This is a genomic window from Thauera sp. 27, from assembly GCF_000310125.2.
Classification (GTDB): Bacteria; Pseudomonadota; Gammaproteobacteria; order Burkholderiales; family Rhodocyclaceae; genus Thauera; species Thauera mechernichensis.
In genome coordinates this window covers 57466-105098 of record NZ_AMXB01000014.1, presented here as the reverse complement: position 1 = coordinate 105098, position 47633 = coordinate 57466, and the positions used below count along the sequence as shown (strand labels likewise).

Annotated in this window: 47 protein-coding genes (1 of these 47 running past the window's edge); 30 read left to right on the top strand and 17 right to left on the bottom strand. The window is 67.7% G+C overall.

The genetic code is table 11. The features are described from left to right. From cofG to npdG, 5 genes are all read right to left on the bottom strand, one after another. The coding region (cofG, locus tag B447_RS09835; RefSeq protein WP_002939186.1) for a 7,8-didemethyl-8-hydroxy-5-deazariboflavin synthase CofG at nt 1–1235 on the bottom strand (1235 nt) is incomplete at its 3' end. Beyond that, nucleotides 1202–1849, bottom strand: coding sequence for a 2-phospho-L-lactate guanylyltransferase (cofC, locus tag B447_RS09830; protein ID WP_002939185.1), 648 nt, complete (start codon nt 1847–1849; stop codon nt 1202–1204). The genes cofG and cofC, both read right to left, overlap by 34 nt. 303 nt (nt 1850–2152) lie before the next feature. Further along, entirely contained in the window at nt 2153–3103 is a 951-nt protein-coding gene (cofD, locus tag B447_RS09825) for a 2-phospho-L-lactate transferase (protein WP_002939184.1), read from the bottom strand. Beyond that, nucleotides 3100–3867 (bottom strand): coenzyme F420-0:L-glutamate ligase, encoded by a 768-nt coding sequence (gene cofE, locus B447_RS09820; protein ID WP_002939183.1) that lies wholly within the window; start codon nt 3865–3867, stop codon nt 3100–3102. The genes cofD and cofE overlap by 4 nt, the downstream gene beginning before the upstream one ends. Before the next feature lie 10 nt (nt 3868–3877). After that, nucleotides 3878–4558 carry an NADPH-dependent F420 reductase gene (npdG, locus tag B447_RS09815; RefSeq protein WP_002939182.1) on the bottom strand — a complete coding sequence of 227 codons (681 nt, stop codon included), beginning with the start codon at nt 4556–4558 and terminating at the stop codon, nt 3878–3880. A gap of 244 nt (nt 4559–4802) precedes the next feature. Between npdG and B447_RS09810 the strand changes: the two genes are divergently transcribed. The 3 genes from B447_RS09810 (at nt 4803) to B447_RS09805 (ending at nt 7192) form a co-directional block, all read left to right on the top strand. Next, entirely contained in the window at nt 4803–5660 is an 858-nt protein-coding gene (locus B447_RS09810; protein WP_002939180.1) for a DUF2971 domain-containing protein, read from the top strand. Nucleotides 5661–5957: 297 nt separating this feature from the next. Further along, nucleotides 5958–6245, top strand: a complete 288-nt coding sequence (locus B447_RS22145) for a DUF1330 domain-containing protein (protein ID WP_002925232.1) — start codon at nt 5958–5960, stop codon at nt 6243–6245. 104 nt (nt 6246–6349) lie between these two features. Continuing rightward, nucleotides 6350–7192 carry a toll/interleukin-1 receptor domain-containing protein gene (locus B447_RS09805; protein WP_002939177.1) on the top strand — a complete coding sequence of 281 codons (843 nt, stop codon included), beginning with the start codon at nt 6350–6352 and terminating at the stop codon, nt 7190–7192. A gap of 258 nt (nt 7193–7450) precedes the next feature. On the opposite strand, the gene B447_RS09800 is transcribed toward B447_RS09805, so the two are convergent. The 6 genes from B447_RS09800 to B447_RS09770 all read right to left on the bottom strand — a co-directional run bounded on the left by B447_RS09800 (nt 7451) and on the right by B447_RS09770 (nt 14073). Beyond that, nucleotides 7451–8527 (bottom strand): alkene reductase, encoded by a 1077-nt coding sequence (locus B447_RS09800; RefSeq protein WP_002939176.1) that lies wholly within the window; start codon nt 8525–8527, stop codon nt 7451–7453. A 247-nt stretch (nt 8528–8774) separates the two neighbouring features. After that, nucleotides 8775–9086: a hypothetical protein gene (locus tag B447_RS09790; protein WP_002925223.1), complete on the bottom strand. Its 312-nt coding sequence runs from the start codon at nt 9084–9086 to the stop codon at nt 8775–8777. A gap of 63 nt (nt 9087–9149) precedes the next feature. Further along, nucleotides 9150–9605, bottom strand: a complete 456-nt coding sequence (locus B447_RS09785) for a nuclear transport factor 2 family protein (RefSeq protein WP_002925220.1) — start codon at nt 9603–9605, stop codon at nt 9150–9152. A 106-nt stretch (nt 9606–9711) separates the two neighbouring features. Then, a complete protein-coding gene (locus B447_RS09780; protein WP_002939174.1) occupies nt 9712–11844 on the bottom strand; it encodes an oxidoreductase in 2133 nt (710 codons plus the stop codon). An 8-nt stretch (nt 11845–11852) separates the two neighbouring features. Beyond that, nucleotides 11853–12686: an alpha/beta fold hydrolase gene (locus B447_RS09775; RefSeq protein WP_002939172.1), complete on the bottom strand. Its 834-nt coding sequence runs from the start codon at nt 12684–12686 to the stop codon at nt 11853–11855. Between the two features lie 37 nt (nt 12687–12723). After that, a complete protein-coding gene (locus B447_RS09770) occupies nt 12724–14073 on the bottom strand; it encodes a spinster family MFS transporter (RefSeq protein ID WP_002939171.1) in 1350 nt (449 codons plus the stop codon). A gap of 250 nt (nt 14074–14323) precedes the next feature. On the opposite strand from B447_RS09770, the gene B447_RS09765 reads away from it, so the two are divergent. The 4 genes from B447_RS09765 (at nt 14324) to B447_RS09750 (ending at nt 18041) form a co-directional block, all read left to right on the top strand. Further along, on the top strand, nt 14324–15058 hold the full coding sequence (locus tag B447_RS09765; RefSeq protein WP_002939169.1) for an SDR family NAD(P)-dependent oxidoreductase: 735 nt from the start codon (nt 14324–14326) through the stop codon (nt 15056–15058). A gap of 11 nt (nt 15059–15069) precedes the next feature. Then, the gene (locus B447_RS09760; protein WP_002939167.1) at nt 15070–15711 is read left to right on the top strand and encodes a nuclear transport factor 2 family protein; all 642 of its coding nucleotides are present in this window, start codon (nt 15070–15072) and stop codon (nt 15709–15711) included. Nucleotides 15712–15771: 60 nt separating this feature from the next. Beyond that, on the top strand, nt 15772–17619 hold the full coding sequence (locus B447_RS09755) for a long-chain-acyl-CoA synthetase (protein ID WP_002939165.1): 1848 nt from the start codon (nt 15772–15774) through the stop codon (nt 17617–17619). A gap of 218 nt (nt 17620–17837) precedes the next feature. After that, nucleotides 17838–18041: a hypothetical protein gene (locus tag B447_RS09750; protein WP_232431604.1), complete on the top strand. Its 204-nt coding sequence runs from the start codon at nt 17838–17840 to the stop codon at nt 18039–18041. 90 nt (nt 18042–18131) lie between these two features. Here the strand turns inward: B447_RS09750 and B447_RS09745 are convergent, their stop codons facing one another. Then, on the bottom strand, nt 18132–20216 hold the full coding sequence (locus B447_RS09745) for a PQQ-dependent dehydrogenase, methanol/ethanol family (protein ID WP_002939164.1): 2085 nt from the start codon (nt 20214–20216) through the stop codon (nt 18132–18134). A 205-nt stretch (nt 20217–20421) separates the two neighbouring features. On the opposite strand from B447_RS09745, the gene B447_RS09740 reads away from it, so the two are divergent. Both B447_RS09740 and B447_RS09735 read left to right on the top strand, forming a co-directional pair. Beyond that, nucleotides 20422–21633, top strand: a complete 1212-nt coding sequence (locus tag B447_RS09740) for a thiolase family protein (RefSeq protein ID WP_002939163.1) — start codon at nt 20422–20424, stop codon at nt 21631–21633. A gap of 5 nt (nt 21634–21638) precedes the next feature. Next, nucleotides 21639–22598 (top strand): bifunctional OB-fold nucleic acid binding domain-containing protein/MaoC family dehydratase, encoded by a 960-nt coding sequence (locus B447_RS09735; protein WP_002939161.1) that lies wholly within the window; start codon nt 21639–21641, stop codon nt 22596–22598. A 155-nt stretch (nt 22599–22753) separates the two neighbouring features. On the opposite strand, the gene B447_RS09730 is transcribed toward B447_RS09735, so the two are convergent. Both B447_RS09730 and B447_RS09725 read right to left on the bottom strand, forming a co-directional pair. Next, entirely contained in the window at nt 22754–24250 is a 1497-nt protein-coding gene (locus B447_RS09730) for a flavin-containing monooxygenase (RefSeq protein ID WP_002939159.1), read from the bottom strand. Between the two features lie 39 nt (nt 24251–24289). Then, nucleotides 24290–25219: an alpha/beta hydrolase gene (locus tag B447_RS09725; protein ID WP_002939156.1), complete on the bottom strand. Its 930-nt coding sequence runs from the start codon at nt 25217–25219 to the stop codon at nt 24290–24292. Between the two features lie 220 nt (nt 25220–25439). Between B447_RS09725 and B447_RS09720 the strand changes: the two genes are divergently transcribed. The 16 genes from B447_RS09720 to B447_RS09645 all read left to right on the top strand — a co-directional run bounded on the left by B447_RS09720 (nt 25440) and on the right by B447_RS09645 (nt 41205). After that, nucleotides 25440–26666: a helix-turn-helix transcriptional regulator gene (locus B447_RS09720; RefSeq protein ID WP_002925195.1), complete on the top strand. Its 1227-nt coding sequence runs from the start codon at nt 25440–25442 to the stop codon at nt 26664–26666. Nucleotides 26667–26757: 91 nt separating this feature from the next. Beyond that, nucleotides 26758–27507, top strand: coding sequence for a glucose 1-dehydrogenase (locus B447_RS09715; protein ID WP_002939153.1), 750 nt, complete (start codon nt 26758–26760; stop codon nt 27505–27507). 115 nt (nt 27508–27622) lie between these two features. Further along, nucleotides 27623–28525 (top strand): VOC family protein, encoded by a 903-nt coding sequence (locus tag B447_RS09710; RefSeq protein ID WP_002939152.1) that lies wholly within the window; start codon nt 27623–27625, stop codon nt 28523–28525. 25 nt (nt 28526–28550) lie between these two features. Beyond that, nucleotides 28551–29426: a CoA transferase subunit A gene (locus tag B447_RS09705; protein WP_002925190.1), complete on the top strand. Its 876-nt coding sequence runs from the start codon at nt 28551–28553 to the stop codon at nt 29424–29426. Between the two features lie 14 nt (nt 29427–29440). Further along, nucleotides 29441–30241, top strand: coding sequence for a CoA-transferase subunit beta (locus B447_RS09700; RefSeq protein ID WP_002939151.1), 801 nt, complete (start codon nt 29441–29443; stop codon nt 30239–30241). Nucleotides 30242–30261: 20 nt separating this feature from the next. Next, nucleotides 30262–31173, top strand: a complete 912-nt coding sequence (locus B447_RS09695; RefSeq protein ID WP_002939147.1) for an enoyl-CoA hydratase — start codon at nt 30262–30264, stop codon at nt 31171–31173. Continuing rightward, nucleotides 31170–32312, top strand: coding sequence for a nitronate monooxygenase (locus tag B447_RS09690; protein ID WP_002939145.1), 1143 nt, complete (start codon nt 31170–31172; stop codon nt 32310–32312). Before B447_RS09695 ends, B447_RS09690 begins: the two co-directional genes overlap by 4 nt. 51 nt (nt 32313–32363) lie before the next feature. Continuing rightward, entirely contained in the window at nt 32364–33116 is a 753-nt protein-coding gene (locus B447_RS09685; protein ID WP_002925183.1) for an enoyl-CoA hydratase family protein, read from the top strand. Nucleotides 33117–33123: 7 nt separating this feature from the next. Then, nucleotides 33124–34293, top strand: a complete 1170-nt coding sequence (locus B447_RS09680; RefSeq protein WP_002925181.1) for an acyl-CoA dehydrogenase family protein — start codon at nt 33124–33126, stop codon at nt 34291–34293. A 13-nt stretch (nt 34294–34306) separates the two neighbouring features. Next, nucleotides 34307–35365, top strand: a complete 1059-nt coding sequence (locus B447_RS09675) for an acyl-CoA dehydrogenase family protein (RefSeq protein ID WP_002939144.1) — start codon at nt 34307–34309, stop codon at nt 35363–35365. Between the two features lie 2 nt (nt 35366–35367). Continuing rightward, a complete protein-coding gene (locus B447_RS09670) occupies nt 35368–36519 on the top strand; it encodes an acetyl-CoA C-acetyltransferase (RefSeq protein ID WP_002939143.1) in 1152 nt (383 codons plus the stop codon). Between the two features lie 14 nt (nt 36520–36533). Further along, entirely contained in the window at nt 36534–37409 is an 876-nt protein-coding gene (locus tag B447_RS09665) for an SDR family oxidoreductase (RefSeq protein ID WP_002939136.1), read from the top strand. A 1-nt stretch (nt 37410) separates the two neighbouring features. Then, nucleotides 37411–38985, top strand: a complete 1575-nt coding sequence (locus B447_RS09660) for an amidase (RefSeq protein ID WP_002939134.1) — start codon at nt 37411–37413, stop codon at nt 38983–38985. 18 nt (nt 38986–39003) lie between these two features. Beyond that, entirely contained in the window at nt 39004–39828 is an 825-nt protein-coding gene (locus tag B447_RS09655) for an SDR family NAD(P)-dependent oxidoreductase (protein ID WP_002939129.1), read from the top strand. Between the two features lie 52 nt (nt 39829–39880). Next, on the top strand, nt 39881–40762 hold the full coding sequence (locus B447_RS09650) for an SDR family NAD(P)-dependent oxidoreductase (protein ID WP_002939126.1): 882 nt from the start codon (nt 39881–39883) through the stop codon (nt 40760–40762). A gap of 11 nt (nt 40763–40773) precedes the next feature. Next, nucleotides 40774–41205 (top strand): nuclear transport factor 2 family protein, encoded by a 432-nt coding sequence (locus tag B447_RS09645; protein ID WP_002925169.1) that lies wholly within the window; start codon nt 40774–40776, stop codon nt 41203–41205. A gap of 7 nt (nt 41206–41212) precedes the next feature. On the opposite strand, the gene B447_RS22140 is transcribed toward B447_RS09645, so the two are convergent. Then, nucleotides 41213–41362: a rubredoxin gene (locus B447_RS22140; protein ID WP_157384659.1), complete on the bottom strand. Its 150-nt coding sequence runs from the start codon at nt 41360–41362 to the stop codon at nt 41213–41215. 16 nt (nt 41363–41378) lie between these two features. Continuing rightward, nucleotides 41379–42632 (bottom strand): cytochrome P450, encoded by a 1254-nt coding sequence (locus B447_RS09640; RefSeq protein ID WP_002939122.1) that lies wholly within the window; start codon nt 42630–42632, stop codon nt 41379–41381. Between the two features lie 132 nt (nt 42633–42764). Between B447_RS09640 and B447_RS09635 the strand changes: the two genes are divergently transcribed. Beyond that, nucleotides 42765–44144, top strand: a complete 1380-nt coding sequence (locus B447_RS09635; RefSeq protein WP_002939118.1) for a DUF1254 domain-containing protein — start codon at nt 42765–42767, stop codon at nt 44142–44144. Here the strand turns inward: B447_RS09635 and B447_RS09630 are convergent. Beyond that, nucleotides 44105–44824, bottom strand: a complete 720-nt coding sequence (locus B447_RS09630) for a TetR/AcrR family transcriptional regulator (RefSeq protein WP_232431603.1) — start codon at nt 44822–44824, stop codon at nt 44105–44107. The two genes, B447_RS09635 and B447_RS09630, sit on opposite strands and share 40 nt — an antisense overlap. Before the next feature lie 180 nt (nt 44825–45004). Between B447_RS09630 and B447_RS09625 the strand changes: the two genes are divergently transcribed. The 4 genes in view from B447_RS09625 to B447_RS22720 are tightly spaced (at most 22 nt apart) and all read left to right on the top strand, a layout consistent with a single transcriptional unit that may run on beyond the window. After that, on the top strand, nt 45005–45790 hold the full coding sequence (locus tag B447_RS09625) for an SDR family oxidoreductase (RefSeq protein WP_002925159.1): 786 nt from the start codon (nt 45005–45007) through the stop codon (nt 45788–45790). An 11-nt stretch (nt 45791–45801) separates the two neighbouring features. After that, nucleotides 45802–46263, top strand: a complete 462-nt coding sequence (locus B447_RS09620; protein ID WP_002939113.1) for a MaoC family dehydratase — start codon at nt 45802–45804, stop codon at nt 46261–46263. A gap of 22 nt (nt 46264–46285) precedes the next feature. Beyond that, complete coding sequence (locus B447_RS09615) at nt 46286–47488, top strand: acetyl-CoA C-acyltransferase (protein ID WP_002939112.1); 1203 nt, start codon at nt 46286–46288, stop codon at nt 47486–47488. Next, nucleotides 47488–47633, top strand: the 5' portion of a protein-coding gene (locus B447_RS22720) for an acyl-CoA dehydrogenase family protein (protein ID WP_002939111.1). The gene runs 985 nt beyond the window's last position; the window shows 146 of its 1131 coding nt (coding positions 1–146); the start codon lies at nt 47488–47490; its stop codon lies beyond the right edge, outside the window. The genes B447_RS09615 and B447_RS22720 overlap by 1 nt, the downstream gene beginning before the upstream one ends.

Genomic DNA, 47633 nt, shown 5'->3' with positions numbered 1-47633 from the left:
ACGAAGGCGCGCAGCGCGGCGGGCGAGGGGGCCTGGCCGGTGCCGGCGATCCAGTCGTCGGCGCGGGCGAAGCCGCTGGCGTCGGCGCGGCGCAGCAGGGCGGTGCACATCGCGGTGTCGGTCCACAGCGCAGCCTCGCCCACGAAGGAGGGGATGAGCGGCAGGCGGGGGCGCAGGTGGCGGCCGTGGGCTGCGGTCTCGGCGGCGAGCGCGTCGATCTGCGGCCAGGCTGCTTCCGGGTTCACGTGATCGAGCGTGACCGGCGAGATGCCGCCCCAGTCATTGACGCCGGCGCGCAGCAGCGGGCCGAGCTCGCCAGGCCGCAGGTTGGGCGGCGCCTGGATCGACATGCGGGCGCCGAAGATCAGGCGTGCCATCGCGATCGTCCAGGTGTGATCGTCCAGACCGGGCTCGTCCGCCCCTGCCATCACGGTCCCCGGCTTGGCGCGGAAGTTCTGCACGATGATCTCCTGCAGGTGCCCATGCGCCGCGTGCACCTCGCGCAGGTCGAGCAGGGCGTCGACGCGTTCGCGCCGCGTCTCGCCGATGCCGATCAGGATGCCGGTGGTCATCGGCACCGCCTGTTCGCCGGCCAGGCGCAAGGTTTCAAGGCGAACGTCGGGGTGCTTGTCCACGCACTTCCAGTGCGGGCCGCCGCGTTCGCACAGGCGGGTGGAGGACGACTCCAGCATGATGCCCATCGACGCCGACAGCGGGCGCAGCAGGGCGATCTCTTCGGCGCTCATGGTGCCGGGGTTTACATGCGGCAGCAGCCCGGTCTCGCGATGCACCAGCGCGGCCATCTCCGCCAGGTATTCGATGGTCGAGCCGTGGCCGAGCGCGGCGAGGGCGTCGCGTGCTGCCTGGTAGCGCGACTCGGGGCGTTCGCCGAGGGTGAACAAGGCCTCGTGGCAGCCTGCCGCCGCGCCGGCGCGGGCGATGGCCAGCACCTCGTCTGCGCTCAGGTAGGCGCTCGGCACCGACTTGGGCGTGGTGGCGAAGGTGCAGTAGCCGCAGGTGTTGCGACACAGCCGGGTGAGCGGGATGAAGACCTTGCGCGAGTAGCCTACGCGGGTGCCGTGGCCGGCCACGGTCAGGGCTTCGGCGGTCTGCAGCAGCTCGGCGTGCGATGCGTGCTCGGCCAGCAGGTGGATGTCTTCGGGCGACAGCGTGTGTCCTGCCCGCGCGCGGGCGAGTCGGCTCAGAGCGAGGTCGTGCATGGCGAGGTTGTGCATGGCGTCAGGCTCCAGCGGGAGGGCTTGAGGGAAACGCCCGCTGCCGGCAGCAGGCAGGCGAGATCGGCGGGCGTGTCGATGTCGATGGCGAGGCCGTTCAATGCGGGCAGGGCCGGGGTGATGCGACGGATGCGTGCTTCCGCCAGGTGGTGCGACAGGCTGTTCGTGCCAAAGCGGAAGGGGAAGTCCAGCCTGTCCGCGATGAACAGCGCGTTGGTGCCGGTGCCGTGGCGGTCGGACGCCAGCGCCAGTCCCTGTCGCCGTCCGGCGCGGACGAAGCGGTCGATCTCGCTCGCTCGCACCAGAGGCAGGTCGGCGTGGATGACGAGCAGCGAGCTCGCACCGTGGTCCCGCAGCCTGTCGGCGGCCGTGCTCAGGGCCGGGTTCAACCCCTGGCCGAGGTCGGGCAGGGCCAGCACGCCGGCGGGGATCCGCTCGGGTTCGCTGCTGACGATGGCGACATGGTCGATCTCCTGCGCATCCGCAAGGGCCGACAGCACGGTGTCGAGCATCGTCTGCACCAGTCCGGCGCGGGCGGCTTCGTCGAGCATGCCGGCCAGCCGCATCTTGCCGAGGCGGCGTGCCTTGAGCGGCACCACGGCCCAGCAGCTCATGGCCGCGCTCCCGTCGAGGCGGCAGCACACCCGGCGCGCTGCGTGGCAGGCGTTGTGGCCAGGGTTGCGAGGGGAGTGGAGTGTCGTGTCTGCATGGTCTTGGTGCTGTCCTTGGCAAAATTGAAACACCTCAGATACGACGACGGCTACTCGCTTTGGCGTGCTGGCGGCCTGTCAGGGAGAAGCAAAAAGCGCAATCAAAACAAGCTTGTGCTGGCTTCCTTTGGATGCAATTCGGCTAAAGCTGAAAAAGCTCGGTTTTTCGGGCGAACGATTGCGTCAATGGGATGGAACGCGATTCGCTCAGGGCTTGTGGTGCAGCGCGGCCGCGAAGGCCAGCGTCTCTCGTGCAACGCGGACGCGGTCGGCCGGGCTCAGCATCAGTGTGTCGGTGACATGGACGGGCAGCGCCATGCGCTCGCGCAGGTGGGCATCGCGCGCATCCAGCACGAAGCCGTCGAGCAGGTCGCCGTAGTGGCGGACGATTTCGTCTGCGCTTACCGGAACGCCCAGCTCGGTCATGATCTTCGCCGTCGGCCCCTTCACCGCAGCGCCGCCGACCAAGGGCGAAACCGCAACGATCGGCACGCCGCGTGCACGCAGCAGCGCACGCAGGCCGGGCACGGCCAGAATGGGAGCGATGCTCAGGTAGGGGTTGGAAGGGCAGATCACGATGGCGCCCAGTGCCTCGTCGGCGAGCGCGCGTTCCAGCGTGGCGCAGGGCCGCGTGTCGGGTGCGAACACGAATTCGACCGCACGCGTCACCGGGCGGCATTGCTGGCGCACGAAATAGTCCTGGAAGTCGAACGTGCCTTCATCCGTCTGCACGCGGGTGCGCAGCGCCTGGTCGGACATCGGCACGATGTCGGCGTCGATGCCGAGGCGGCGCGCGAAGTCGGCAACGATGGCCGACAGCGGCTCGCCGGCCGCCAGCCGGCGGGTGCGCTCGACGTGGGTGGCGAGATCGCCGTCGCCGAGGCGGAACCAGGTCTCGCCGCCCAGGCGGGCCAGCGCGTCCATGAAGGTCCAGGTCTCGTCGCGCCGGCCCCAGCCGGTCTCGGGGTTGGCGAGGTCGGCGAGCGTGTATAGCGCGGTGTCGATGTCGGGCGAAACGTGCAGGCCCAGGTGGGTGAAGTCGTCGCCGGTATTGACTGCGACGGTGAGCCGGCCGCGGCCGGCCGCGTGCAGCAGGCCGTCGGCGAGCTTGGCGCCACCGACGCCGCCGCTCAGGGCGAGGATGCTGGGTGCGCTCATTGGAACAGGTCCGTGTCGATCGGGCGCACCAGCGCCCGGCAATCCGTCTCGGGCGCGGCCGGCATGAAGCCGCTGGCGACCACCACCGGCATGCCTTCGTCGCCTTCGCCCATCACCACCGCGGCGCCGGCGGCCACCGCGTCGGCAAACGCGGTCTGGGTGATCTGCAGGGTGCGGCCGTGGCGGTCGGTGTCGCCGCGGCGGTCGATCAGCGCCGGAATGCCGGCCGAACCCAGCGCCACATTCACTACGCCGTTGCGCCACGGGCGGCCGAAGCTGTCGCTGACGATCACGCCCACCGCCTGCCCGGTGGCCAGGCGCAAGGCCTCGCGCAGCGCGGCGGCCGAGGCGTCGGGGTCGAGCGGCAGCAGCAGGGCGCGTTCGCGGCCCACCTCGTCCGGCACGTTGGACATGTCGATGCCGGCGTTGGCCATCACGTAACCCAGGCGGTGACGCACGATCAGTACCCCCGGTACCGCGCGCAGCACGCGGGTGGACTCGGACAGCGTGAGCTCGACCAGGCGTGCATCCTTGCCCGTGATGTCGGCGAGCTCCTGTGCCTTGGCGGAAGGGACGATCTCATCGAGCCAGGCGAAGCGGCCTTCCGACTTCGACACGATCTTCTGCGCCACCACAACGATGCTGTCGTGGCCCAGCGCACTGCCATTCGCCGCCAGCGCCGTCACGATCATCGGTGCCAGCGCGTCGCCGGGCCGGACCTCGGGGATGCCGGCAAGCGCTTCGAAACACAGCCGGCGTCCCATGGCCGGCTCCTCAGGCGTCGGTGTTCATGTCGAGCTCGCCGGTGATGCACAGGCCGGCGCCGTCGACACGATAGGTCTTGTTGAGAAAGATCAGCACCGAGGTCATCGCCTCGGCCGCTGCGGAGTTGGCCAGGGCGCCGCCGTGCAGCCCGCGCAGGCCGGCGGCATCGGCCAGCGCGACCACCTGGGCGCGGTCGGCCTTGTCGTCGCCGAACACGAGCACGTCGCAGGCGATGTCCTCATCGGTCGCCAGCTTGTGCGCGGCCACGTTGTGGAAGGCGGAGACCACGCGGGCGGCTTCGCCCAGCGTGTGCTGGGCGCGCAGTGCGGCGCAGCCCTCGGGCGGCAGCTGTACGCGCATCACCTTGGGCGGCATCAGCGGCACCGTGGTATCCACCACCAGCTTGCCGGCCGCCGCGGCGCGGATCTCCTCCAGCGTGGCCACCTGCGATGCAAAGGGCACGCTGACCACGATCAGGTCGGCGCGGGCGGCGACGTCTGCATTGAGCCCCGAGCCGACCGCGGCGCCGGTCTCCGCAGCCAGCGCAGCCGCCGCTTCGCGCGCCTTGCCGGCGTCACGCGAGCCGATCTCGACGCGCAGCCCCGCCTTTGCCCAGCGGCGCGCAAGCGCGGCGCCCAGCTTGCCGGTGCCGCCGATGACGCCAATTGTTGTTGTGTTGTCGATGACCATCTAACTGTCTCCATGGGGTAGGCGCAACGCCCGGCGCTGCGGGCGCATGCGGTGCCAACCACGCTACGAGAGTTGATGGTCGGGGAGCATCGTCCGATCGGACGACATGCTGGCGGGGCCGATGCTCTGCGGGCTGAGGTCGTGGTGCCACCCCAGCCCGCAATCCACTTGCGAGTCCATGGTGCTCGTCTATGTTGAATCCATGACATGACGACGGACTCATATGGGAGGTGCAGGGCGCGTTATGGAGAAGCCTGACTATGTCTACAAGTACCAATCTGCACCTCGAGTCGCGCAGATCGTGCGTGATCTCGCGTTCTACTTTGCCCCTGTTTCGCAGTTGAATGACCTGTACGAGTTTCGTGTCCGTTCGCTCTACACCGAGGTGCCCGAGAGCAAGTACCGCGTGCTTGCAAAGCAACTGGTTCACGAGCGCTGGTTCGATTCCGTGCAGGAGGCGGTCGAGGCAATAAAGAGCGGCGATCTGGAGAGTCAGGCGACAGAGACTTACGCGTATTTCATTCAGCAGCTTAACGCAATGCTTTCTAGTGTCATGCGGCACTCGGGCGTAACCTGCTTCTCGCAGTATCGAAACAATCAAAGGATGTGGGGAACGTACGGAGCCAATCACACAGGCGCGGTTATAGAGTTCTCGACATCAACGGACAGGTCCGGGTTTTCCTCCTATCTCATGCCAGTGTTGTATGTCGAGAAGCGCCTGGAGTTGTGTCCATCGGAATTCCTCACTGATTCGCTCACTCTCGACCAGTGGCTTTGTGGTGCCCTGTGCTGCATCAAGCACTGGCACTGGCGCGACGAGGGAGAGTGGAGGCTACTCCTCTTGGCGGATAGTGAGCAGGCTACAGAAGCGCGGATTGTTCCATTCGAACGAAGCGCGATAACCAGGGTGTTCCTGGGGCCGAGAATCTCCGAGGAAGATGAATACTGCATTCGTGACCTTGCGGCCCGCTGCACACCGGAGATTCCCGTCTTCAAGCGCAAGGTGGATGCTGAAGAAGCCAAGGAGGAACCTGTCGGCTTCGAGCGGATTCACTCGTTCGAGCAGCTCAAGTATTGGGCTGACCGATGCTCGCGCTCCTGAATATGATGGCTATTGATCAGTTGAAAAAACCGGCACGCTCGCACCGCCACTGAGCGTAAGGCCGGCCGCTGTGAGGTCGAACGTTGGCACATGATCGAGATCATCACGGATTGCCGGAGTTGGCCGGGCGCTGCCGGCCCGAGCGTAGAATCGGCAGCATTACCGCCAGATCGGCTCAGTTCGACAAGGCTTATCCCTCGCGGCAGGCGCCCGCACACTGAACGGCGCTTGCGGCGCGAGGGATAAACCCTATTCGTTGGGTGTCTCTACTCTTAATCACCTTTGGAACTCTTGAGAATGAATGGCGCATACGTCGTTGGTCACATCACGGTGAAGAACCACGAAATGTGGGCGGAATATCGAAGCAAAGTCCCTGGGACATTAACTCCTTGGGGAGGCGAACTTGTCTTTCGTGGCAAACAATTGGCTGCCCTTGCTGGCGATAACCCACATCCAGATATCGTCGTCATCCGTTTTCCAACCGTCACCGCTTTGAATAGTTGGTTTTCGTCGGCTGCGTATCAGTCACTCATCCCGCTTCGGCAGGAGGCAGCGGAAATGGTCTTGCTGTCGTATGAGGCTTAGTTTGCTCCCTCCACCGGAAGCCCGGATACGCGCTCCTTACCTCCAACGTTGAATGCGTGGAATTTCGAGCGCAACTAAGGCGAAGTCAGCCCAGGAGGTCGCCGATGACCCTGTTCAAGTATCGCAAGCCTCAAGGCTACATACCGCCTGTTGGACACCAGGAACTTCTGGCCCGCTACGCGAGAGGAGAGCGCTACTTCGAGCACGCTTCACTCCGCCATGCGTTCCTGAGCGGCAGAACACTGAGCAATGTGAACCTTGCCCACGCCGACCTTAGCGATGCGTATTTGGACAATGCAGCGCTGGATGGAGTCGACCTGACGAGTGCGGTTTGCATCAACGCCAACTTTTCTAAGGCGGCTCTGTATCAGTGCTGTTTTTCCCATGCGGACCTGCGGGGTGCCATCTGGTACATGACGCGTCTCAGGCACGTGAGCTTCTTCGCTGCGCAGCTTGACGCGGCACAGTTTCTGGAATGCCTGCAATGGTCCGACGACGACGAGCGCCTCGGGCTCATGCCCCACCTTGCGACCAAGCGAACGTGTTTTGTCAGCTATGCCTCGTCAGACGATGCACTCGCAGGACGTGTCGCCAGGGTCCTTCAGCGTGCCAACATCCCGCACTGGCTCATGCCCTTCGCCAGTTGGTTCGGTCGCGATTCCCTCATTGGCGATCGGGCCGTTGCTGATCAGTTGCGGCGCAGCATCGGTATGTGCGATGTCTTCATCGTCGCCCTCTCGCCGGGCGCCTTGGAGAGCCGGTGGGTGCAGTTCGAGATCGATGCGGCGACGAAGCTTCATCGGTCGGTAGGCAGACCGCAGCTTATCGCGCTGATAGGCCACTCCGTGACTGGCACGGCCGCAGCACTCCGGGACTTCGAACTCATCGACTGTGTCGGCGAGCACGAAGCGGCCGGTTTGGGGCGCGTCGTTGCGCTAATGTGCTAACCGCAGGTTCGGGCCCTTCACTGAGTTAAAAAAGCTAGACGTTAAGCAGATTCACTCGGCTCACTGAACGATATCGCGCAGATTACGGGCACACGAAGTACGGTCACCCGTGTGGCCGCCCGCTCCCGGAACGGGTTGATACACGGGGACACCGATGGAGCTTCGGGGTGTTCCGCCGCCTGGTGACGGGCCAATGCGGGGGACGAGTGCGGAGGCCGGCACGCTGAGGACCGCGTGCCGGCGCCGTGTGGTGGGGCCTTACGCGCCCGCAGCCAGGGTTGGATAGTCGGTGTAGCCCCGCGGTCCCGGGGTGTAGAAGGTCGCGGGGTCGGGTGCGTTGAGCGCGGCCTTGCGACGGATGCGCTCGGGCAGGTCGGGGTTGGCGAGGAAGGCGGTGCCGAAGGCGACTGCGTCGAGATTGCCGGCGGCGATCGCGGCCTCGGCTTCGTCGGCGCTGTAGCCCATGTTGCCGATCAGCACGCCGCGGAACATCGCCCGCGCCGGCGTCATCACGTCGCCGTGCTGCTTGCCGAAGAAGTCGCCGCGCATCAGGTGCAGGTAGGCGAGGCGGTAGTCGTTGAGGCAGCCGGCGAGCCACTCGATGAGGCCGAGCGGGTCGCTGTCGGCCATGTCGTTATAGCTGTTGAGCGGAGACAGGCGCACACCAACGCGACCGCTGCCCCACACCGTGCACACCGCCTCGATGACCTCGAACAGCAGGCGGGCGCGGTGTTCGCGCGGGCCGCCGTAGGGGCCGCTGCGCTTGTTGCTGCCGTCGCGCAGGAATTCGTCGAGCAGGTAGCCGTTGGCGCCGTGCACCTCGACGCCGTCGAAACCGGCGGCGCGCGCGTTCTCGGCGGCACGTGCGAAGCCGGCGACGATGGCCGGCAGCTCGTCGTCGCGCAGCTCACGCGGCACCACGTAGGGCTGCTTGCCCTCGGGCGTATGGACCTCGTCGCCGGTGATTGCGAGCGCGCTAGGCGCCACTGGCTGGCGGCCGTCGTTGAGCAGCGGGTGGCAGGCGCGGCCGCCGTGCCAGATCTGCAGCACGATGCGTCCGCCGGCGGCATGCACCGCGTCGGTGACCTTCTTCCAGCCCGCGACCTGGGCTTCGGAGTGGATGCCGGGCTCGCGCCAGAAAGCGGAGTTGCCTTCCATCGCCATCGTCGCCTCGGCGATCAGCAGGCCGGCGCTGGCGCGCTGGGCGTAATGGGTGGCCATCAGTTCGCCGGGTACGTGGCCGTCCTCGGCGCGGCAGCGTGTCAGCGGTGCCATCAGGATGCGGTTCGGCAGGAGGAGGTCGCCGGCCTGGAGCGGGGTGAACAGATCGGTCATGAGAGAACGGTCCTCGGTTGATAAGGGTGAATGAGGATGATGGATTGCATGGACCCGGGGCCGCGCAGTGTGCGAGGCTGTAGGCCCATCATTGAAGGCCCCGTCAGGCGTACTGGGGCGATCGGGCCCATACTTTCCGTGTATCTGCGCGACCCGGATGGAAATCTCATAGAGGTCTCCGAGCAGATTAGCGCCTAGCGCGACAGATCGCCGCTGCCTTGCGCGTCACCCATGCAGCGCAAGCGCCTCATCCGATCTCGGCCAGAAAGCGTACGCGCGCGCTTTCCAGTTCCAGCCGTCCGGCGTCGTCCACAAGCCGCAGCGCTGCGCGGTGATAGGTCTCGAACGCAGCCCTGACCTTTACGGAATCCAGCGCGGGGGTGGGTTCCTCTTCTGCCTCGGTGGCCCATGCTTCGCCTGGGATGGGCTGGAGCGTTGCGTGCTTGGGGATGAAGTCCACCCCGCCGCCGTCCGCTGCGGCGGTCATCGGGCCGACCTTGGTGTAGTTGCGGCCTTTCCAGTGGAAGCGGGCGCCGGGCGGGAGCTTGTCGATCTTCATCGGTCTGCGCAGCGGAGGTGTCGGGGCGCACAGTCTATTGGAAGTGCGCCGCCGCTTGGGCGTTCAGGGCTGCGGCCGAGGCTTGATCGCGATGCGCAGGTGCTGGCTGAGGTCGCCGGTGAAGTCCAGCTGGCGGTAGTCGCGCTCGACGAAACACCACTCGCCGTCGATACGGGCGAAGCGGTCGTGGTAGCGGCCGCTGGCGATGATCTGCAGCGGCAAGGCGTCGGTGGCCTGCATCACGGTGAAGCAGGAGCGGGCCTGTGCGGTGCCGGCCGCTTCGTCGATGTCGAGGATGGGGTTGGTGACGAGGTGGCGGGTGCGGGGGGTGCCGCAGGGGTGGATGACGAGGATCTTGCGCCACAGGGCGAGCAGGCCGTCGGCGTCGAGCGGGCCGGCAGCGCCGGTCTCGATGCGGGCGTGGCGGAAGAGGGCGGCGGCGTCCTCGAGGCGGCCTTCGTCGATGGCTTCGGCGTAGCGGTAGAGGAGGTTGCAGATTGCGGTGGCGGCGGTGCTCATCGTGTGCTCCCGTGGGGGCGTCGCCCCTGCGTGGGGTGGGCGGAAACGAAAAAAACCGGGCGGCGGCATGTGCACCGCGCGCCCGGCCCAGGGACGATGGTGAGGCTCAGGCCGACAGCCCGGCGAGCATGCCGGACTTGACGGCACCCTCGATGTAGCCGATCTGCGCGCCGTCGCCGACCGCGCTGACCGGCACGCCGGCCGCTTCGAGCGCACGTGCCAGACTGTCGTCCGGGCGGGCGCCGACGGCGAGCACGACCGAATCGGCCGCCAGGGTGTGTTGCTGCCCCTCGGCGTCGGTGTAGCGCAGCGCCTTCTTGTCGATCGCGTCGACCTTCACCTTGGTGTGCAGCGCCACGCCATGCTGGCGCAGGGTGTCCAGCACCCGCCAGCGGCGCACGATCGACAGCTCGCGGCCCAGGCTGGGGCCTTCTTCCAGCACCACGACCTCGCGGCCGCGATCGACCAGGAACTCGGCCAGTTCGACGCCGACCAGGCCGCCGCCGATGATGGCGACCTTCTTGCCAAGCGGCATCCACACCCGCGACAGGTTCTGGATGGCGTCGGTGCTGTCGGTGACGCCGACGAGGCTGCCGGCCTTCATCAGCGTGCGCTGGGTGAAGGACAGCTTGCGTTTGGCGATCTCGTCCGCGCGGTCATCGGTCATCAGCCGGCGCAACTCGTCGCCCGACCACACGTGGTCCATGTCGGCACCCGGAATCGGCGGCGCATTGCGCTCGGCGCCGGTGGCGACGATGACTGCGGTGGCGCCGAGCTGGCGGACGAGCTCGGGGGTGGCGACGGTGTCGAGGCGGACGTCGATGTGCAGCTTCTTCATCTGCGTCGTCAGGTAGTCGAGCAGGGCGCCGTTCTCGGCGTAGGCCAGTGCGGCGAAGAACAGCGTGCCGCCCAGCCGGCCACTGCGCTCTACCAGGGTGACCTTGTGACCGCGCAGCGCAGCGGCACGCGCCGCCTCCATGCCGGCCGGGCCACCGCCGACGACGAGCACGTGGCCCGGTTTGACGGCCGGCACCAGGCGGATCTCGGCCTCGTGGCCGGTCATCGGGTTGACCGCGCATTTGACGCGCTGGTTGACGAAGATCTGGCTGACACAGGCGTAGCAGTAGATGCAGGGCCGGATGTCCTCGGGGCGGTTCTCGATCAGCTTGTTGGGCAGTTCGGGGTCGGCGAGCATCTTGCGCGCCATGGCGACGAAGTCGCACTGGCCGGCGGCGATGGCGTTGTCGGCGACCTCGGGCTCGAGGCGGCCAACGGCGATCACCGGGACCTTCACCGCTTCCTTGATCTCGGCTGCCCACAGCAGGAAGCCGGCCTTCTGCTGCACCAGCGGCGCCTCGGTGAAGGCCACGCCGGTGCTGGTGTTGGCGTAGGCCGACACGCTCACTGCGTCGCAGCCGGCCTGTTCGGCCATGCGCGCGAAGACCTTCGCTTCTTCCAGCGTGATGCCGCCCTCGGTGCGCAGCTCATAGGCGTCCAGGCGCAGCCACACCGGGTAGTCGGCACCGACGCGAGCGCGCACGCCGGCGATCACTTCGCGCAGGAAGCGGCCACGGTTCTCGATCGAGCCGCCGTATTCGTCGTCGCGCCTGTTGTAGTAGCCCGACAGGAAGCCGGCAATGATGTAGTTGTGTGCGGCGTGCAGTTCGACGCCGTCGAAGCCGGCACGCTGGGCGCGTTCGGCCGCGGCGGCGAACCATTCGATCATCTGCGCGATGTCGGCCTGCTCCATCACGCGGATCTTCACGCCGGCCTTCTCGCGGCCCTTCGACGAGCTGATGAAGGCGCCGAGCTCCTCCTGCGTCAGCGCGGCGAACATGTCGGTCTTGACCGCCGGCGGCATGGACGGCACCCACAGCTCGCGGCCCTCGGCGAGGTCGCGCACCGAGTTCTTGCCGGCGTGCTGCAGCTGGGCGGCGATCTTCGCGCCGTGCTTGTGCACGCGGTCGACGATGCCCTTGAGCCCGGGGATGAACTTGTCGTCCGAGAGGCCCACCTGGTAGGGCTCGGCGGTGCCGTGCGGATAGGCGATGGCGACCACGCCCATGGTCAGCAGGCCGGCGCCGCCCGCGGCGCGCGCTTCGTAATAGGCCTGGATGCGTTCGCCGCAGGTGCCATCGGCCTCGGCGAAGTTCGAACCCATCGGTGCCATCACGATGCGGTTGCGCACTTCCATGTTGCCGATGCGGCCGGGCTGCAGCAGGTTGTCGAAGGCTCCCATGGCGTGGCTTACCCCTTGGTCAGGAAATCGATGCAGCTGCGGTTGAACAGCTCACGGTGCTCAACCTGCACCCAGTGGCCGCACTGGTTGAGCAGGATCATGCGCGCGTTGGGCGCGTTCTCGATCACCTTCAGCGCGCCGGTGTGCGGGTTGAACTTGTCGTCCGTGCCCCAGAAGCCGAAGATCGGCGCCTTGATCTCGTGCAGGCGCGTGGTCATGTTCGGGACCATCATGGTCGAGAACAGGTTGGCCGGCTGCGACGGGGCGATGGCCGCGCGCTCGTTGATGATGCTGTCGTCGAGCAGGCTGGGGTCGAACACCTGCAGGCTCATCACATGGCGCATCTCGACCGGGCCCATCGGGCCCTTGGCAAAGGTTTCCACCATGCGCACGATGCCTTCCATCCTGAAGTAGGTCTCGCGCTCCTCGACGCCGCCGGGCGCCATCAGGATCAGGCGCTCGACCGTGTCCGGGTGGGCCAGCGCCTGGCCGAGCGCGATCGCGCCGCCCAGCGAGTTGCCGAGCAGGGTGCATTTCGCCACGCCGATCTTGCCCAGGAAAGCGTTCAGGCAGGTGACGAAGAACGCCAGGTTGTACTGCACGTCTGCGGGCTTGTCCGAGCGCCCGAAGCCGGGCAGGTCGAGCACGATGTTGCGGAAGCCGGCCTCGGCAAAGGCCGGGTAGTTGCCCTTGAAGTTGCTGTAGCCGCTCGCACCCGGGCCGCTGCCGTGCAGCCACACCACCACCGGCCCCTGGCCGACATCGAGATAGTGCAGGCGCAGTCCGTTGTCGAGCTCGGCGAACTGGTCGAGGGGGATGGGCAGATCGGATGATGGGGTCATTCGCGGGTCTCCGGGGGCTGGGTTGTCTTGTTGAGGGTCAGGCGCGCGCGACTGCGGCGTTGGCCGGCGGCGGCGTGGTGGCCTGGAGTTTGCGGCGATAGCGCGGCAGGGCGGCGAGCAGGCAGGCCGCGGTGAGCAGGTACAGCAGGACCGACGCCGCCAGTGCGTAGCGCAGCGCCTCCTGGCCGAGGCTGGGGTTCATCAGGTCGCTCAGGCCGCCGACGATGATCGGACCCAGGCCGACGCCCAGCAGCGTCATCGCCATGACGAAGATGGCCGTGGCCTGTGCCAGGCGGTGCGGCGGGAAGAGGTGGCTGATCGCGCCGAAGCAGGGCACCGACCACCAGATCGCCGTGAAGCAGAAGCCCAGGTAGAACAGGTAGGCCTCGGGGATGGGGAGCGAGCCGATGTGGAAGGCAACGCCCGCCGGCCAGAGGTAGAAGGCCAGCCCGAGGGGGACGGTGATCACGCAGGCAATGATGGGAATGATCAACTGCCAGCCCGGGTCCTTGGCGACCATGCGGTCGGTGATGGCGCCGCACATCAGCGTGGCGATGGTGGAGGCGACGCCGCCGCCGATGCCGACGAGCAGGCCGGCCTGCTGCATGGTCAGGCCGTGCGAGCGGATCAGGAAGCTCGGGTTCCACGTCCCGATGGCGTAGCCCATGACGGCGGCGAGCGTGCCGGCGGCCACCACGAGCATGAAGGCGGGGGTCTCGAACAACGCGCGCAGCGTGCTGCGCCAGTTCTCGTCCTGCGCGCCGGCTGCGCTCCTCGCGGGTGCGGCGATGCGCGGGCTGCGCACGGTGAGCAGGAAGATCAGGCCGATGAGCACGCCCGGTGCGCCGATGACCAGGAAGGCGGTGCGCCAGCCGTAGGTTTCGGCGATCCAGCCGCCCAGGCCCAGGCCGAACACTGCACCGAGGCTGGGGCCCATGAGGAACACCGAGAGGGCGCGGGAGCGCTGTTCGGGCGGGTAGAGCTCGGACACCATCGCCACCGATGGCGCCGTGCCGCCTGCCTCGCCTACGGCCACGCCGATACGGAACAGCAGCAGCATCGCAAAGCTGGTGGCGATGCCGCACAGCATGGTCATCGCGCTCCAGGCGATGCAGGCGAGTGCGATCACCGGCTTGCGCCCGATGCGGTCTGCGAGGCGCCCGAAGGGGAAGCCGAACAAGGTGTAGAAGATCGCGAACGCGACGCCCGACAGCAGGCCGATCTGGGTGTCCGAGATGCCGAACTCGAGCTTGATCGGCTCGATCAGGATCGAGATCACCAGGCGGTCGATGTAATTGAAGATGTAAATCACCGCGAGCATGAAAAGGGCATAGTGGCTATGCCAGGTCACGCGGTGCGGGGCAGCGGGGCTCGTGCTCACGGCCATGTCTCCTAATGTTTGTCAGCCGGGCGGGCGGCTCTTCTCTTTGTGCATGCCTATCCTCGGCTGCGCTGGCAAGCATGGCATCGTCCATTCAGACGACGGTTGCAGGCAGGCGTTTCACCGTATGCGCTGTCGGCGTGGGTAGTCTCATTGGACGATGTCGATGGGGTGCGTCGGGAGAACACTGATCGCCATAGCGTCCCACGCCTGGCCAGGGTGTGGGTTGGCCAGAACGCATACGTGGAGACGATCGATGAGCTTTGCAGGCAAGGTGGTATTCGTGACGGGCGCTGCCCAGGGCATGGGGCGCGCCATCGTGTCCCATTTCGCAGCAGCAGGTGCGAGCGTGGTGGCTGCCGACATCAACGCAGACGCTGCGGCCGAGGCGGTTGCGGCGCTTGGCGAACGCGGCCTCGCGCTGGCCTGCAACGTGTCCGACCCGGCCTCCGTCAAGGCCGCCTTCGCGGCCGTCGATGCGCGCTTCGGCCGTGTCGACGTGGTGATCAACAGCGCCGGCATCGGTTCGGTCGACGCCTTCCTCGATACCCCCGACGACAACTGGATGCGGGTGATCGGCGTCAACCTCACCGGCAGCTTCCTGTGCTGCCGCGAGGGCGCCCGCCTGATGCAGAAGTGCGGCGCCAAGGGCGCGATCATCAACGTGTCGAGCACCGCCGCGATGTCGGGCGAGGGGCCGAGCCACTACTGCGCCTCCAAGGCGGGCGTCATGGGGCTGACGCGCAGCATCGCGCGCGAACTTGCGCCCAGCGGCATCCGTGTCAATACCATCGTCCCCGGGCCGACCAACACGCCGATGATGGCCGGGATTCCCGACGAGTGGATGCAGGCCATGATCAAGGCCATCCCGCTCGGCCGCATGTGCGAGCCGGAGGAGATTGCCCGCGTCGCCGGCTTCCTTGCCAGCGACGATGCCGGTTTCATCACCGGCCAGAACATTGCCGTCAATGGCGGCATGGCCTTCATCTGAGCGGCGGTGCCATGACCAACGCCGCAGCCCCCGCCGACCTGCTCGCCCGCATCGACCGCCTGGAATCGATCGAGGCCATCCGCCAGCTTGCCGGAAAGTACTCGCTGTCGCTCGACATGCGCGACCTCGATGCGCATGTGAACCTCTTTGCGCCCGACATCCGCGTCGGTCGCGAGAAGGTGGGCCGGGCCCACCTCAAGGCCTGGGTGGATGACACCCTGCGCGACCAGTTCAGCGGTACATCGCACCATCTCGGCCAGCACATCATCGAATTTACCGATCCGGACCATGCCATCGGCGTGGTGTACTCGAAGAACGAGCATGAGACCGGCCCGGAGTGGGTAATCATGCAGATGTTGTACTGGGATGATTACGAGAGAATCGACGGGCGCTGGTATTTCCGCCGCCGCCTGCCCTGCTACTGGTACGCCACCGATCTCAACAAGCCGCCCATCGGCGACCGCAAGATGCGCTGGCCGGGGCGCGAGCCCTACCAGGGCACCTTTCACGACCTGTTCCCGTCCTGGAATGCGTTCTGGGCCGCGCGCCCGGACAAGGCTCAGCTGCCCGAGGTGGCCGAGCCGGCGCCGCTCGAATGCTTCCTCAAAACCCTGCGCCGCGGTGCGCCGGATCCGCGGATCCGCGTGCGCTGACACGGGCGTGACCGACCTGCAAGCGAGCCAAGCTCGACAACACGAAATGGAGATGGGCGCATGTCCGATTCCGCTGCTGTCCTGAACCCGCAGGCGGCCACCAGCAAGGTGGTGCCGCGCGAGCAAACCCAGGCCAAGCTCGACCAGCGTTCGCGTGCTGCGAACCTGATCAAGCCGGGCGACACGTACACGATCGCCGACCGCGTCGAAGCGCAGGCACGCCGTCTAGGCGACCACGTCTTCCTGATCTACGGCGACCAACGCTACAGCTATGCCGAGGTCGATGCCCGCGCCGATCAGGTCGCCCATGCCATGCATGCGCGCGGCCTGCGTTGTGGCGACGTGTGCGCGCTGGCGATGGAGAACCGGCCCGAGTTCTTCTTCTACTGGTTCGGCCTGGCCAAGCTGGGCGTCGTCACCGCGGTCATCAATACCCAGGTGAATGGCCGTCCGCTCGTGCATGCGCTCGAGACCACCCAGGCGCGCGCAGTGATCGTGGGCGAGGAGTGCCTGGAGAACTTCGTCCTCACCGCCGACCGCCCCGCTCAGCCGCTGTATGTCGTGGCCGATGCAGAGAAGCCCGCCAGCGCGGCGCAGCGCGCCATCGCCGCAGCCGACATCACCGCAGAGGTGGCCGCGGCGGCGCGCAGCACCTTCCCGCGCGCGGGCCGTGCCGAGGTGCGTGCCGAATCCTCGATGCTGCTGATCTTCACCTCCGGCACCACCGGCCTGCCCAAGGCTGCGCGCTACAGCCACATGCGCTGGATGTCGTCCGGCGACGTCATGGAGGTCACGCTGGACGTCACGCCCGACGATGTCTTCTACTGCTGCCTGCCGCTCTACCACGGCGCCGCGGCCACCTCGGTGACCTCGACCGCGCTCAAGGCCGGCGGCAGCATCGTGGTGCGGCGCAAGTTCAGCACCCGCGAGTTCTGGAAGGACGTGCGCGCGAACCGCATCACCATATTCCAGTACATAGGCGAGATCTGCCGCTACCTGCTCAATGCGCCGCCGCAGGCGGACGATCGCGACCACAGCCTGCGCTGCATGTTGGGCGCGGGGCTCACGCCCGAGACCTGGACGCGCTGGCTCGAGCGCTTCGGCCCCATCCAGGTCTTCGAGGGCTGGGGTTCGACCGAGGCCAACACGGCGCTCATCAACGTCGATAACTACATCGGCTCCTGCGGCCGGGTGCCGGACTGGAACAAGACCAACTTCCGCCTGGTGCGCTACGACGTCGAGACCGAGTCGCATCCGCGCGACGACAACGGCCGCTACATCCTGTGCAAGCCGGGCGAGGTCGGCGAGGGCATCGGCTTCATCGTCAACCACCCGGAGATCGGAGGTGGTCGCTTCGAGGGCTACACCTCGCAGGAGGCGACCGAGAAGAAGATCCTGCGCAACGTGTTTGCCGACGGCGACGCGTTCTGGAGCTCGGGCGACCTGCTGCGCTATGACGACGAGGGCTACTTCTACTTCGTCGACCGCATTGGCGACACCTATCGCTGGAAGAGCGAGAACGTGTCCACCGCCGAGGTGGCGGATGCGCTGTCCGACTATCCGGGCATGGAGCTGGTGAACATCTACGGCGTCAAGGTGCCCGGGCACGAGGGTCGTGCCGGCATGGCGGCGATCGTGATGCAGCCGGGCAGGGTGTTCGACCCCGAGGCCTTCTTCGCGCTCACCGAGGCTCGTCTGCCCCGCTACGCGGCGCCGCAGTTCGTGCGCGTGTCGAGCGCGGCCGATCTCACCACCACCTACAAGCTGCGCAAGGTCGATCTGCAGCGCCAGGGCTATGACCCGAGTGCGTTCGACGACCCCCTGTTCGTGCGCGACGAGCGGGCCGGTACCTACCAGCCCTATTCGGAAGAAGCACTCCAGCGCGCCGGTTTGCCGCCCTTCGCCTGAACGCCCGCAACGGGGTCGAGACCGCCATGGCGCCTTCGGGCGCCTTTTTTCTGGACCTAGTCCATTTGGACGATGTTTGCCTTGCCGGCTTGCGACAATCTCAGCACCGTGCAGGAGGAGACACCTGGACGGCAGTCGCGGCAAAGCGGCGTCGTACCCGGTTCCTGCAGGCGGCGTGTGGCATGAGCGCCTGAGTGTGGATCGCGAAGGAGAAGGACATGATCACCAAGGCCCTGCTGTGTGGCTGCGTCATGGGGTTTCTTGCAGCGTTTGCTGCGATGCTGGATCGGGGGCATGCCCGGGCGCTTGACTCCCTCGTGCAGATGCCGGCCTGTGCCGGTGCTGCGGAGCAGTGCCAGAACGCGAATGCGGCGGTCAACGGTTCCACCGATCGTTTCTTCATGATGCTCGCAATGCACTGATCGCCGGCGCGCTTGCTGCTGCCGGGCAAAGACAAGGATGCCCTGCTTTCGATATGCGAAAGCAGGGCATTTTCCATGGTGGGGTGGCCCTCAGTCGGTGTTTCGGGTGATATGCGCCATGCGGACGACGTAGGCGCGGATCGCGTCGGCGTCGTCGGCTGCGAGCGCATCGGCGAAGCTGGGCATGCCGCGCGCGGCCAGCAGGCCTTCGACAAGGGGGCGGCGGAACAGCGAGGCCTCGGCCAGGTAGGGGGAGTGGCGAAGGTCGGGTATGCCGCCGCCGGCGACTGCGCCGGCGCCATGGCACTGCATGCAGTAGCGGGCGTACAGCTCGCCGCCACGGCGCACTGCGGTAGCGCTGCCGGTGTCCGGCGGCGCCGCACGCATGGGCAGGCTTTCCGCCTCCGGCATGGGCGCCGTCCCGCCCAGCTTCCATACGAACACGCCGCCTGCGGCGTTGCCACCGCGGCGGGGCAGTAGCACGCTCGAGCTGAGGTGGATCGAGCTGCCAAAGCCGGCCGCGGCTGCGATGTACTGCTCGCCGTCGAGCTCGTAGCTGATCGGGCCGCCCAGGATGTCGAGCCAGGTGTCCGACTGCCACAGGCGCTCGCCCGTGCGTGCATCGAAAGCTGCCAGCCCCTCCCCGCCCACGCCCTGGAACACCAGCCCTCCGGCGGTGGCGAGCACGCCGCCGTTCCACGGCCCGGCATGCGGTGTGCGCCATGCGGCACTGCGTCGTACCGGGTCCCAGGCCAGCAGGTGGCCGCTCATCGACTGCCTGGCCTGGTCGATGATGGCGGCGTCGGGCGGCACGGGCGGGTTCGGCACGCCGGTGTTCCAGCGTCCGGGCTCGAGCCTGAAGTCGGGCTCCTTCATCATGAAGCCGACGTTTTCCTGGGCGGGGATGTAGACCAGGCCTGTGTGCGGGTTCCACGCCATCGGCTGCCAGTTGTGGCCACCCAGCTGCGAGGGCTGGACCATGAAGGGCTGGCCGGCAGGGTAGCGCGCGCCTGCGGCCTCCACCGGCCGTCCGCTGGCCGGGTCGATATGGCTGGCCCAGTTCACCGGCACGTACTTGTCCGCGGCCAGCAGCTCGCCGGTGGCACGGTCGAGGACGTAGAAGAAGCCGTTCTTGGGGGCCTGCATCAGGACCTTGCGGGGCGCTCCGTCGATCTCCAGTTCGGCGAGGATCATGTGCTGGGTGGCGGTGTAGTCCCAGCTGTCTCCGGGCGTGGTCTGGTAGTGCCACACGTACTCGCCGGTCGCGCGGCGGACCGCAACGATCGACGACAGGAACAGGTTGTCGCCGCCTCCCGGGCTGCGCAGGTCGCGGTCGTGCGGTGAGCCGTTGCCGACGCCGAAATAGAGCAGGTCGAGCTCGGGGTCCCAGGCCATCGCGTCCCAGACCGTGCCGCCGCCGCCATAGCGCCACCATTCTCCCTGCCAGGTGGGCAGCGCAAGTGCTTGCAGCGGAAGGTCCGAGATCGCCCCGTCCGGGCCCGCTGCCGGGTTGCCGGGCACGGTGTAGAAGCGCCAGCGCAGGGCGCCGGTCGCGGCATCGTAGGCCGACACGAAGCCGCGCACGCCGTACTCGGCGCCACCGTTGCCGATCATCACCAGTCCGTCCGCTACACGCGGTGCGCCAGTGATCGTGTAGGGCAGCTCGGGGTCGAAGGTCGGCGTGGACCACAGCAGGCGCCCGTCGCTGCTGTCCAAGGCCTGCAGGCGGCCGTCGATGGTGGCGACGAAGACGCGGCCATCTTCCACCGCCACGCCGCGATTGACCACATCGCAGCAGGCGTGCATGCCCTTGCCGGCCGGTACCTGCGGGTCGTGCTGCCACCTCAGCCGGCCGTTGCGGGCGTCGATCGCGTACACCACGCCCCAAGGGCCGCTCACGTACAGCGTGCCGCCGACCATGATGGGGGTGGCTTCCACGCCGCGCGGGCGGTCGAAGCGGAAATGCCAGGCCAGGCCGAGCTGCGCGACCGACGCGGTATCGATCGCGCGCAGTGGGCTGAAGCGGGTCTCGGCACTGTCCAGTCCGTGGCGGGGCCATTCACTGCCGGCAGGCGAGGCCTGCGCTGCCGCTGCCGCAGCGATGGGTGCCTGGATGACGAGGACGCAGCCCGCCGCCAGTACGGTGAGCATTGTCTTCAAGGGAGAGCGACGCATGTGAGGACTCCTTGGGGATGAATGCGGCCGCGGGATGCGGATGACTCGTGCATGATCGGGCGCCGGTGGGGCGCGCGAATCGTCCGTCCGGATGGGATCCTCCGCCCCGCCTAGTCGATTTGAACGATTGCCCCCTGTGTGCGCTGTGGCATCGTTGCGCTCAACACAGGGCCGGACAGTGCCCGCATACGCGAGGTAAGGGAGCATGGGTCTCAAAGGAAACGCAGCAATCGTCGGCGCCGCGCAGTACAGGCCGGAGAAGTACGCGACCGCGCCGCGGATGTTCCATCTCGAGCAGGTGGCCGACCTGGCCGGCCAGGCGCTTGCCGATGCGGGGCTCAAGGCCTCGGACATCGACGGCCTGGTCATCCACGGCCCGCAGTTCCACGAAGCGCAGGTCTTCGTGCCGGCGATGGCGGCTGAGTACCTTGGCCTGTCGCTCAACTTCGCCGAAGTCGTCGACCTGGGCGGCTGCTCGTCGGTGGCAGCGGTGTGGCGCGCGGCGATGGCCGTCGAGATGGGCCTGTGCCAGGCCGTGCTGTGCGTGATTCCCGCGCGCATGGCGCCCTTCGGCCCCGACGAGGATCCGAGCTGGATGGCCCGCGCGATGCGCTTCGGGGGGCACAGCACCGCCTTCGGCGCGCCCGAGGCGGAGTTCGACCTGCCCTATGGCCACATGGGCCAGAACACCGGCTACGCAATGATCGCCCAGCGCTACGCGGCCAAGTACGGTTACGACCCGGTGGCGATGGCCAAGATCGCGGTCGACCAGCGCACCAACGCGCTCGCCAACCCGGACGCCAGCTTCTTCGGCAAGCCGCTGTCCATCGAGGACGTGCTCGCCAGCAAGATGGTGGCCGAGCCGCTGCGCGTGCTCGAGATCGTGATGCCGGTGGCCGGCGGCGCGGCGGTGATCGTCGCCTCGAAGGAGGTGGCAGCGCGCGCGAAGAACCGTGGCGCCTGCATCACCGGCTTTGGCGAGCACCTGTATTTCAAGTCGCCGACCTACGCGACCGAGATGACCGACACCCCGATCGGCCCCGCCGCCGAGCGCGCCTTTGCGATGGCGGGCGTCAAGCGCAGCGACATCCACGCCGCGCAGATCTACGACTGCTACACCATCACCGTGCTGCTGACGCTGGAAGATGCCGGTTTCGCCCCCAAGGGCGAGGGCATGCGCTGGGTGCGCGAGCATGACCTGACCTACAAGGGCAACTTCCCGATGAACACTCACGGCGGCCAGCTCAGCTTCGGTCAGAGCGGTACCGCCGGCGGCATGTCGCAGGTGATCGAGGCCTTCCACCAGATTTCCGGCCGTGCCGGCGAGCGCCAGCTCAAGCGCTGCGACACCGTGTTCGTTTCCGGCACTGGCGGCGTGATGAGCGAGCAGGGCGCACTGATTCTCCAGGGAGCATGACGAGCATGTCGACCAACAAACCGCTGCCGACGGCCACCGAGATCTCGGCACCGTTCTGGAACGGCCTCAAGGCAGGCCGCCTCACGATCCCGCAATGCAAGTCCTGCGGTCACTGGGTCTTCTTCCCCCGCCGCCATTGCGACAAGTGCTGGTCGCAGGACCTGGCGTGGAAGGAGGTCAAGGGTACGGGCACGCTCTACACCTACACGCTGACCCGCGTCCCGACGCTGCCCGACTTCGCCGACGAGATGCCGCAGAAGATGGCGGTGGTCGAGCTCGACGAGGGCGTGCGCATCAATACCACCCTGATCGGCGTGGATGAATCCGAGATCAAGGTCGGCATGCGGGTGAAGCCGGTGTTCGACACCGTGAGCGCAAATGGCACGGCCCTGCTGCGCTTCACCGCCGCGGACAAGGACATGGCCGAACGCATCGACAGCACGCCCGCGGCGCTGGCCGCGGCCGCCGAGGCGGCGGCGAGCACGACCGAGGCGGCCGACAAGCGCCAGGTGCGCTTCGACGACGAGGCGGCGATGAAGTCGCTGGTGAGCGAGGCCTATTCGGCCTGGAGCAACCAGATCGTGGTCGATCAGGCCTTGATCGATGAGTTCGCCAAGCTGTCGGGCGATGACTACTGGATCCACACCGATCCCGAGCGCGCGCGCAAGCAGAGCCCCTTCGGCGGCACCATCGCCCACGGTGCGCTGGTGCAGGTGCTGCAGTCGCGCCTGCGCATCCCGCTCGACTACGAGGTCGTCGGTTTCAACAACATGGTCAATTACGGCTCCGACCGCCTGCGCTTCCCGGCGCCGGTGCCCGCAGGTTCACGCATTCATGCACGTACTCGCGTCAAGTCGGTCGAGAAACTCCCCAAGGGCATGCAGCTGACGATGGAGATCGTCACCCATGTCGTCGGCAGCGAGCGGCCGTCGGTCATCAACGACCTGGTGATCCTGTACATGTGATGTCCCGGCATTCACGCCGGAAGTGGTTTCAGCTTTGTGGTTCGCAGTACCTGTAGTTGTCGTCTCGTAGCATGGTTCCTCCTCTCTTCAGGCCGCCTCCCGAAAGGGTTGGCGGCTTTTTTTTCGGGTCGATAGGCATCTGATCCTGCGCGGTCTCAGGCCGTGAAAAGATAGTCCCCGGCCTGTGGCTTGGCGGTCTGCTCGGCGAATGCCTCGTAAGTCCATGGCCAGCTTGCGGGTACGCCGGTGGCGTCGAGGTACCAGCTCGAGCAGCCGGAGCCGAAGATCGTCCGCCGCGCTGCGGTGATGCGGCGTTCGTCGTAGGCGCGCAGGGTGTCCGCACGCAGTTCGACGAGGGCGCACTCGGCGCGCGCGAGCGGGGCGAGCAACTGTTCGATGTAGGCCCATTGGCGCTCGGCGATGTCGATCAGCGAGAAGTTGCCGACCGGTCCGGTGGGGCCGTTGAGCATGAAGAAGTTCGGGAAGCCGGGCAGGGTGATGCCGAGGTAGGCCGAGGGGCTGGGCGTCCATTGGGCATCGAGATCCGCAGCTCCGCGCCCGCGGACCTTGATCGGCCGCACGAAGCGGTCGGCCTGGAAGCCGGTGGCGAGCACGAGGACGTCGGCTTCCTTGAGGCTGCCGTCCTTCATCCGCACGCCCTCGGGTTCGATGCATTCGATGGCGCCGACGACGGCCTCGACGCCCGGCTGCTGGATCTTGTCGTAGTAGTCCGACGAGTAGATCAGCCGCTTGCACGCTGCGCGGTAGTTCGGGCGCAGGGCTTCGCGTAGCTGCGGGTCACGTACGCTGCGCTCCAGGTTGTCGCGGACGATGGTCTCGATCTCGTGCATCTCGGGCGCGTCGGCGTCGATGATGGCGCGCGTGAAACGGCGTACCAGGCCGGTGTAGTGTTCGCCGTAGCGGATCTCGTCGATGAGACCGGGGTCGGCGCGGAAGGCGGCGCGCTGGGCCTCGCTGTAGGGCTCGTTGGGCATCGGCATGATCCATTGCGGCGTGCGCTGGATGTGATACAGCCGGGCGGCGCGGCCCGCCAGCGCGGAGACGATCTGCACGCCGGTCGAGCCGCTGCCGACGACCGCGATGCGACGGCCGTCGAGCGCGACGCTGTGATCCCAGCGTGCGGAGTGGAAGCACGCACCGGCAAACTCGCCCAGGCCCGGCAGGGCAGGCATGCTCGGGTGGTGGAGCACGCCGGTGGCGGCGATCACGACGTCGAAGTCGTCATCGCGGCCCTGGTCGTCGGTGATCGTCCACAGGCGTCGGGTGTCGTCGAAGCGGCAGGACCGGATGGCACAACCGAAGCGGATCAGCGGTGCAATCGCGTAGCGGCGGACGACGTCCTCGAAGTAGCGCTGGATCTCCGGCCCCGGGGCGAGGAAGCTGCTCCAGTCCGGATTCGGGGCGAAGGAATAGGTATAGGCGTGTGCGGGCACGTCGCAGGTGAGGCCGGGGTAGGTGTTCTCGCGCCAGGTGCCGCCGATGCGGTCGGCTTTTTCGAAGACGACGAGCTCGTGCGTGCCGGCTTCCTTGAGACGAATGGCGGCGAGGATGCCGGCCATGCCGGCGCCGATGATGGCGATGCGCAGGCGGCGAGGCGCCGGTGCAGCGAGGGTCGAGGCTGAGGTGTCCATGGCGATTCCTTTTCAGGGGGATGTGCGAGGGGGGGCGACTCAGCGCGCCAGTGCGCCGCGCAGCTGCGCCGCGGCGAAGGCGAGGGCTTCATCGGCTGCGTCGAGCTGGCCGAGCAGGCTGGCGAAGCCGTGGAACTGGCCGGGCCAGCGCCGCAGCATGACGGGCACGCCGGCGGCGACCAGCGCCAGGGCGTAGGCTTCGCCTTCGTCGCGCAGCGGGTCGATGCCGGCCGTGATCACGGTGGCCGGTGGCATCGCGGCGAGCTCAGGCGCGCGCAGGGGCGACGCGCGCGGGTCGAGCCCGGCCTCCTGGTTGGGCAGGTACTGGCGCCAGAACCAGCGCATCAGCCCGCTATCCAGGATCGGCGCGTCGCCATGCTCGCGGTGCGATGCAGTGTCGCAGGCGCTGTCGGTCACCGGGTAGATCAGCAACTGGTGCGCCAGGCGAAGCCCGCTGTCGCGCATCAGTCTTGCGCTGACGGTGGCGAGCGTGGCGCCAGCGCTGTCGCCGGCAACCGCGATGCGCGCCGGGTCTGCACCGAGCGTTGCGGCCGCGCGGTGGACCGCCTGCACGGCTGCCACCGCATCGTCGACGGCGGCCGGGTAAGGGTGCTCGGGCGCCAGGCGGTAGTCGATGGAGACCACGATCGCGTCGGCGAGCAGGGCGAGGCGGCTGCACAGGGCGTCATGGGTATCGAGGCCGCAGCTGACGAAGCCGCCGCCATGGAAGTAGACCACCAGTGGCCGGGGGTCGGCGCTGCCGGGTCGGTAAGCACGCGCTGCAAGGGGGCCCGCAGGGCCGTCCAGCACGAGGTTGTCGATGCGGATACCGGCGTCCAGGGCGGGCGCCAGCGCGGCAAAGGCGGCCAGACCAGCGCGGTAGGCGGCAGCGTTCAGGGTGTCGAGATCGGGGCGAGGGAGGCGGGCGAACTGGTCTGCGATGGCCTGGGCCTGGGGGTCGAGCGGCAAGGTGTGCTCCTTCGGGGACAGGATTGCGATCAGCTCATTATTCGGGCGCCGTCTTTGTCGTCATCGTGCAAACTGCTTAAGGACCGGGCTGCGTCTCGCCGGCCCGGATACATCATCCATTCTGGTGATGAGGCGGTGCAGCAGGCATGACACAGTGCCCGAACGGAAAACGAGCCGGCCGCCCATGTCGCGGCCGTGCCAGGGGCCGACAGGGAGAACGATGAAGAGCAATGCAGGCGATCCGGCCGTGCGCGGGACATCCGGGTTGCGAGTGCCGTTGCGGGCGCTCGAACCGGGTGATCGCAACACGCTGTTCCGGCGCAGCGGGCTGGATTTCGACGACTACGACAGTCTCGTTGCGCTTGCCTACGGCGGCACGCAGGACGCGGTGCCGTGGATGCAGCTGCTGGAGAGCCTGCGCACGCTGCTGGGTGCGAACTACGTCACCCTGATCCTGCGCTCGCATGGGGCGAGCCAATCCCTGCAGGTGGTGTTCGCCGGGGAGGCGCGGCCTGCGATCGTGCAGCCCTACGAGGCCGAGCTGGCCGCGGTCGACCCCTTTGTCAACCTGCCGCGCGACCGCATGGTGATGCTCGATGAGCTCATCGACGAGGCTGCCTGGCAGGCGGGCGTGTACTACCGCAGCTTTCACGAGCCGTTGAACCTGCGCTACCACATGGGCGCCGACATCGGCATGGAGGCCGAGCCGAGCTGCCGCCTGCGCGTGTCGCGGCCACCCTGGGCCGAACGATTCGGCGAGCGCGAGCGCGCGATCTGCAACCTGTTGCTGCCTCATCTGCATGCGGCGGTCCAACTGCGCGCGAGCCTCGACATCGCCGAGGTCGAGCGCCATTGCTACGTCGGCATGCTCGATCGCCTGTCGGTCGGTGTGGTGCTGCTCGACCGCAATGCGCGCATTCTCCGCCTCAACCAGGCGGCGACCGAGATCCTTGGCCGCCGCGACGGCCTGAGCGTGGTCGCCGGCAGCCTGTCGGCAGCCTTGAATGGAGAAGGGCGGGCGCTGCGCGGGCTGATCGAACGGGCCGTTGTCGCTGGCGCGCGTCACGAGCCCGGCGTCGTCGATGGCATGTCGATCAGCCGGCCTTCGGGCGGCCCGCAGCTTGGCGTTGCCGTACGCGCGATGCCCCCCACCGAGTGGTCCGAGCCCTCCAGCCGGCCGGCCGCGATGGTCATCATCCGTGACCCGGATGTGCGCCTGCTGGCCTCCGACGAGCAGCTCAAGCGCCTGTACGGCCTCACCAATGCCGAAGCCAGCCTCGCGCTCGAGCTGATGGCCGGGCGCACCGTCGACGAGGCCGCGCAGGCTCTCGGCATCAGCCGCAACACCGCGCGCTGCCAGGTGCGCGCCATCTTCGCCAAGACCGGCGTCACGCGCCAGGCCGAGTTGCTGCGGGTCCTGCTCAGTGGCGTCGCGCCGCTGGCCTGAGGGCGGCGACGCTCTTCGGTCGAACCCGGTACTCAAGCCGGCTCTTGCGGGCCGGACCCATGCAGCGAACCCACACGAGGAGATGTCGTCGATGAAGCGTTTCGAGAACAAGGTGGTTCTGGTCACAGGTGCCGCACGCGGCCAGGGTGAAGTGGAGGCGAGGCTGTTCCACGCCGAGGGCGCGTGCGTGGTGCTCGCCGACGTGCTGGATGGCGATGCCGCACGGCTGGCCGATGAGCTCGGGTCCAATGCGCTTGCCGTGCATCTCGACGTATCCGACCCGCAGCAATGGGCGGCGGCGGTCGAGGCAGCGCTGGCCCGCTTCGGACGACTCGACGTGCTGGTGAACAACGCCGGCATCCTGCGCTGGGGCCGCATCGAGGACATGTGCCTCGACGAATACATGCAGGTGATCCAGATCAACCAGACCGGCTGCTGGCTGGGGATGAAGGCAGTGCTGCCAGCGCTGAAGGCGGCGGGTGGCGGTGCCATCGTCAACATCAGCTCCGCCGCCGGCATCATGGCGATTGGCGGCGCCAGCGCCTATACGGCCAGCAAGTTCGCCGTGCGCGGCATGAGCAAGTGCGCAGCGCTCGAATTCGGCCGCTACGGCATCCGCGTCAACTCGGTGCACCCGGGCGGCATCGACACGCCGATGGTGCACACGCCTGACCGTGAGCTCAATGCGGCCTACCAGCACCAGCCGATCGCCCGCATCGGCACGCCGCAGGAGGTCGCCCGCCTGGTCGCCTTCCTCGCCTCGGACGAGGCGTCCTATTGCACCGGCGGTGAGTTCACCATCGACGGCGGCATGCTGGCGGGCTTCAACGCCACCTTCTGATCCCGCTCCGGCCGCGCCCCCGACGCCCGTTTTTCGTAGTCTCAACGGACGATGATGGCGCGGCCGCCTGTTCGCACAATGCCCCTACGTATCCGACCAATCTTTGGGGGCAGCAATGATCGACATCCGCGGTTTGGCCTACTTCGTCGCCCAGATCGACGACCTCGCCGAATGGAAGCATTACGCCGAGAACGTGCTCGGCATGATGACCTCGACCGCGCCTGGCGGCGGTCTCTACATCAAGATGGACGAGCGTCCCTTCCGCATCCTGGTGGTGCAGGGCGCAGAGCGTCGCTACCTGGCATCGGGTTGGGAGCTGGCGGGTGAAGACGCCTTCAAGGCCGCGCTCGCCGAACTCGACGCCAAGGGTGTGGGCTACGAGCTCGCCGATGCCGCCACCGTCGCCCAGCGCGGCATGCAGGCCGTCGCCGTGGTGACCGACCCCTCGGGCAACCGCCACGAGCTGTGCTGGGGCCACCTGTCGGACTGCCAGCCCTTCGTGTCGCCGCAGGGCGTGCCGCGCTTCCTCACCGGCGACATGGGCCTGGGCCATACCGTGATGCCGGCCCCCAACTTCGACGCCACCGCGGCCTTCTTCCGCGACGTGCTCGGTTTCGGCCTGTCGGACATCTTCAACTTCCGTCCCGATCCGGCCGCGCCGCCGGTGCGCATCCACTTCCTGCACTGCAACAACGCCCGCCACCACAGCCTGGCGATCGCCGAGTACCCGGTGCCGAGCGGCTGCGTGCATGTGATGGTCGAGGTCGATTCGATGACCGAGGTCGGCCGTGCCCACGACCGCCGCATCGCGCACAAGGTGCCGCTGTCGGCCACGCTGGGCCAGCACCTCAATGACCGCATGATCTCCTTCTACATGAAGACGCCCTCGGGCTTCGATCTCGAGTACGGCTACGGCGGCCTGCAGTGCGACTGGGAACGCCACAACGCCTTCGAGTTCACCCGCGTCAGCATCTGGGGCCACGACTTCGGCGTCGGCCAGCAGGAACAGGCCGCCTGAGCGCGGCCGGCAACAGGAAAGCACCATGAACAAACTGATGACGACGACCGATGTCGTCGCCCAATTGCGCGATGGCATGACCATCGGTTTCGGCGGCTGGGGCCCGCGGCGCAAGCCGATGGCGATCGTGCGCGAGATCCTGCGCTCGGACGTCAAGGACCTCACCGTGGTGGCCTATGGTGGCCCGGACGTCGGCATGCTGTGCGCCGCCGGCAAGGTGAAGAAGCTGATCTTCGGCTTTGCCACGCTGGATGCCATCCCGCTCGAGCCCTGGTACCGCAAGGTGCGTGAATCCGGCGCACTGGAGCTGCTGGAACTCGACGAGGGCATGTGGCAATGGGGCCTGCGTGCCGCCGGCATGCGTGTGCCCTTCCTGCCGACGCGCTGCGGTCTGGCGACCGATGTCACCAAGCTCAACCCCGAGCTCAAGACCATCCAGTCGCCCTACGCCGATGGCGAGGTGCTGCTGGCGATGCCGGCCTTGAAGCTCGACGTCGCGCTGGTGCACGTCAATGTTGCCGACCAACTCGGCAACACCCTGATCCAGGGCGGTGACCCTTATTTCGATCACCTCGTCGCGCGTGCGGCGGACGCCTGCTACGTGTCGGCCGAACGCGTCGAGGAGCGCCTCGCGCTCACCCCAGACCAGGCCCGCTTCAACACCTTCGAGCGCTACCTGGTGAAGGGCGTGGTGCATGCGCCCTGCGGTGCCCACCCGACCACTTGCGCGCCCGAGTACGGCTGGGACATGGCCCACTTCAAGCGCTACGTCGCGAGCGCGGCCGATGACGGTGGCTGGCAGGCCTACATGGACGAGTTCGTCACCCCGGGCGAGGCCGCCTACCAGGACAAGAACGGCGGTATCGAACGCATGGGCAAGCTGCCCCTGCCGGTGTTTTGAGGAGCGCGAGCGGCATGAGCAACAACACTGAATTCACCCTCGCCGAACTGATGATCGTCGCGGCCTCGGAAGCCTGGCGCGGCGACGGCGAGGTGCTGGCCTCGGGCATCGGCGTGATTCCGCGCCTGGGCGCCAGCCTGGCCAAGCTCACCTACGCCCCCGAGCTGCTGATGACCGACAGCGAATGCTTCCTGGTCGAGGAGCCGATTCCGCTCGGCCCGCGCGGCGACTACGTGCCGAAGTACTCCGGCTACATGTCCTTCGAGCGCGTGTTCGAGTGCGTGTGGGGCGGCCGTCGCCACGCCATGATCGGCCCGACCCAGATCGACCGCTTCGGCCAGACCAACCTGTCGGTGGTGGGCGACTACAGGAAACCCAAGGCCGCCATCCTCGGCGTGCGCGGCCTGCCGGGCAACAGCATCAACCACATCAACTCCTTCTTCGTGCCCAACCACAGCAAGCGCGTGTTCGTCGAAGGCGAGGTGGACATGGTGTCGGGCGTGGGCTTCAACCCCGCACGCTGGGAACCCGGCATGCGCCAGGACTTCATGGACATCCGCCGCATCGTCACCGACCTGTGCGTGCTGGACTTCGAAGGCCCGGACCACGCCATCCGTGTGCGCTCGCTGCACCCGGGCGTCAGCTTCGACGAGGTGCAGGAGAAGACCGGCTTCCCGCTGCTGAAGGCGCCGGAGCTGGGCGAGACCCCGCACCCGACCGCGGCGCAGCTGGAGATCATCCGCCGCCTCGATCCGCACGACCTGCGCGGCGCGCAGGTCAAGGGCAATCCGCCCGGCATCCGCGCCGCAGCCTGATCAGGCCAAGGAAGAAGCCCATGAGCGCCCCCGACCAGAACTTCGTCACCCGCCCCGACAACGCGGTGTACGAGACCGACAGCCCGGTGCACTACGCCGTGGCCGACGGTATCGCCACGGTGACGATGAGCCGTACCGAGTTCAACAACGCGCAGAACTCGCAGATGACCTATGCGCTGGACGCCGCCTTCCGCCGTGCGGTGGATGACGACGCCGTGAAGGTCATCGTGCTGCGCGGCGACGGCAAGCATTTTTCCGCCGGCCACGACATCGGTACGCCGGGGCGCGACATCAACAAGCCCTTCGAGCGCGTGCATCTGTGGTGGGACCACACCAACAAGCCGGGCGGCGAATACCTCTACGTGCGCGAGCAGGAGGTGTACCTGAACATGTGCCGGCGCTGGCGCGAGCTGCCCAAGCCGACCATCGCCATGGTGCAGGGCGCCTGCGTCGCCGGCGGGCTGATGCTGGCCTGGGTGTGCGACCTCATCGTCGCCAGCGACGACGCCTTCTTTCAGGACCCGGTGGTGCGCATGGGCATCCCCGGGGTGGAGTACTTCGCTCACCCCTACGAGCTCAACCCGCGCATCGCCAAGGAATTCCTGATGACTGGCGACCGCATGGGTGCCGAGCGCGCCTACCAGATGGGCATGGTCAACCGCGTCGTCGCGCGTGAGCAGCTCGAGGCCGAGACCTATGCGCTGGCCGCGCGTGTCGCCAAGCAGCCGCGCATGGGCCTGGCGCTGACCAAGCAGGCGATCAACCACGTCGAGGACCTGCAGGGCAAGCGCACGGCGATGGATGCGGTGTTCGCCTGGCACCACTTCGCCCACACCCACAACGAACTGCTGTCGGGCGACAAGCTCGGCGGCTACGACGCCAAGGCCATGGCCAGCGCCAACAAGCGGGCCGCAGGCGAGGACAAGGCATGAGCCATACCCCAGACACGCACGATTTCTCGGCGCTGCTGCGCACCCCGCTCACCGAGCGCCTCGGCTGCCGCTACCCCGTCATCCAGACCGCGATGGGCTGGGTGGCGGACGCCAATCTGGTGATCGCCACCACCAAGGCCGGCGGCTTCGGTTTTCTCGCTGGCGCCACCATCGATGCCGACAAGATCGAAGGCGAGATCAAGAAGGTCATCGCCGCCACCGGTGGCAGCAACTTCGGCCTCAACTTCCACATGTTCCAGGAGAACGCCGCGCAGTGCGTCGACCTGGCCATCCAGTACAAGCTGCGCGCCGTGAGCTACGGCCGCGGCCCGGACAAGAAGACCATCGCCCGCTTCAAGGAAGCCGGCGTGCTGTGCATCCCCACCGTGGGTGCGCTGAAGCATGCGATCAAGGCCGTTGAGCTCGGCGCAGACATGATCACCATCCAGGGCGGTGAGGGCGGCGGCCACACCGGTGGCGTGCCGACCACCATCCTGCTGCCGCAGGTGCTGGCGGCGGTGAAGGTGCCGGTGATCGCCGCGGGTGGTTACTCCACCGGCCGCGGCCTGGCGGCGGCGCTGGCCGCAGGCGCGGCCGGCATCGCCATGGGCACGCGCTTCCTGATGACCACCGATTCGCCCACCCCGCCGGCCACGCTCGAGCGCTACGTCAAGGTCGATGACCCGCAGAAGGTGCGCGTCACGCTCGCGGTCGACGGCATGCGCCACCGCATGATCGAGAACCCCTTCATCAACAAGCTCGAGTCCGCCAGCCCGTTGGGCCGGCTGCTGATCGCGCTCAGGAGCGCCTGGCAGTGGAAGCAGCAGACCGGCATGAGCTTCGGCCACATGCTCGGCGTGTTCCGCCAGGCCCTCAAGGAAGACCCCGGCGCGGTGTCGCAGACGGTGATGTCGGCCAACCAGCCGGTGCTGCTGCAGCGCTCGATGGTCGAGGGCTACCCCGACGAGGGCATCCTGCCCAGCGGCCAGGTGGCGGCGGCGATCGGCAAGCTCGAGAGCTGCGAGGACGTCATCCATGGCATCGCCGCGGAAGCCGAGGCCTGCCTCGCCGCCTTGTACGCCCGCCTCGACGACGCACGCGGCACCGAAGCCTGCAAACAGACAGCGGCCGTCGCCTGAGCGCACAGCCCGAACCCCACATAAGACACGACCCCCACGGAGCCCGATAACGTGAGCCAGGCATTCCAGACAACGATCGACAACGGCATTGCCGAACTGGTCATCAACAAGCCCCCGGTCAACGCCCTCGACAGCAGCGAGTGGTACGCGCTGGCGCATCGCATCGACGAACTTGGTCACGACCCCGAGGTACGCGTGATCGTGATCCGCGCCGAGGGCCGCGGCTTCTGCGCCGGTGTGGACATCAAGGAACTCGATGCTCATCCCGAGCGCATCGTCGCCGTCAATGGCGGCAATTACGCCACCTTCAAGGCGGTGCACCGCAACCCGGTGCCGGTCATCGTCGCGGTGCACGGCTTCGTGCTCGGCGGCGGCATCGGCATCACCGGCGCGGCCGACATCGTCGTCGCTGCCGAGTGCGCCACCTTCGCGCTGCCCGAGGTCGATCGCGGCGCGATGGGCGGCGGTGCCCACCTGCAGCGCCTGTTCCCGGTGCAGAAGGTGCGCTATCTGTTCTTCACCGGCGAGAAGATCGGTGCGCGCGAGGCCGAGCGCTACGGCTTCATCGAGCGCATCGTGCCCAAGGCCGAGCTGCGCGAGGCCGCACTCGACATCGCCCGCAAGATCGCCGCCAAGAGCCCGGCCATGATCCGCATCGCCAAGGAGGCGCTCAACGGCATCGAGGACGGCAACCTGGAAGACAAGTACCGCTGGGAGCAGGGTTTCACGCTGCAGGCCTACACCAGCCCCGACTCGGCGGAAACCCGCCGCGCCTTTGTCGAGAAACGCGAAGCCAAGTTCTGAGGACACCATGGATCTCGCCTACACCCCCCGGCAGAAAGCCTTCCGCGAGGAAGTGCGCGCCTGGCTCGCGGCCAACCTGCCGCGCGAGCCGCTGGCCAGCTACGACACCCGCGAGGGCTTCGAGCAGCACCGCGAATGGGAGCGCAAGCTGTTCGACGCGCGCCTGTCGATGGTGATCTGGCCCGAAGCCCTGGGCGGCCGCGGCTGCGACCTCATCGAATGGCTGATCTTCGAGGAGGAGTACTACGGCGCCGGTGCACCGATGCGTGTGAACCAGAACGGCCAGCTCCTGCTCGGCCCCACGCTGATCGAATTCGGCACCGAGGAACAGAAGGCGCGCTTCCTGCCGCGCATGGCCTCGAGCGAGGACATGTGGGCGCAGGGCTGGTCCGAGCCCAACGCCGGCTCCGACATGGCGGCGATCACCAGCAAGGCCATCCTGTCCGCTGACGGTACCCACTATGTGGTGAACGGCCAGAAGACCTGGTCGACGCGGGCGAGCTACGCCGACCTGCTGTTCGGCCTGTTCCGCAGCGATCCGGCCTCCAGCCGCCACCATGGCTTGTCCTATCTGGCGGTGGCGCTGGATGCGCCGGGCGTGACCATCCGCCCGATCCAGGCGCTCAACGGCAAGCAGGCCTTCGCCGAGATCTTCTTCGACGACGTCAAGGTCCCGGTGGAGAACCGCATCGGCGACGAAGGCCAGGGCTGGCATGTAGCGATGGCCACGGCCGGCTTCGAGCGCGGCCTGCTGCTGCGCTCGCCGGCGCGCTTCCAGTACACCGCGCGCCGTCTGGTCGAGCTCTACAAGGCCAACCGCGAGGTCGCCGACCGCGACCCCAGCATCCGCGACGCGGTCATCGAGGCCTGGACCGGCACCGAGGCCTACGCGCTCGCCGCCTACCACACCGTGGGCCGGCTGGCGAAGGGCGCCCGCATCGGCGCCGAGGCCAGCACCAACAAGATCTACTGGTCGGAGCTGGACCTGAAGATGCACGAGACCGCGATGCGCATCCTCGGCCCGCTCGGCGAACTCACCGGCGACGCGCCGGCGGCAGTCGAGGCCGCGCGCTGGCTGGATGGCTTCCTGTTCGCGCAGGCCGGGCCGATCTACGCCGGCACCAACGAGATCCAGCGCAACATCATCGCCGAGCGCATGCTCGGCCTGCCGAAATAAGGAAGGGGCCGCCATGGACTTCACCTTCACCGACGACCAGCTCACCTTCCGCGAGGCGGTGAGCCGCTTCCTGATGACCGAAGCCGCGCCCGAGATGCTGCGCGAGATCTGGGAAACCGACACCGGGCGCTCGCCCGAACTGCGCAAGAACATCGCCGAGCAGGGCCTGACCGCGCTGTCGGTGCCCGAGGACTGCGGCGGCCTGGGCATGGACGATATCGCCTGGGCACTGATGACGCAGGAGCTGGGCTACTACGCCATCCCGGACTCGCTCGCCGACGCGGCCTACGTTGCTGCTGGTCTCATCGCCGCGCTGCCGGCTGGCACCGCGTCGCGCGAAGACTGGCTCGGCCGCATTGCCGAGGGCAGCATCCGTATCGCGGTTGCGCACCCGGTCAATCCGCTGGTGGCCGACGCCAACCCGGCCAACCTGCTGCTCCTTGCGCATGGCGACGAAGTGCATGCCGTGCCGCGCGAGCAGGTCGAGGTCGAGCCCAACCCCAGCATCGACCTGTCGCGCCGCCTCGCGCGCGTGCGCTGGACGCCCGCCGCGTCCACGCTGATCGCCGGCGGCGAGGCCGGCCGCGCGCTGTGGGCGCAGACGCTCAACCGCGGTGCCTTGTCCACTGCCGGGCAGTTGCTCGGCCTGGCGCAGCGCATGCTCGACCTGTCGGTCGACTACGTGGCGCAGCGCAAGCAGTTCGGCAAGCCGATCGGCAGCTTCCAGGCGGTCAAGCACCACCTCGCCGACGTCGCCACCAGGATCGAGTTCGCCAAGCCCGTGCTCTACCGCGCTGCCTATGCGCTCGCCCATGGCGAGGCGGGTGCCGATGCGCGTGTCTCGCACGCCAAGCTCGCCTGCGGCGAGGCGGCCTGGCTGGGCGCACGCCAGGGTATCCAGGTGCACGGCGCGATGGGCTACACCTGGGAAGTCGATCTGCAGATGTTCATGAAGCGTGCCTGGGCGCTGGATGCCGCCTGGGGTGACCGCGGCTTCCACAAGGCCCGCGTTGCCGACGCAATCCTGGCCGACGGTGCCGCGCTCGGCCCCGGCCACACGTTCGAGGAGTGAATATGGCTGAAGCCTACATTGTCGATGCCCTGCGCAGCCCTACGGGCAAGCGCAAGGGCGGTCTGTCCCACGTCCATGCGATCGACCTCGGCGCGCATGTGCTGAAGGCGCTGGTCGAGCGCAACGCCATTCCCGCCGACGAATACGATGACGTGATCTTCGGCTGCGTCGACACCATCGGCTCGCAGGCGGGCGACATCGCGCGCACCGCCTGGCTGGCCGCCGGCCTGCCGCTGAACGTGCCCGGTACCACGGTGGACCGCCAGTGCGGCTCCTCGCAGCAGGCGGTGCACTTCGCCGCCCAGGCAGTGATGAGCGGCACGCAGGACGTGGTCGCGGTCGGCGGGGTGCAGACCATGACCCAGATTCCGATCTCGTCGGCCATGCTCGCCGGCCAGCCGCTCGGCTTTCCCGACCCGTTCTCGGGCAGCAAGGGCTGGAAGGCGCGCTTCGGCGACCAGCCGGTGAATCAGTTCTATTCCGCGCAGCGCATCGCCGACCACTGGCAGTGCAGCCGCCGCGACATGGAGGTCTATGCGCTCGAGAGCCACCGCCGTGCGCTGGCCGCGATCGCCGAAGGCCGCTTCGAGCGCGAGATCGTCGGCCTGGAGGGCGTGACGAAGGACGAGACGCCGCGCGTGTCCACGCTGGAGAAAATGGCCGAACTGGAACCGGTCGGCCCCGAGTACCCGTCGATCACCGCCGCGGTGTCGAGCCAGACCTGCGACGCCTCGGCCGCGCTGCTGGTGGTGTCGGAGGTCGCGCTCAAACGCTACAACCTGACCCCGCGCGCGCGCATCCACCACCTGTCGGTGCTGGGCGACGACCCGATCTGGCACCTCACCGCGCCGATCCCCGCCACCCGTGCCGCGCTCAAGAAGGCCGGCATGCGCGTGAGCGACATCGACGTGGTCGAGATCAACGAGGCCTTCGCCTCGGTGGTCATGGCCTGGCAGAAGGAGCTGGACTACGACCCCGCGCGCATGAACCCCAACGGCGGCGCCATCGCCCTAGGCCACCCGCTCGGCGCCACCGGCGCCCGCCTGATGACCGCGCTGCTTCATGAGCTCGAGCGCAGCGGCGGCCGCTTCGGTCTGCAGACCATGTGTGAAGGCGGCGGCCAGGCCAACGTCACCATCATTGAAAAGCTGTAAGAGAAGGGATCGACATGGGAATTTGTGAAGGACGCACCGTCATCATCACCGGCGCCGGCGGCGGCCTGGGCCGCGCCTATGCACTGGCCTTCGCGGCCGAGGGCGCGAACGTGGTGGTCAACGACATCCGCAAGGAAGCGGCCGACGCCGTCGTCGCCGAGATCGCCGCGGCGGGTGGCAAGGCGATCGCCAACGCCGACGACATCACCCGCATCGACACCGCACAGCAGATCGTCGATGCCGCCGTGGCGGCCTTCGGCGAGGTGCACGTGGTGGTGAACAACGCCGGCATCCTGCGCGACCGCATGTTCATCAGCCTGTCGGAAGACGACTGGGAGCAGGTCATGCGGGTGCACCTGAAGGGCCACTTCTGCCTCGCCAATATCCTCGGCAAGCGCTGGCGCGACCAGGCCAAGGCCGGTAACAAGATCGCCGCACGCATCATCAACACCAGCTCGGGCGCCGGCCTGCAGGGCTCGGTCGGGCAGTCGAACTATTCCGCGGCCAAGGGCGGCATTGCCGCGCTGACCCTGGTGCAGGCTGCCGAGCTGGCGCGCTACGGTGTCACCGCCAACGCGCTGGCCCCGGCCGCGCGCACCTCGATGACCGAGAGCGCGATGCCCGACGTGGTCAAGGCGCCCGAGACCGGCTTCGACGCCTGGGCAGCCGAAAACGTTGCGCCGCTGGTCGTCTGGCTGGGCAGCGAGCTGTCCTCGCACGTCACTGGCCAGGTGTTCGAGAGCCAGGGCGGGCGCATCTCGGTGTGCGACGGCTGGCGCACCGGTCCGCAGAAGGACAAGGGCGCGCGCCTGACGCCGATGGAAGCGGGCGCGACGGTCGATGAACTGATGAAGCAGGCCGTGCCTGCGCAAAAGGTATGGGGGACTTGAGATGAGCGAACGGGCGGTGGTGCAGGAGCGTCGTGATTTCCTGAAGACGGGTGCAGTGCTCGGCGGCGCGGCGGCTGTGGGCCTGGGTGGGGCCAGCCCCGCCGCTGCTGCAGTTGCCACGCCCGTGTCCCTGCCGCTGCCCGACTACGAGCAGTGGGACGCGACCGAGATCGCGTTGCGCATCCGCCGCGGCGACGTCAAGCCGAGCGAGGTGCTCGAGGCGGCGATCGCCCGCGCCGAGGCCTACGCGGCGATCAACGCCGTCACCGTGCCGCACTTCGATCTCGCACGCGAGGCCGCGCGCGCACTGGACGCTGCCGGCCAGGCCGAGCGCGAGGCGCGCCCCGCCTTGTCCGGTGTGCCGTTCGCGTTGAAGGATCTCGGCATCGCGCTCAAGGGCACGGTCACCACCAACGGCTGCGCCTTCTTCAAGGATGCGGTGGCCGACCATGATTCCACCCTGGTGCAGCGCTACCAGGCGGCGGGCCTCAATATCTTCGCCAAGCTCGCCTCGCCCGAATTCGGCCAGACCGGCACCACCGAATCGCGCCTGTTCGGCGCCACCCGCAACCCCTGGGATCTGGAGCGCAGTTCGGGCGGTTCCTCGGGCGGGGCCTCGGCGGCGGTCGCTGCCGGTGTGCTGCCGGTGGCCCACGCCAGCGACGGCGGCGGCTCGATCCGCATCCCGGCTTCGCATTGCGGCCTGTTCGGCCTCAAGCCCAGCCGCGGACTGATCCCGATGGGGCCGAAGTCGCTCGAAGGCTGGCTCGGCCTGTCGGCGCACAACGTGATCAGCCGCAGCGTGCGCGATACGGCTTTGCTGATGCAGCTCAGCCAGGGCGCGGAGCCGGGCGCGCGCACCTTGCCGCCGACCGCCGACCTGCTCGCGGCGCTGGAGCAGGCGCCGCGCGCGCTGAAGATCGGCTTGTTCCAGGCCAATCTGTTCGGCGCCGGCGTGCATGCGGAGTGCATCGAAGCGTCGAACAAGGCTGCCATCCTATGCGCCGGCCTGGGTCATCACGTCGAGCCGATCGACCTGTCGGCGCTGCCCTTCCTGGAGATGGCTGGCAGCATGGGCGTGGTCACCGCCAGCGGCATGCTCTACACCGTGCGCGAGCGCGAGAAGGTGCTCGGCCGCGAGGCGCGCGAGGACGAGTTCGAGCCGATCGACTGGCAAAGCATGCAGAAGGCCCAGTCCTACACCGCCGAGCAGATCCTCAAGGCGCGCAGCGTGTTCGACCGCGGCGGCCGTGTGCTGGACGAGCTGTTCGCGCGCTACGACCTGATCCTGTCGCCGACCACCGCCGCACTGCCGCCCAAGCTCGGCGAGCTCTCGCTCGACCAGCCCTTCGAGGACTTCGCGCGCAGGGCGGTGCTGGCGTCGGCTTTCACCTCCATGTTCAACATGACCGGCCTGCCGGCGATGTCGGTGCCGCTGCACTGGAGCGCCGAAGGCCTGCCGATCGGCGTGCAGTTCGCCGCGCCCTACGGCGGCGAGGCACGCCTGATCGCGCTTGCCGCGCAGCTGGAGAAGGCCGCGCCGTGGGCGGATCGCCGCCCGCCGCGGCTGGGCTGATCGACGGGTACCGCAGTCTTGGCGTACACACTGACGGGCCTGGAAGGCAAGCTCGCCGTTGTCACCGGCGCGGGGCGGATGCGCAGCATCGGCCGTTCGATCGCGGTCGAGCTTGCCCGCGCGGGCTGCGACGTCGTCATCACCGGCAGCGGCCGCTCGCCGGATTCCTTTCCGGATGACGAGAAGCGGGCCGGCTGGCGCGACATCGACTCGGTCGCGGAGGAAGTCCGCGCGCTGGGCCGACGCGCACTGCCGGTGGTCAGCAACGTGGCCGACCCGGACGCCGTCGCGGCCCTGGCCGACACGGTGATGCGCGAGTTCGGCCGGGTGGATTTCGTCATCAACAACGCCGGCGCCGCGCGCGCCGGCGACCGGGCCCCGGTGGTCGATGTCGATCCTGCCGCCTGGCGCAAGGTCATCGACGTGAACCTGAACGGCAGCTTCTACATGAGCCAGGTGTTCGGTCGCAGCTTGATCGAGCAGGGCGAGGGCGGCGCCATCATCAACATCTCGTCCGTGGGCGGCAAGCTGATGGCGCCCAACACGGCCGCCTACGCCGCCAGCAAGGCCGGGGTGCATGCGCTGACCGCGGCGATGGCGGGCGAGGTGGGGCGGTACGGGATCCGCGTCAATGCGATCTGCCCGGGCATCGTCACCACGTCCCGGCTGGACGACCTGTCGCCCGCGCAATGGGACGCCATCATCGACACCTACGTGCCCCTGAAGCGCGCGGGCGCGCCGGCGGAGATCGCCAGCATGGTGGTCTATCTGTGCAGCACCCAGGGCGCGTGGATCAGTGGCCAGCTCTACAGCGTCGATGGCGGGCAAGTGGCCGGGCGATAGGCGATCCGCAGCCGCCTGGTGCATGTCCGGACTTCATTCCCAAGGAAAACCGATGAATACAATCGCCTCACAGGGCGTCGCGGTCATCACCGGTGCCAGCCGTGGCGTGGGCCGCGGCGTGGCCGAAGCGCTCGGCGCGGCCGGCATGACCGTCTACGTCACCGGGCGCAGCACCACCGACGGCGCATCGCGCATCGGCGACACGCCGCTGCACGGCACCATCCACGACGCCGCCGCCGCGGTGACCGCCGCGGGCGGGCAGGGCATCGCGGTGCATTGCGACCATGGCGACGACGCCCAGGTGAAGGCGCTGTTCGAGCGCGTCGAACGCGAGCAGGGCCGCCTCGACATCCTGGTGAACAACGCCCTGGTCATCGACGACAGCCTGATCGAGCCAGGCCCGTTCTGGACCAAGCCGCTCGCCCAGGCCGACATGTTCGGTGTCGGGCTGCGTTCGAACTATGTTGCCGCCTGGCACGCCGCACCGCTGCTGCTGAAGGCGGGGCGGGGGCTGGTGGCGTTCACGTCCTCGTATGGCGCTGGGTGCTACATGCATGGCCCGGCCTATGGCGCGCAGAAGGCCGGCTGCGACAAGATGGCGGCCGACATGGCGGTGGATTTCGAGGGCACCGGCGTGGCCGCGGTGTCGCTGTGGCTGGGTGTTCAGCGCACCGAACGCACTGCCATCGCCGCCCGTCTGCGTGGTGACGCCTACGGCGACTTCATGGCGCGCAGCGAGAGCCCGCAGTTCGTCGGCCGCGTCATCCACGCACTGTGGCGCGATCCGGAGCTGGCCGCGCGCTCAGGACGCACGCAGATCGTTGCCGAACTCGCGCAGCGCTACGGCGTTCGCGACGAGGACGGCCGTGAACCGCCGACCTGGCGCAACATCCTCGGCGCACCCTGCGCCTTCCATCCCGCGCGCGTGAGCTGAGGGAACGCTACATGGATCTCGACAAACGTATCGCCCGCCTCGAAGCGCTCGAGGCGATCCGCCTGCTCAAGCACCGCTACCTCAACGCCTGCGACCTCAAGGACGTCGATACCATCCGCGATTGTTTCGCCAGCGGCCCGATCGTGATCGACTATGAAGCCGTCGGCCGTTTCGACGACCGCGACAGCTTCGTCGCCCTCTACCAGTCGCTCGCCTGCCACCCGCGCGTGCGCGACAGCCACCACGGCGCCAACCCCGAAATCGAACTGCTCGCCGCCGACCACGCGCGCGGGCGCTGGGCCTTGTCCTATTTCAATCTGGATGCCGAAACCGGCGCGACCCGCCGGCTGGGTGTGATGTATGACGACGAGTACCGTTGCATCGACGGCGCGTGGAAGATCGTGGCGACGCGGTCGCGGATACTGGCTGCGGTCGGCGCTTGATTGGGCCTCAGTCCACCGTCTCGAAGCTGTCCCTTGGCTGGCCGCAGTCCGGACACACCCAGTCGACGGGAAGGTCCGACAATGCGGTGCCGGGCGCAATACCTTGCCCTGGCAGGCCAGTCGCTTCGTCGTAGATGAAGCCACATGTCAGGCACATGTGGCTTGAGGTCGCGTCAGCGTACGGCATAGCGGATCGGCAGGCGGCGATAGCCACCCACGAAGTTCGACGCGATGGGTACTGGCGTGGCGGTCAGTTCGAGGGACGACAGGCGCGGGATCAGCTTGCCGAAGAATGCGTCCAGTTCGAACAGGGCCAACTGGCGTCCGATGCAGGCGTGCACGCCGTAGCCGAATGCGACGTGGCCCGAGGTGTCGCGGTCGATCAGGAAGCGGTCTGGTTCTTCGAACACTGCCTCGTCGCGATTGCCTGAGGGGTAGATCAGCGCCACCGCTTCGCCCGCGCGTAGCGTGACGTCGCGGAGCTGGAAATCCTCACTCGCAGTGCGCATGAAATGGTGGATCGGTGACACCCAGCGGCAGATCTCGTTGCTGGTGTTGCGCAGCAGCCCCGGATTGGCGACGAGCTTGGTCATCTCCTCCGGGTGGGTGGCGAAGCCCAGCATGCCGCCGGCCAGTGCGGCCGACGTTGTGTCATGGCCGGCGGTGATCGCGACCAGCACGTAGGAGAGCGCTTCGATCATCCCGATCGGATTGCCGTCGATCGATGCGTTGGCGATCGCGCTTGTCAGGTCGCCGGTTGGGCATGCGCGCCGTTCGGCCAGCATCTTGCCCAGATACCCGGCGAACTCCTCGAATGCGGCCGCACCGTAGTCGCCGTCCTGCTGAAGCTCGGGGTCGCCGGCTGCGAGCAGCGCCTGGGTCATGCGCAGGATGTAGGGCGCGTCTTCAAGCGGGGCGCCGAGGATCGAGGCGATGACTTCTAGCGGGTACCACACGGCGATGTCGCTCGCAAAGTCACATTCGCCGCCCATCCCGATCATGCGGCTGACGTATTTTTCGGCGATGGCGTCGATCCCGGGCGTGAGTTCGCGCAGGCCGCTGCCGATGAACCAGCGTGCGGCGATGTTCCGGTACTGGCTGTGCTCGGGTTCGTCCATGTCGAGAATGGTTCGCGAACCGCCCGTGCGACTGCCGTAGCGCGCGAGCGTCGCCGCCTCCATGGCCTCGGGAATCAAGGTCAGGCGTGGAGCGCTCAGGAAGATCCCGTGGTTCTTCTCTATGAGCTTGATGTCCTCGTTGCGGGTGATGAGCCAGAAGGGGCGGTACGGTGCCCGGTCGACCCAGGACACGGGCAAGTTGCGACGAAGGTGAGCGAGCTGGCGGTAGAGCCCGGCCTCGTCGGCGTAGGCCTCGGGCGAGAACACGTCGATGTCGTCCGGCAGTTGATGCTGTTGTTCCGAGGTCATGGTCGAGGCGCTCGTGAATGGTGGATGGGAAGCGTTGATCTGATCTAAAACTAACAACTATTAGTTTATAGTGTCAACTGCTCATCCATTGAGCTCCGTTGGAACAGACCAAGCAAGAATGAGGAGACACCCATGATCAGACGTATTGCCGGCACCTTGGCGACGCTTGCACTCATTGGCAGCGTTCAGGGGGCAGGGCCTTTGCCGGACGTGCAGCGCGACATCGACGAGCGCGAGGAAAGCCTCGCGTACCACATCGGCGTGCAGGCCTATGTATATGGCTATCCCGCTGTCGATCTGATGCACGTGATGGGGCGCGAGACGCGGCGCGCTGACGGGGTGCAGCGCGTCTATGCGCCAGTCAACACGATGTTCAACTACCGGACCCTGGCGACACCGGGCACCGAGGGCGACCTGCGTGCGCCCAATAACGACACCATCTACTTCAGTGCATGGCTCGATCTGTCCGCCGGCCCTGTGGTGCTGGACGTGCCCGATACCGCAGGGCGCTACTATACGGTGGCGATCAGCGATCTCTACGCCGAGACCGAGCACATTGGTCGTCGCACGACGGGCACCGGCGCCGGCCGGTTCCTGTTCGTGCCACCGGGGTGGCAGGGCGCACTACCCGCCGGCATGCAGCTGATCGAGAACTCGACCACCGTGGTGTATCTGCTGGGGCGCATGTACAGCGCAGGGGACGCCGATATGGAAGAGGCCAGTCGCTTGATCGACGCCTTTCGGATCAGCGCGCACGAGGGCAGTCACGAGCCGGCTCCGCGTGACTTTCCGGTGCGGGAGGATTTGCAGCGCGTCGAGTTCTTTACCTGGTTGAACCGTATCCTGCGTGAATCGCCCACAAGGGCCGACGAGGCCGCGCTGATGGCCCAGTTCGACCGGATCGGCGTCGGCCCAAGCCAGGTCTTTGACCTCGCCACGGCGAATCCCGCCGTCGTTGCAGGCTTGCAGCGCGCGCTCAAGGACGGCGCGCGCTTGATCGAGCTCGCGGCGCGCGAAAGGGTCGAGCCAGGCTGGATCGTGCTTCGCGATCTGGGGACCTATGGCTACAACTACCTGCGCCGGGCCGGCGTCGTGCGCACGGGTACGGGGGCGAACCGGGCGGAGGAGAACCTCTATCCGGCCAATTTGTTCTCAGCCGACGGCAAGTTGCTGCATGGTGGCCAGCGTTACACGCTCACATTCGAAAAAGGTGGCTTGCCGCCGGTGGATGCGTTCTGGTCCATCTCGGTCTACGACGCACGCACGCATGCCTTGGTCGAGAACCCGATCCGTCGCTACAGCATCGGCGACAGGACACCCGGACTGGTGCATGGCGAGGATGGGGCTCTGACGCTCCATCTGCAGGCCGACGAGCCCGCCGAGGGGCCGCACAACTGGCTGCCCACGCCGAGCGGCGCGTTCTATGTGATCGCGCGTCTCTACCAGCCACGGCAGGAGGCGCTCACCGGCGCCTACGTGCTGCCGCCACTGTGGCCGGTACCCGGGTCCTGAGGCATGGCCGGTGCGCCCCTGGGGTGATCGGGGCGCAGCGCCTGTTGCGAGAGTGCTGCGTCGACGAGCTCGAGCACCATCTCGACGTGGCGGGCGCGGCCCTCGGGTGCCATCGGGTCGATGCCGATCAGGTCGCGGTACAGCGGTGCAAGCGTGATGTAGGACACCAGCAGGTTGTTGAAGTCCATGACCGCCCAGGGCTGCAGCGCCTGGGGCATGCGTGCGCCCTCGGTGACCGGGGCGAACAAGGGTTCGAACAGTGCCTGGATCTGCGCGCCTGCAATCGGGGTTTCGGCCAGCGCGGCATGCTGCAGCAGGCGGGCGAAGTTGGGATGCGCGAAGTAGCACTCGACCATGCGTCGCGCCCAGGCCAGCGCCTCTCGTCGTCCGTGAGGCGCGCCCCCTGGCTGCGGTGCTGCGGCCGCGATGATGGGGCGAAAGTGCGCCATCAGTCTCTCCAGCACGGCAGCGTACAGGGCTTCCTTGTTCTTGAAGTGGTTGTAGAGGCTTGGCGTACGGATGCCGACCCGGTCTGCGATGTCACCGAGTGAGGTTGCGTGGTAACCCGTGCTGGCGAAGAGTTCCTCGGCAACGTCGAGAATGCGCTCTGAGGTGGGGCGGCTGTCCGTCATCGAATCGAGCTTGTGCTTGAAGCCGCCTATTCTATCGAGCCTCGTCACGGATACCGCTTGGTTTCATATTTTCCGTTCGGGAAACTCAGGGCCAGAGGGCCGCGCAAGGAAACAACTTTTCCCAATCGGGAATGTGGCGCGCATTTGCGGCCCCGTCCGTTTTGACGATGCTGCCCTCCTGCACCCCCCCTATAAATGACGGCATCTCCACCCTTCGAGGTTCGTGCCGTGAAAGAAGCCCCCGCCTACGTCCCCGGTCACCAGTTGCTGGCTGGCAAGTCCGTCCTGATCACCGCCGCTGCGGGCGCCGGCATCGGCTTTGCCGCTGCGCGCAAGTGCGCCGAAGAAGGGTGCCGCGCCTTGATGATCTCCGACATCCATCCGCGCCGCCTTGAAGAGGCGGTCGCGAAGCTGAAGGCCGACACCGGCCTGCAGAACGTCTGGGGCCAGCTGTGCAACGTCACCCATGAAGAGGAAGTGCAGGCCCTGGTCGCTGCCGCCGAGGACAAGCTCGGCGGGGTCGATGTGCTCATCAACAACGCCGGCCTGGGCGGCGAGAAGCGCGTCACCGAGATGACCGACGACGAGTGGAGCCGGGTGCTCGACATCACCCTCACCGGCACCTTCCGCATGACGCGCGCGATGCTGCCGCACATGGAGAAGCGTGGTCGCGGCGCCATTGTGAACAACGCCTCGGTGCTGGGCTGGCGTGCGCAGAAGGGCCAGGCCCACTACGCCGCGGCCAAGGCCGGCGTGATGGCGCTGACGCGCTGCTCGGCGGTCGAGGCGGCCGAGCACGGCGTGCGCATCAACGCGGTGTCGCCGTCGATCGCGCTGCACGAATTCCTGAAGAAGGCGTCCAGCGAGGAACTGCTCGCCCAGCTTGCCAGCCGCGAGGCTTTCGGCCGCGCCGCAGAAGTGTGGGAAGTGGCCAACGTGATGGTCTTCCTCGCCAGCGACTACGCGTCCTACATGACCGGCGAAGTGCTGTCGGTCAGCTCGCAGCACGCTTGAGGGGCGCGGCGATGACCATGGTTTTCTCCAGTGCCGAGCAGTTGGTTGCGGCAGAGGGTCAGGATCTGGGCACGACCGACTGGGTCGAGATCCGCCAGGACCGCATCGACCGGTTTGCCGACGCCACCGACGACCACCAGTGGATCCACGTCGATCCCGCGCGCGCCAAGGACGGCCCCTTCGGCGCCTGCATCACGCACGGCTACCTGACGCTCGCACTTGCCAACCTGTTCCTGCCGCAGTTGATCCGCGCCGACAACCTGAAGATGGGCGTCAACGTCGGCTGCGACCGCGTGCGTTTTCCAGCGCCGGTCAAGGTCGGCTCGCGCATCCGCGGCCGCGGCGAAATCCTCAAGGTCGAGCGCATCAAGGACGCGGTGCAATCCACCGTGCGCGTGACCATCGAGATCGAGGGCAGTGAGCGCCCCGGCTGCGTGGTCGACACCATCAGCCGCTACACCTTCAACGATTGAATTCCCGAGAGAGCACATCGCCATGACCGAAGCCGTCATCGTTTCCACCGCGCGCACCGCGCTGACCAAGTCCTTCCGCGGCTCCTTCAACGACACCGAGGCGCCGGTGCTGGGCGGCCATGTGGTGCGCGCCGTCGTCGAGCGTGCCGGCATCGAGCCCGGCGCGGTCGAGGACGTGATCATGGGCGCTGCCGTCCAGCAGGGCACCCAGGCCTACAACATCGGCCGCCTGTGCGCCTACACCGGCGGTCTGCCCGACACGGTGCCGGGCATGGCGCTCGACCGCATGTGCGCCTCGGGCCTGATGACGATCGGCGTCGCCGCCAAGAACATCCTGGCCGGCGAGATGAAGATTGCGGTGGCGGGCGGCGTCGAGTCGCTGTCGCTCACCCAGACCAAGCACAAGAACACCTACCGCGCGCAGTCCGAAGCGGTGAAGGCGATCGTGCCCGCGGCCTACATCCCGATGCTGGAGACGGCCGAGATCGTGTCGGCGCGCTACGGCATCTCGCGCGCCGCGCAGGACGAGTTCTCGCTGCAGAGCCAGCAGCGCACCGCCGCCGCGCAGGCCGCCGGCCTGTTCGACGCCGAGATCGTGCCGCTGGCGGCGCGCAAGCTGGTGTTCGACAAGGAAGGCAAGCCGGTGGGTCACGAGGACGTCGTCGCCACCCGCGACGAGTGCAACCGCGCCTCGACCACGCTGGCGGATCTCGCCAAGCTGAATCCGGTGGTCAAGGATGGCCAGTGGGTGAAGCAGGGCGAGTTCGTCACCGCCGGCAACGCCTCGCAGCTGTCGGACGGCGCCTCGGCCGCGCTGGTGATGAGCCGCGACGAGGCCGAACGCCGCGGCATCGCGCCGCTGGGTGCCTACCGCGGCATCGCCGTGGCCGGCTGCGCGCCGGACGAAATGGGCATCGGCCCGGTGTTCGCCATCCCCAAGTTGCTCGAGCGCTTCAACCTCAAGGTGAGCGACATCGGCCTGTGGGAGATCAACGAGGCCTTCGCCTGCCAGGTGCTCTACAGCCGCGACAAGCTCGGCATCCCCAACGACCGCCTGAACGTCAACGGTGGTGCCATCGCCATCGGTCACCCTTTCGGCATGTCGGGCGCGCGCATGGTCGGCCACGCGCTGCTCGAAGGCCGTCGCCGCGGCGTGCGCTATGTGGTGGTGTCGATGTGCATCGGCGGCGGCATGGGCGCAGCGGGCCTGTTCGAGGTGCTGTGATGAGCCTGACGCTGTCCGACGAGCAACGTGCACTGCAGGAGACGGCGGCCGACTTCCTCGCTGCCCATACCAACGCGCGCAAGGATGCCGACGCCGATGCCGAACTGTGGTCGCGCATCGTCGAGCTGGGCTGGGCTGCGGTGCA

Bases quoted from the DNA above. Each gene is read 5' to 3' on its own strand.
- cofC (WP_002939185.1), bottom strand. From the start codon at position 1,849: ATGAGCTGCTGGGCCGTGGTGCCGCTCAAGGCACGCCGCCTCGGCAAG.
- cofD (WP_002939184.1), bottom strand. From the start codon at position 3,103: ATGAGCGCACCCAGCATCCTCGCCCTGAGCGGCGGCGTCGGTGGCGCC.
- cofE (WP_002939183.1), bottom strand. From the start codon at position 3,867: ATGGGACGCCGGCTGTGTTTCGAAGCGCTTGCCGGCATCCCCGAGGTC.
- npdG (WP_002939182.1), bottom strand. From the start codon at position 4,558: ATGGTCATCGACAACACAACAACAATTGGCGTCATCGGCGGCACCGGC.
- B447_RS09810 (WP_002939180.1), top strand. From the start codon at position 4,803: ATGGAGAAGCCTGACTATGTCTACAAGTACCAATCTGCACCTCGAGTC.
- B447_RS22145 (WP_002925232.1), top strand. From the start codon at position 5,958: ATGAATGGCGCATACGTCGTTGGTCACATCACGGTGAAGAACCACGAA.
- B447_RS09805 (WP_002939177.1), top strand. From the start codon at position 6,350: ATGACCCTGTTCAAGTATCGCAAGCCTCAAGGCTACATACCGCCTGTT.
- B447_RS09800 (WP_002939176.1), bottom strand. From the start codon at position 8,527: ATGACCGATCTGTTCACCCCGCTCCAGGCCGGCGACCTCCTCCTGCCG.
- B447_RS09790 (WP_002925223.1), bottom strand. From the start codon at position 9,086: ATGAAGATCGACAAGCTCCCGCCCGGCGCCCGCTTCCACTGGAAAGGC.
- B447_RS09785 (WP_002925220.1), bottom strand. From the start codon at position 9,605: ATGAGCACCGCCGCCACCGCAATCTGCAACCTCCTCTACCGCTACGCC.
- B447_RS09780 (WP_002939174.1), bottom strand. From the start codon at position 11,844: ATGGGAGCCTTCGACAACCTGCTGCAGCCCGGCCGCATCGGCAACATG.
- B447_RS09775 (WP_002939172.1), bottom strand. From the start codon at position 12,686: ATGACCCCATCATCCGATCTGCCCATCCCCCTCGACCAGTTCGCCGAG.
- B447_RS09770 (WP_002939171.1), bottom strand. From the start codon at position 14,073: ATGGCCGTGAGCACGAGCCCCGCTGCCCCGCACCGCGTGACCTGGCAT.
- B447_RS09765 (WP_002939169.1), top strand. From the start codon at position 14,324: ATGAGCTTTGCAGGCAAGGTGGTATTCGTGACGGGCGCTGCCCAGGGC.
- B447_RS09760 (WP_002939167.1), top strand. From the start codon at position 15,070: ATGACCAACGCCGCAGCCCCCGCCGACCTGCTCGCCCGCATCGACCGC.
- B447_RS09755 (WP_002939165.1), top strand. From the start codon at position 15,772: ATGTCCGATTCCGCTGCTGTCCTGAACCCGCAGGCGGCCACCAGCAAG.
- B447_RS09750 (WP_232431604.1), top strand. From the start codon at position 17,838: ATGATCACCAAGGCCCTGCTGTGTGGCTGCGTCATGGGGTTTCTTGCA.
- B447_RS09745 (WP_002939164.1), bottom strand. From the start codon at position 20,216: ATGCGTCGCTCTCCCTTGAAGACAATGCTCACCGTACTGGCGGCGGGC.
- B447_RS09740 (WP_002939163.1), top strand. From the start codon at position 20,422: ATGGGTCTCAAAGGAAACGCAGCAATCGTCGGCGCCGCGCAGTACAGG.
- B447_RS09735 (WP_002939161.1), top strand. From the start codon at position 21,639: ATGTCGACCAACAAACCGCTGCCGACGGCCACCGAGATCTCGGCACCG.
- B447_RS09730 (WP_002939159.1), bottom strand. From the start codon at position 24,250: ATGGACACCTCAGCCTCGACCCTCGCTGCACCGGCGCCTCGCCGCCTG.
- B447_RS09720 (WP_002925195.1), top strand. From the start codon at position 25,440: ATGAAGAGCAATGCAGGCGATCCGGCCGTGCGCGGGACATCCGGGTTG.
- B447_RS09715 (WP_002939153.1), top strand. From the start codon at position 26,758: ATGAAGCGTTTCGAGAACAAGGTGGTTCTGGTCACAGGTGCCGCACGC.
- B447_RS09710 (WP_002939152.1), top strand. From the start codon at position 27,623: ATGATCGACATCCGCGGTTTGGCCTACTTCGTCGCCCAGATCGACGAC.
- B447_RS09705 (WP_002925190.1), top strand. From the start codon at position 28,551: ATGAACAAACTGATGACGACGACCGATGTCGTCGCCCAATTGCGCGAT.
- B447_RS09700 (WP_002939151.1), top strand. From the start codon at position 29,441: ATGAGCAACAACACTGAATTCACCCTCGCCGAACTGATGATCGTCGCG.
- B447_RS09695 (WP_002939147.1), top strand. From the start codon at position 30,262: ATGAGCGCCCCCGACCAGAACTTCGTCACCCGCCCCGACAACGCGGTG.
- B447_RS09690 (WP_002939145.1), top strand. From the start codon at position 31,170: ATGAGCCATACCCCAGACACGCACGATTTCTCGGCGCTGCTGCGCACC.
- B447_RS09680 (WP_002925181.1), top strand. From the start codon at position 33,124: ATGGATCTCGCCTACACCCCCCGGCAGAAAGCCTTCCGCGAGGAAGTG.
- B447_RS09675 (WP_002939144.1), top strand. From the start codon at position 34,307: ATGGACTTCACCTTCACCGACGACCAGCTCACCTTCCGCGAGGCGGTG.
- B447_RS09670 (WP_002939143.1), top strand. From the start codon at position 35,368: ATGGCTGAAGCCTACATTGTCGATGCCCTGCGCAGCCCTACGGGCAAG.
- B447_RS09665 (WP_002939136.1), top strand. From the start codon at position 36,534: ATGGGAATTTGTGAAGGACGCACCGTCATCATCACCGGCGCCGGCGGC.
- B447_RS09660 (WP_002939134.1), top strand. From the start codon at position 37,411: ATGAGCGAACGGGCGGTGGTGCAGGAGCGTCGTGATTTCCTGAAGACG.
- B447_RS09650 (WP_002939126.1), top strand. From the start codon at position 39,881: ATGAATACAATCGCCTCACAGGGCGTCGCGGTCATCACCGGTGCCAGC.
- B447_RS09645 (WP_002925169.1), top strand. From the start codon at position 40,774: ATGGATCTCGACAAACGTATCGCCCGCCTCGAAGCGCTCGAGGCGATC.
- B447_RS22140 (WP_157384659.1), bottom strand. From the start codon at position 41,362: ATGTGCCTGACATGTGGCTTCATCTACGACGAAGCGACTGGCCTGCCA.
- B447_RS09640 (WP_002939122.1), bottom strand. From the start codon at position 42,632: ATGACCTCGGAACAACAGCATCAACTGCCGGACGACATCGACGTGTTC.
- B447_RS09635 (WP_002939118.1), top strand. From the start codon at position 42,765: ATGATCAGACGTATTGCCGGCACCTTGGCGACGCTTGCACTCATTGGC.
- B447_RS09620 (WP_002939113.1), top strand. From the start codon at position 45,802: ATGACCATGGTTTTCTCCAGTGCCGAGCAGTTGGTTGCGGCAGAGGGT.
- B447_RS09615 (WP_002939112.1), top strand. From the start codon at position 46,286: ATGACCGAAGCCGTCATCGTTTCCACCGCGCGCACCGCGCTGACCAAG.